Origin of the sequence: Nocardia sp. NPDC049707, from assembly GCF_040674855.1 — a bacterium.
GTDB lineage: Bacteria > Actinomycetota > Actinomycetes > Mycobacteriales > Mycobacteriaceae > Nocardia.
Genome location: NZ_JBFANN010000021.1, coordinates 57,672 through 113,315 on the forward strand (window position 1 = coordinate 57,672; position 55,644 = coordinate 113,315).

The following is a 55,644-nucleotide window of genomic DNA, read 5'->3' on the forward strand; positions in this document are numbered from 1 at the left end:
TGTTCCCCGGTAGCGACTCGGATGTCGTCGGACTCGAGTCGGAATTGCGATGCGAAGATCGGATCGATCCCGGCACGGTAGACGAACTCGAGCGTTTGGGCCACCGAGTCCGAAGGCAAAGTTCATGGGGCGGCGGCGGTAGTGCTCAAGTGATCTCGATGGACAACGATCGCGGCCTGATGATCGGGGCTGCCGACCCTCGCCAGGAAGGGATCGCTCTCAGTGCCTGAGTCGCCGAAATTTCCCACCCCCAAGCCGCAGGGAAGGTACGTGGCAGCAACCGTGCACGAGGGTATTGCCTACAGTGCCGGGATGACTCCGCGTATCGACGGCGAGTTGACCATCACCGGCACCGTCGGGCTGGATGTGACAGTTGAGCAAGCGCAATCCGCTGCCGCGCTTGCGGCTCACAACGCCGTGCTTGCCATCGAGGCCGGCGTAGGGGGTCCAATCATCCGGTGCTTGAAGATGACCGTGTTCGTCGCCAGTACAACCGATTTCACCCAGCATACCGCCGTCGCCGACGGTGCATCGGCAGCTCTGGCCGACCTGTTCGGAGACGAATACCTACCGGCACGTAGCGCTGTCGGTGTGGCATCGCTGCCATCCGGTTCTCCCGTCGAGATCGAGCTGACCGCTGCGGTGTCCAGGCTGTCCTAGCGAGATGGATTTCCTATGGGTCGGCCTGGCGACCGACGAATCTCTCCAAAGAAAGCAGGTCGACATGGTAGGACAGCAGACGCATCAGATGACGCGGTCACTCGGGGCAGCCCGAACCGACTCGGTCGGCCTGTGGTTGATGATGACTCTCACGTTCGTCACGGGTGTCGTCGACGCTGTCGGCTACCTCGGACTCGATCGGGTGTTCACCGGAAACATGACGGGCAACATAGTGATTCTGGGCATGGGTGTCGCCGGGGCCGATGAGTTGCCCGTGCTCGGACCAGGAATTGCACTCGTAGCCTTCGCCGTCGGAGCATTCGCGTCCGGCCTACTACTCCGAACATCGCCACCGGTGTGGCAACTCCGCACTACCGCACTGCTCGGCGGCGGCGGAGTAGTTCTGGCGGTGTTGGTCGCTGTGCTCATTACCGTCGGTGAGCACATATCAGCGAATGTGCAGGCCATCGTCGCGGCGTGCATAGCTGCCGTGATGGGAGAGCAAGCAGCCGTCGCTCGGCGCCTCGCGATCAGGGACATGACGACGGTCGTCGTGACATCCACCCTTACTACGCTGGCAGGTGAATCGTTCGTGCAGGGAGGTAGGCAGGCGGTGTGGAATCGGCGAGCCGGAGCGATAGCACTCATATTCTCTGGTGCAGTAGTCGGTTCGCTCCTGCTGAGACTCCATATCGCGGTGCCCCTGGGGCTAGCGTCCGCACTGACACTTGTCGTTGCCGCAATCGGACACCGACATCTGGTGCGTGGTGCCTGAAGCAGGCGGCTGGTGCTGGGCACGTCGAGGAGGTCGGAGATCGTGATGCCCATGTGCGTCAGTAGGGTTCGTGCCGCGTCGATCGCCGCCGGGTCGATCGGAGCCGGTGAGGGAGTCATTGGCTAGGACTCCGTCAAGTCATGGCCGGCGACTGAATTCAACACCGACTCGCTGGCAGGCAGGCTCGAGATCACGGTGGGCGAGTCCGTGGAGATCCTCGATCAGATGCTGTTCGTCTGAGCATTGCCGGAGACGTCGAGACGGACTTACATCTGCGGCGATGTCTGTTGTCTCCCTGAGTATCTTCGACGATTGCGATGCCCGCCGCCGACCGCCCCGCGCTGGCCGATTGGTCAGCGCGGTATACGGCATTTCAGTGCATTGCCTGATCCGATGGAGCAGTTACTCTGCTCGCCAGGGCAATCCATGAAACGCGAAAACCGCCCTAGCTTGCTCCGCTGCGCTCACGACCGTCTCGGCCGGTGCCGGAGCGAAGATATCCACGACTTCGCACTCCCCACCACGTCGATCATGGTCGAGGACGTATGCCCGTCGGCCGTTCTCGAACTGCCGCAACATTCCCGACGGCCAGACATCCGGCCGGGCACCCAGGCAGCACAACAGCTGCCCCCGCTCTTCCAGATACGCGCGGACCGCCAGCAGTCGGGCCAGATAGTCGTCATCAATCGATCCGAAAACGCCCTGCCCCACCAGCTCCACCCGCGTCACCGACGGCTCGCCCAGACGAAGCACGACTGGCCACAGCCTGCCCACGGAATCCACCGCCGTCAGTTTCACAACTTCCGACATCCCACTCCCATCACCGCCGAGGAATCCTACCGACAACGCACCCTCGAGCGGGCCGCGAAGGCGTTCTGTCAACCGCCGGGATCATGTGGAAAGCGCGAAATTCGGCAGTTGCGGACGTCCTGTGCCGCTCCAGGTTCCGGCCGTCGACGCCTCGCGCTGGCCGGTTCGGTCAGCGCGGTATGCGGCTTTTGAGCGCGAGCGGACATGCCTGGTCAATGCGACACGGGGAGTCGGCCCGGTCGTACGATCCCGTACTTTTGTCCGAACTGTAGGCCTGCGCGGAGGAACTGACACCGCTGCTGTCGTGGGGAAGGTATATGAGGGTCGAGGAGTTCAGCGACGGCACGGTCGACGTCAGCGGTTCTGCGGAAGAGTTCGAAGCTCTGGCCGCCGTGGTGGCCCGGGGCAAGGGCAGGTTCGAGACCGAGGATCTCGCGGCTGTCGAAGTCCGTTCGGATGCTGGTCCTCGGCTGTGCTGCTCGTGCAGATCGTCGAGCAGCGCCAGGTCCTGCTCCTGACGGGAGACCGGGAGAGCCTGGAACTCCTCGCGGAGGACCTCCGCAGCGTGGGGTCCATGGCCGACGGCGGGCATCAGCACATCGAGTACTACAAGGACTTCGGCTACCTGCGGAAGGGTTCGGCGCCTCTGGTACTCAACAGTCCCCACGGGGGCATGCCGTGGCAGTAGAGCTGATTCTCAGGCTCGGTCGAGGTCAGCATCGGTGTCGTCGATCAGGTCAGTGAGTACGGACCGATCGATGCCGAACTGGCGATCGCTGGCGGCGGCAAGACCGGAATGCTGGAAACAAACTACTTCGGCGCTGTGGCGACATTGCAGGGTCTTTGTCCGCTACTGGCGCAGAGTCCTGCGCCTCGTGCAATAGCCGTCTCGTCGACACGCCAGGTCGGTGGGAAATGCTGGGTTCCGACGTCAGTTCCTGCCGGTACCAACCGTTTTGGGACCCGCACTGTGAGAGCGGTGGGCGACGAGACCGGACGCGGCGCGGGAACATCCGATATTGCCGCCTATCGCGCGGTTGGCCAGGATTCAATGCTTCGTGCCCGGGGTGTGGGACCACCCGTGGATGGCGGGTCCGCAGTCACGAACGAAGATGTGCCAGCAGTTCGTCCGCGGCTGGGTACGGGCGCTCATCGGGCAGTAGTCGGGCAGCAGAGTCGAGGTCACCATCTCTGACCAGCGCATGAATCTCGCGGGCCAGCGGAGTCATGTCGCTGATAGAGGCTGTCCACTCGTCCGCGTAACGTCGTACGGCTTCACCACAGAGCCCGAGTTGCAGCGAGCGGTACGCAAGGGGCTGCAGGTACAGATCCCGCTCGGGATCCCACTGGACGCGGGCGGGCGAGCGCTTCAGCTGACGTTGCCAGGCGCTGCGGTCGGGATGCAGCCCGGGCTCGTAGCTCGACAGGCACGCATGCCGCAATGCCCATTCGAGGCCGTTGCGTGAGATCTCTACGGCGAGGATGGTCTCTTGATCCGGCTTCGTACCCCAGCCGCAGCGGTACATCATCCACAGGAACGACGGCTTGATCCACGTCATCCGGTCTCGCTTCCATGTCGCGGGGAAGGCGCCATCGCGGATAGCGGGCCTGCCAATGACCGGGGAGTATGCCTGGTAGACAGTGACGGTGGATGCCGTATGGAGCGCGCGGATCCTGTGTTGTGGTTCTTCCATGTTGTAGAGCGTGACGCCGAACGACTCGGTCGGCGAGCGAATTTCACCCGCTTACTACCTCCGCCCCGCCCCAGCAGGCGGCTGACGCGCCGACAGCAGCCAACGGCCAACCCGGGAGCATCAGGATCACCGGATGCGATGGCATGGAAATGCCGCTTACGTCGCGGTCAGCTGCGCGAGATGAGCTGCGGCACAGGGCATCCGCACATGCCGATTACCGCGCATTCAGAGGTGGTCGATGTCTGGCCCGAGACCCACGCGTCGCGTGAGTGACGTCTTCATCTGTCTGACCTCCAGCGCCCGGGTTAACACCCTTTGGGGGCGATCGTGCAGCCCGGGGGCATCCGGTTCGAGGTCCGTCCGCCCGGCTCGCCGGATCCACCATGCAGGATCGATCGCTGGTATGCCACACACCTTTTCCGGTCGCGGCATTACGTGGATTCGACGTCATCGACTTGGACAGGCTGGGGTTCGGCGACGGTCGGCTCAGCGATCACCGGCCTGTGCGATTGACGTTGGACGTGTCCGGCTTGTAAACGCGGCGAAGGGATTTCGTAGGCCGCCCGGTGTCGGCCGTTGAGCATGGGCCAGTGGTTTCCTCGTCGCTGCAGTGCGGTTCGGGGCCCTTGACGGGTCGGTATATGCTGCATGCTCGCGCCACCGCGGGGCTGGACGTGGATGTTGGTTTGGTGGTGCATGATTCGCTGCGGAGGGCTACGTTCATCTGCGCCGGGTCGCCAGGAGTGTGAGAAGGGGTGAGGGTGGCCAGGGTCAGAGTGCGGGACCGGCTGCGATTCTGGTTCGACCGGACGATGGATCGCGGGACTCCGGCATTGATCGGCTGGCTGGGCCTGGCGTCGGTGGTGCTGATCGCGGTGATCACTGCTCTGGCCGTGCTTCTCGCGCCGGCTGATGTCGCGGGTGTCAAGGGCGGCTGGGTGGGTGTGGCGTGGATGAGTTTGCTGCGCACGCTTGATCCCGGGACGATGGGCGGCGACGACGCGAGCGTGTTCAGCGTGCCGTTTCTGGTGTTGATGCTGGCTGTGACGCTCGGCGGGATCTTCATCGTCAGTTCGTTGATCGGTGTGCTGGTGACCGGTCTGGAACAGCAGATCACGCAGCTGCGCAAGGGCCGGGCCCCACTGATCGAGGCCGGGCATACGGTGGTGCTGGGCTGGTCCGATCAGGTGTTTACCGTAGTGGCCGAGCTGGCCGGCGCGAACCAGAGCACTCGCCGCTCGAGCGTGGTGATCCTGGCCGATCGGGACAAGGTCGATATGGAGGACCAGATCCGTGCCCGGGTCGGCGACACGGGCCGGACGAGGGTGATCTGTCGGTCGGGTAGCCCGCTCAAGCGGATCGATCTGGAGCTGGTCAGCCTGGACACCGCCAAGTCGGTCATTGTGCTGCCGCCGCCGAGCGACGATGCCGACATTGACGTGATCAAAGCCTTGCTGCTGCTGAACAACCGGTCGTGGCCGGCCCGGCGACCGCATGTGGTCGCCGCGGTGCGGCAGTCGGAGAACCTGGCCTCGGCCCGGTTGGCCGCCGACGCGGACACCCTGGTCATCGACGCCGAGGACATCACGGTACGGATCGTGGTGCAGTCGCATCGCCAGTCGGGCCTGTCCACGGTGTGCACGGACCTGCTCGACTTCGCCGGCAACGGGATCTACCTGCAGGCCGAGCCCACCCTGGTCGGCGGGACCTATGGTGACGCGCTGAGCGCCTATGACCGCGGCTGCCCGCTGGGATTGCGCCGCGGCGACGGGACGGTGGCGGTGAACCCGCCGATGGACACCGTGATCGCCGCGGACGACCAGATCGTCCTGATCGCCGAGGACGATCTTCTGGTGGAGTTGGCGACCGAGCCGGTACCAGTGGTCACTGCGGCCCTGGTGGCCGTCCCGGACTACGCACCCGCACCCGCACCCGACCGGACCCTGCTGGTCGGCTGGAACTCGCGCGGCCCCCGGGTTCTTGGCCTGCTCGACGAGTACGTCGCACCCGGGTCGGTGCTCGACATCGCCGCCCCGCATCCCCCGCCCGACGAGGTCACCGGCAGCCCGCGGGCGAACCTGACTGTCGGCTATCGGGCCTGCGAGCCGACCAGTCGGCGCTCGCTGGAAGCGCTGAACCCGGGCAGCTACCAGCACGTCATCGTGCTCGCCGACGACATGCTCGAGGAGGACCACGCCGACGACCGGACCCTGGTGACCCTCTTGCATCTGCGTGACATCGAAGTCCACATCGGCGATCCGTTCTCGATCGTCACCGAGATGAACGACGACGCCAACCGGGAGATCGCGCAGGTCACCAAGGCTGACGACTTCATCGTCAGCAGCAAGCTGATCAGCCTGCTGCTGACCCAGCTCGCCGAGAACCGCCATCTGCAGGCAGTGTTCACCGACCTGTTCGATCCCAGCGGCTCGGAGATCTACCTCAAGCCCGCCCTGGACTACGTCACCACTGACGCGGAGGTCAACTTCGCCACCGTCGTCTATGCCGCGCGGTTGCGCGGTGAAGCGGCGATCGGCTACCGGCTCCATCACCGCACGGACCAGCCACCGGCCTACGGTGTCACCCTCAACCCGCCCAAGGACACCACGATCACCCTGTCCGCGCTGGACAGCGTGATCGTGGTCGCCGAAGACTGACCCCGCCACCGGGTTGCGGGTGCGGCCTAGTCCGGTGTGCCCGTATGGGTGCGCCGCAAGGCCTTCCCGATCTCGTGCGTGCACTAGATGTACTGACCTGAGAGGTTGGGAACGCGGCTGGCTGGTGGGTGTCCGCCGAGTGCGGTGTGGCCGCGGTGGTGATTGTAGGTGTGTAGCCAGTCGGTGAATGCGGTTCGGCGTTCGGCCTCTGACCGGTAGGGGCGGGCGTAGGCCCATTCTTCGAGGAGGGTGCGGTTGAATCGTTCGACCTTGCCGTTGGTTTGGGGCCGGTAGGGGCGGGTCCGCTTGTGCGTGATGCCGGTATCGGCCAGCGTTTGGTGCCAGAGGCGGGACTTGTAGCAGCTGCCGTTGTCGGTCAGGACCTGTTTGACGGTTATTCCGTTGCTGGCGAAGAACTTTCGGGCACGATGCCAGAATTCGACAGCGGTTTCCTTACGCTCGTCGGACAGGATTTCGCTGTAGGCGAGCCGGGAATGATCGTTGACGGCGTTGTGCAGGTAGCTGGAGCCGACATGGCTGTTGCTGTTGCGCCGTCGGGGATGTTGCCCAGTTTCTTGATGTCGACATGCACCAGATCGCCGGGTGCGGGGTACTTAAAGCGGCGAATCACCCGGCCGGTGGCGCAATCGGAGATGAGTTAGCCGGGCGAGCTTGGAGCGTCGCAGGTTCGATGCACGGTGGCGGGATTCAAACCCAGCAGATACGCGATCCGCGCCGGTCCCCACCGGCGCAGCAGACGGACTTTGATGATACGTCGTTCGGTGCGAGTCGGGGTTCGGTTCGGGCTGCGGTGCGGGCGGCTGGACCGATCGGCCATCCCGGCTGGGCCGTGCTCGCGGTAGCGGTCGGCCCAGCGTTTGGCGGTTGTGTGAGCCACCTGGAACCGTTCGGCGGCGCGCCGCAGCGGCCAGCCGTCCTCGACGACACATCGCGCGAGCCGCAACCGGCCCAACTCCGACAACGGGGCATTACGGTGAGACACGAAGACCTCCGGACTGGTGAATGCGTTTGCTTGGCAGCTCGCACTTCACTCGGAGGTCTTCGCCATGTCAGCTCGCCACGCCGTCACCAACGTCCATGGGCATTACACCTAGATCGTGCTGGTCGGGCTTTTCAGCGGCCGGTCGGAATTCAGGGTCGGGTTCGGGGTGATCCCGGATGCACTGCTGCTCGCGCGTGGGCAGAATAGAGCGGAATCTGGTCGAGCGCTGGAAGATTCGGTGTCGCGGCGCGTGTTACGCCTGGACGCTGGGCTGGCCAGTCGTTGTGATCGGTGAGATGCGCTGTCTACCACAGGATCTGGGTTTGAACGATCCAGGGTGGGTCGGTGTTTGCTCGATATGAGGAGGAACGATGACTGCTGCGGGTGGGTACGGACAGAATCCGGAGCGAGCAGTTGGCGTGGCCACGGCGGGGATCGGCGGCCGTGCGGTAGCCCGGTTCATCGACTGGATCATTGCCGGCATCGTCGGCGGAATTGTGTTCTGGGTGCTGGATCGGGTGGCGGATCTGCCGGGCTGGGTGGAGATTCTGCCAGGGGCCGGATTCGGTTTCCTGTATTTCGTGTTCTTCGAGGTGATCTCCGGTGCGACACCGGGCAAGAGGGTCCTGGGTCTGCAAGTCAATGGGGCCGATGGAGCAGAGAAGCCGAGTGTGCAGGAATCGGCGAAACGTAACGCGTACATGCTGTTCAACCTGATTCCGTGGATCGGCGGGGTCCTCTGGTTCTTCTCCGCGATCGCGATCGCTGTCACGGTGAGTGCGAGCTCGACGAAACAGGGCTGGCACGACAACTTCGCGGGCGGCACCCGGGTGGTCAAGGACTGACCATCGGCAATGCATCACCGAACTGGCTCTGATCGCGAAAATCGCGCGCCAGGGGGTCGCTCTCGACAGGGCAGGCAGGGGCAGACTGGCGGTCACCGACGGTGTTGAACAAGCGAAACATGCAGAAAGAAGGGATCATCTGGTTCGCTCCGGTGGCCAGCGCGCTGAGGTGTCGGGCGCTTCGCACGCGCTCACTATCTCTGAGCCCAACGCCGTGGCCAAGGTCAGATGCTGGGATACATGCCAGAGCCGGTCGTCGAACTCGACGCCCTCGGCGCACTGTCGGTCTCCGAGCAGCTCGTCAGCCGCGGCGTCGAGCGTCGGCTCGGCTGCTCACCCCCCCGGACCTTCGTCGAATGGGCAACACGCAACATCTCCGCGTTCAGATGATTGGCCGCTTGTCGGGCCGATTGATGTGTACAAGGTGGCGCTGTGGCATGACAGCAATCACGGATGTGGTTGCGCGGCAATCTATTCGGTCGACCGCGCAGCCGCGAAGAATCTTGTAACCTACGCCGAGCACACCTACTATTCGTGCGGCCCGCCAGCTACGCCCGAGGTGGGCCGTTCACACTGACCGAGGAGTTGAACCGATCGTGAACGAGCACCACCCGTTGATCCGTACCGACATCCCGCATTCGGCGCGGATTTGGAACTTTTGGATGGGTGGCAAGGACAACTACGCGGTGGACCAAGCCGTCGGCGAGGCGAGCCTGAAGATCGACCCGGATATCGCGACCATGGCCGTGCAGTCGCGCCAGTTCCTTATCCGCGCGGTACGTCATCTGGCCGGCGAGGCAGGGATCCGGCAGTTCCTCGACATCGGCACCGGCCTGCCGACCATGCAGAACACTCACGAGGTCGCCCAATCCGTGGCACCGGAGTCGAAGATCGTCTACGTCGATAATGATCCGCTGGTGCTCACCCATGCCCGCGCCCTGCTGACAAATACTACTGACGAGGGTGTTACCACCTACATCGACTCAGACTTCCACGATCCGGAGCAGATCGTCGCCGATGCCCGCAATATCTTGAACTTCAGCGAGCCGGTCGCGGTCATGTTCATGGGTGTGCTGGGCCACGCCCGCACCTATGAGGACATGCTGCGCATCGTGCGTACCGTCACCTCCGCGACACCGTCGGGCAGCTACTTGGTCCTGTGGGACGGCACCAATGACAGTCAGGCGTATGTGGACCTGTGCGCGGAGTACACCAAATCCGGCGGCGTTCCCTACCATCCACGCACCCGCGACGACATCCGTGGCGCCTTCGGTGGGTTCGAATTCGTCGACCCGGGTTACGTGTCGATCACCGAATGGCGCACCAACCCGGCAGAGGTCGGCGCGGCACGCCCCATATCCGCCTATGGGGGCGTCGCGCGCAAACCGTAAGGCGGCGGACTCGTGGGTGCTGGCCGAATCCGTCGAACACCGCAGGGGGGCGAGACCCGGCAATGGGACACCATCACCACCGGCCGCTGCAGACTGCACACCGCAGCCGAGATGCCCTCACACCTTCAGTGGCTATCCCGTGATCACCGATGGGCTGCTCGTTGCGCCGCTGCCTGACAGCATGCAGGACTGGGTGCGTACGGACCCGACCGGACGCGGGTGCGAATATCCGCTATCTGGCCCGTATCCCTGCTGCTGCCCCTACTGGTACCGATCGACGACCTCCAATGCGTATTCGTGGTGGCTGGCGCTTGCAGTGGCGGGTGCGTGGTTTGGCCTTCACCGGTGCGCAGGGGTCGGTCAGGTCGAGGTCTTCGATGTTGATTGCGAGCAGTTCGTCTGTGCGGGCGCGTTTTCGTAGAGCATCCGCCACAGTGTCTTCTCGCGGATATCGATGTCGCGGCGGGCGATGAGCCGGTCAATGGTGGTGCGTGAGCGCATCGGAGTGGTCGAGTCGTGTGGGTTGGGTAGAGCGTTTCACCCTGGCCGGGACTGCCGGGACGGTGTGCCCGTGCTCGGGGCACCAGCCCAGCCAGGACACGACGCCGGCGCGGCGGGCGTTCCAGGTGTTGACCGCGGTTTCGCCCCACAGGGTTTCGAGGGCTTCGCCGATCTCGTCGTCGGCGCCTGCGAGCGGTAGCCGTGAGCTAACATGCCATGCGACTGTTCGTCGCTGCGGACGCGATGATGCTGAAGGTGCGCGAGAACGGGCGGGTAGTCAATTCCACGCCCTGATCGCCACTGATGTCAACGCCGCGAAATCCTCGGGCTGGCAAGTGACTTCCGGTTTCGATCGGCTGTGTCCCCGGTCTCGGGTGAAGAGGGCGGCCCCATAGGTGGCGGGCACGGGCCGGCGGGACGTGATCGAGAAGCTGACCGTCGAGATCGAACGCTGCCTTCGGGATCCGGCATGCGCGGTCTACCGGCGGGCATGGTAGCCCGAAGTTCACCAACTGATGCTATGTGTCTCCCAAGCCTGGGATCGGTCGCCGCGATCTAGGTGTCTACCTCGATGTATGTCGGCATCTGTGTCCTAGAGCGGCGGGTTGCCGGACGGTATAGTCATGAAGCGCTATACCTTGCGCCGACCTGATGCCGTCAACAACGCCGAAGGGACGAGATGCGCATGAGTACACGCAACACGACTAATTTGTTGGCGCAGTTGCGCGCCGTTCTCGGTTTGACCAACACCAAGGTCCAGGTCGCCGACACCCGGGTCGCGCAGGCCCGCACCGAGGCGGTACGCCGTGTGTTGTCCGACAACGCCGACAACGCCCGCGACCGTGCTCATGCCATCGAAGCGGCCATCCGTGAACTGGGTGGTGTCCCGGAGATGGTTGCCCCGTTCGTGGGACGGGGCGCCGCTGCGGTCAGGGCTGTGGTCGAACAGGCCCAACCGTTCGACGAAGCCCTGCTCGGTGACCTCGCCCTCGAACATCAGCTCCTCGACCGCGCCCGCTACATCAAGGCCCTGGCAACCACCGCCGGGCATTCCGATGTCGTGGCGTTGGCGCAGGAGTTGATCACTGCACACACCGCGAACGTGGACTGGTTGACCACCGTCCTGGCCGAGGACGCCCTCGGCGGGCCGGCCGCACTGCGCCACACCCGGCTGCAGGCGGGCACGGGGACCGTGGTGAAGCTGGTCAACCTCCCCCTCACCTGGTCCGCGCGCAGCCTCGATCGGGTGCTCGACACCGTCCGAGCCACCCCGCCCGCGCTCGGCGAGCTGCTCGCCCAAAGCGCACGCGCCGGTGATGTCGCCGTCAAAACCCTCACCGCGTCCCGAGACGCTGCTCTGGCCACCGCCGAGCAGGTCGCCCGCCGCGAGGGCGCCGATGCCGCAGCTGATGCCCTGCGCTCGATCCGCACCGCCTCCGGCGTCCTCGAACTCGACGAACTGCCCATCGCCGACTACGACGACCTCAACGTCGCCCAAACCGTCGCCGCGGTCAAGGAACTCACCGAACCCATCGACATCCGGGCGATCCTCGCTTACGAGGAAGCCAACAAGAACCGCCACGGTGTCGTCTCCGCCGCCCAGACCCGACTCGCGGCGATCGCCCACGACGTCGCCGGCCTCAGCTGAGGTCTGCGCTGCCCACCCTGACGCGTAACTCCTGCTTCGCGTGCGAGCAGGCCGACCTCGACATTCAAGATTCTCGAGCCGGACAGCGACCTGCAGCTCATCGTGGGCGTGTCACCACATGGTTCGGCTGTTGGACTGCGAGCATGAGTGGCCACGTCCTGGGCGAAGAGGAACGAGAGGAAAACGACCCGCTGGCGCGGCCAGCGATCCACCCGCGACGCCCGCCCGAGCACGGCCGCAGGACCGGACGAGTTCAGCACAGCGCTGCAAACCGAGATCTGGCATCGCCGCTACCCACCGGTCAGCGTCGCACAGGCCCTGAACACCGCATGCGGTCACCCGGTCTCCCCAGCGGACATGCGGGTCTTCGCCGGGTTGGACATCCTGCTGCGCGTCCGCGGCTGGAGCTTCATCGGTGAATGCTCCGGCCCGCAACAACTGACCTTCAGCTACCCAGCCTCCGACGCCGGACTCGACTACCTACCGCAAGGTCTGGAACCGGTTACCACGGTGGTGGTCATCGTGGACCGCTCCCAACCAACCGACACCATCACTAACTGCCAGGTCGAAATCCTGCTCGTCGGCGCCGGGCACGCTCACCTCACCAACCTGGCCGGCCTCACCACCCACCTTGCCGTCATCGAACCCCACCGGCCCGCCGACCCGACTCCGCTGCCGTTCCTCCCGATCGGCCGCGCCCACCGAACCATCCGGGTAAGACCGTGAATGGTGCACCGCCGAGCGTCAGCAGACGGCGGTAAAGCCCGCGAAAGTCGATGCCGGAGCGCGCATTCCCTTACCGCCGGTGAGGAATCGGCAGCTACGCCTCTGGGCGGGGCAGCTGACGTTGAACGCCCTCGATGCCGGGGCCGGGATCGAGCAGCTTGCGGCCGTGCGCGAGGCCGTGGCCACCCACACGGCAACAACTTGGCGACCACCACCGTAGAGGACATTTCTCGATTTGGAAGGTATCCGTTTTCGGTGGTGACGGTTCAGAGTCGTTGGTTGTCAACAACTCCGAGGTCGCCGTAGCATCGGTCGGATCGGGTGGCCGCCGCCGGACCTGACGATCGGCGGCTACACCAACAGCCAGTTGTTCGGCGAGACCATTAATCCCTGGGGCACGATCCGCAACCCGAGTGGCACCAGCGGCGGTGACGGCGCCGCGGTCGCCGCCGGGATGGCCGCGATCGGTCTGGGCAACGATTCCGGTGGCTCGGTTCGCGGTCCGGCGCTCAATTGCGGCATCACCGCGCTGAACCCGACCTATGGCCGGTTTCCCGCCCAGCATCGGGTCAATGGACACGAGCCGATGCTGGCTTCGCAACTGTTCCCGAAGGACAGCCCGCTCACCCGGTCCATTCCGGACCTGCGTGCGGTATTCGAGGTGATGGCGGGCACCGATCCGCGGGATCCGCGAGCGGTACCGGCGCCGCTGGACGGCCCGCCGCTGCCCGGCCCGCTGCGGGTGGGTGTGGTGGCCGATCCGGGTGGTCTCGGCGTGCATCCGACCGTCCGCGCCGCGGTCGAGAAAGCGGCCGGCCTGCTCGCCGACGCCGGTTATCTGGTAGAGGAGACCGACGTACCGCGGCTCGCCGACGGCCTCGGCGGGTACGTGAAGATGATCACGAGCGAGTTTTCGCTGAACTGGCCCCAGATCCGCCGCCTGCTGACCGAGGAGAGCGCCCAGCACATGGAGCTGAACATCGCGGGACAGCCGCCACTGGAGCTCGCCGACTACCTGCGGCTGACCGCCGACCGGCATTCCGTGCTCCGCGACTGGCACCAGTTCCTCACCGAGTACCCGCTGGTCCTCGGGGCGGTGGCGACGGAACCTCCCGGCGATCCGGAGACCTTCGAGATCGACGCCGAGCAGAACATGCGCGTGGCGCTAGCCGTGCGGCTGTGCACGGTCACCACGTTCGTCGGGTGCCCTCGGTCGCGGTGCCGACCGGGCTCGTGAACGGAATCCCGATGGGCGTGCAGATCATCGGCCGACCCTTCCGCGAGGACATGTGCCTGTCCGCGGCCGCCGCCATCGAAGCCACCATCGGCACGCTGACCCCGGTGGGATAAAGACGCAGCGCTCCGAGGATCAGCTCGATAGCTCCGCCGAGCATCATCACGACCCCGACCACCCGCGGCCATGTTGTGTACACGCCAGCGACCACGAGTGAACAGTCGCACCGCTCCGGCCCGCTCATGCTGGCTACCTCGGTGAACTCTGACCTCGTCTGGTGGTGGTCGGAACGAGCCGGATGCTGCACCAGCGAAATCTGACGTCACGATCGACGGCGGCCACTGCTGGCTGCTGGCCGACCCATCCCGATTGCCCAACTGATCAACCGAACCATGACCGACCCGTCATACCCGGCCACCGAGACGGCAGCGGCACAGCTTGGCTGAAGCCTGTCAGCGTCGAGTCCACCCACTTCTAGAGTAGGAAGATGTACCCGCTGGAGGCGCGGCGAGAGTTCTCCGCTTACGGCCTGTCACATTGGATTGTGCTGGCCGTATTCGCAGTCGGGGCAGTGCTTGCCGTCCACATCGGACGTACACACCGAAATGCCGGCGCCGCAAGGCGTTTCGGCCAGGCCTTCGGTGCCACGACGCTGGCGCTGTACCTGGCGATCTACCTGTTCATATCGATCCCCCCAACTATCGACCGGTCGGTCCCGTTGCGCCTGACCGACCTCGCGACCCTGGTCGCCGCGTACGCGCTGTGGTCGCACCGGCGCTGGGCGTATGCGCTGACCTACTACTGGTGCCTCACGCTGAGCACGCAAGCGCTCATCTCACCAGCACTGGAGAGCCCGGACTTCCCGCACTACGAGTTTCTGGCCTTCTGGGCGATTCACCTGACCGTGGTCTGGGCGGCGATCTACCTGACCTGGGGCATCGGCATGCACCCGGACTGGCGAAGCTACCGGATCACCGTGGTAGCCACCGCGGTGTGGGCCGGGATCACCTACACCTTCAACTCCCTCGCCCATACCAACTACGGATTCGTCAACGGGAAGCCCTCGACCCCGTCGCTGCTCGATGTGCTCGGACCCTGGCCGTGGTATCTGGCCACCGTGACCGTCCTGCTGATTACGGTGTGGGCCTTGATGACTTGGCCCTGGACTCGTGCCCGCTGAGCGATACATGACGGACCTCGACATTCCGTGCAGACGTTCGAGCAGTTCGCGCCGCGCGGTTTCCATGGCGAAGATCGTGACGGTGGTTCACGGACGGGTCTTTCCGGTTGAGCGGACGGAGGATTGGCGTTTTCCATCCTGCCGCCGAAAGACCCGTCCCCTCAGCTCACCCCACACCCAGCGTCAACAACCTCATGACCCGCAACAGCTAGTGATCGAAGCCGGTTACTAGTGGTTTGTTGTGCCCCTTCCACTCCGGTGCGGCAGGGCCGGCGACGACCTTCCCGTCGGCGGTGCGAACGACACCGCAGAGTCGGTCCTGGACGCAGTGGCGCAGCCTGTCGTTGGTGACGAGTTTCGCGGTCTTCGGGCGCCTGGCGCGCCGCTCGGCATGCCACTGGGCGGTCGATGCCTAGTAGTCCAGCCGATACACGCGTGTGGACGCGTGGCGTCGTAACTCGCGCGAGACCGTCGACGGGTCACGCCCAACTCGGCGCGCGATCTCGCGCACTCCCGCGCCCTGCGCGCGCCGCGATGCGATGTCCCCATGCTCATGACCGCCGTTATGCAGGACTGGCGGTACTGGTGGCGCTGAACACCGCCGGTGTTATAGGACAGCCCTTCGAATTGAACTGGGTTAGGTCACGGCCGATCAGGGAGCTCGCCCCGGGGGCTCGCGACGCCGTGCAGAAAAATCGTCCAGGTCTGGTCCAACACAGCGCTCAGAGAGCCGGAGTCAGGCCGGTACCAGCGAGGGATGCTATTCAGGGCGCCGTAGAGCAGCTTGGTAGCACTGACAATGTCAATGTCGCGGGCTGCACCACGTGTCTGCGCCGCCTGCAGCAGCTGCCGGGCGGGTTCTTCGTGATCTCGCAGGAGTCTTGCTGCTGTCGGGTTGTCGCGCATGGCATCGATGCTTGACACGATGAGCTGGCCCAAGGGCGACCCGATGGCGACCTCCACGTGGGCTTGGGCCCTAGTTTTCAGCAGTTCCAGCGGATCGGCGGTGTCGCCGGCCAAGTCGGCGGCGCGCCGGTCGATGTCGGCTAGAACCGAGGCGAGCACGCTTGCTACCAGGTCATCCTTGCTGGCGACGTAGTAGTACAGGCTTGCCTTGGATAGACCGACCCGTTCGCCGACTTGGTCCAAGGTTGCCGCGGCGATGCCGTGCTCAGCGAACACATGACCGGCGGCCTCGACGATTTGCTCTCGCCGCAGTTCTTGGCGCAGCGTCTTGCGGGCGGCCATGCTCGATTACCTCCGGTCTCGGGCGGATCTCCGCCAGTGGGTGCCGATCCAAGAACGATAGCGATCGTGGCGGACCATGGAACGTGAGATCAGCGCGTGACGCCGAGCTCAACCTCCATCAGCTCGCGCATGCGGAACTTTTGCGCCTTCCCGGTGACGGTCATTGGGAAGGCCTCTACGATGCGGAGCAGTTTCGGCACCTTGAAGTGCGCCATCCGCTCGCGGCAGAAGTCACGCAGTGCGTCTTCGCCGATCTCGCTACCTGGCTCGGTTCGGACCCAGGCGCACACCTGCTCGCCAAAGGTGTCGTCGTGGATGCCGAACACCTGTGCATCCACGACATCTGGGTGCTCTAGCAGGGCGTTCTCGACCTCGCGAGGGTAGATGTTCTCCCCGCCACGGATAATCATGTCCTTGACCCGGCCAATGATCCGACCATAGCCATCTGCGTCGAGCGAAGCGAGGTCGCCGGTGTGCATCCAGCCATCGGCGTCGACAGCCTCACGCGTTCTCTGCTCGTCGTTCCAGTACCCAAGCATGACCGAGTATCCGCGGACGCACAGCTCTCCGCTTTGCCCCAACGAGACGGTTTGCCCATGAGCGTCGATGATCTTGACCTCTACGTGCGGGTGGACCCGGCCAACCGTTTCGTATCGTTTGTCGATTGGGTCGTCAATCGAGGTCTGGAATGAGATGGGGCTGGTCTCGGTCATGCCATAGCAGATGGTGATCTCGGCGAGGTTCAGCTCCGCGGCGCTGCGCCCCAGCAGCTCGGCCGGGCAGGGGGCGCCTGCCATCACGCCGGTCCGCATCCTGGATAAATCTCGCTGCTGCCGTTGCTGACTCGCGAGCATTGCCAAGAACATCGTCGGTACGCCGTACACGGCTGTACAGCACTCTTGCTCCAACGCGGCCACCACTTGGTCGGGATCGAACGCGGCGCCGGGAAAGACGATTTTGGTGCCCACCCCGGCACAGCCAAGCGTCCCTGCCACCATGCCAAAGCAGTGGTAGAGCGGGACCGGGACACACAGCACGTCCTCTGAAGTCAGGCGCTGACCTGAAACGATGAACCTGCTGTTGTTGACGATGTTGCGATGACTGAGAGTAGCCCCCTTCGGAGCTCCCGTTGTACCCGAGGTGAATTGGATGTTGATCGGGTCGTCGGGCTGCAGGCTCGCTTCGATCCGGTCGAGCTCAGCGATGGCCTCAGGACTCAATTCACGCAGCAACGAGTCGAATGTCAGGCAGCCGGGTGTCGGTTGATCGGCCATCTCGATCACGACCCGCAAGTCCGGAAGACGCTCGGCGCTCAGGTCGCCCGGCTCGCACGACGCCAGTTCTGGTGCCAAGGACTGCAGCATCGCGATGTATTCGCTGCTCTTGTGACTGGTGGCCGTGACCAGCGCTGCACACTGGGATGTCCGCAGCGCGTGGGCAGCCTCGTTCTCGCGGTAGGCCGGGTTGATCGTGACGAGCACCAGCCCGATGCGGGCTGAGGCGAACTGGGTCAGCACCCACTCGGGTCGGTTCGGCGACCAGATCCCGATTCGATCACCCAGGCGTAGTCCGAGGTCGACCAATGCGGAGGCCATTTGGTCGACCTGCTCTGCGAATGCTGCCCACGTCCAGCGGACCTGCTGCTCACCGAACACGAACGCTTCCTGGTCGCCCCGGGACTCGACTGTCCGGCGTAGGACACGGTCGACGGTCAGGTCCTCGAGTGGTTGGTCGGTTTCGCCCCGCACCTCGGACAGTCCGGCCGGTGCTCGTGATGACACGGTGGTCTCCTGTCGATTCTCGCCGGTTTACAGCGCGGTCGCGTGGCTGCCGTAACGGCCACGATCGGTCTTGTCATAGAACGACTGCAAGCGCTCGGGCACCTCGTCACGCGAGGCGACGCTATAACCATTGAGCGCCTCAATTCGCAGCTGATCGTCGAGGCCGCGGCCGATCATGTCGAGGATCGTTTCTTTGGCCGAGCGCACCGCCGTCTGGTCGTTCCGCAAAATCTGGCGAGCGATGAGCTCAGCACGCTCCATCAGCTTGTCGTGTGGGACGACCTCGGTGACCAGGTTCCACTGCAGCGCGGTTTCCGCGGTAATCGGCTCGGCAGTCAATAGCATCTGCATAGCCACGCCGACGCCAGCGGAGTTGACCAGGCGGGGGATGCCTCCATCACCGTGGTGAAATCCGCGACGGCCTTCGAAGGACCCAAAACGGGCGTTCTCTGAGGCGATACGGATGTCGCAGGCCAGAGCGGTCTCGAAGCCGCCGGCCAGGGCCCAGCCATTGACCGCGGCGATGATCGGCTTGCTGGTGCGGTGCAGACCGCGCGTCAGGCCGCCGAGGCCATCCTTGACCACGGATCGCACCTGTTGGGGGGTGGCACCCGGCCACCGGGTCATGTAGTGCTTCAGATCGGCTCCGGCGCAGAACGCGTCGCCAGTTCCGGTGAGAATCGCCACGTCGACGCTGTCGTCGGCATCAAAGTCCTGCCAGATCTGCCACAGGCGCGCATGCAGTTCGGGGTTGATTGCGTTCTTCGCCTCGGGCCGGTTAAGGCGGACGAACGCAATGCGATCGCGGGTGGAGTACTCGGCTACGGCCATGATGAAATCCTTTCGACTGATAGTCGAAAATTATACCTCTGGTCGAAATCCGTCAAGGGTCGATGCTGTACGCCCAGGGTTTGCGGGACGCTGCCGCGGAGGCGGGGGTGTCCTCACCGGTCGGATTTCGGTGGTTCCGGCATGCTGTCGGCCTGAATCCCCGTTTGTCTCAATCGGCTTCGGGCCGATACCTGTCTTCGAGCGAGCGTGAGGACATCGCATTGCGGAGCGCGCAGGGGTGAGCGGGGCCGTATCCCAGATTGAGCGAAGGGCCTCGACCGATATCTGCAGAGCTGGAAAGGCTTCGGTGGTATGACGGTCCATGATTCGCCGGGCCGATGTGCCGGTTTCTTAGGATTCTCTCAGTTGAATCCGAATTGAACCCCCACAGGGCTCCCACCTGCGGTTCTGCACTGACCCGGTTCGATGCCGTCACCCCCCTCCTGCATAACCGCAGGTAGAACGGGTGATGTGACGTACTGTCTGTGTCCGGAGGGGGAGCTGACCCATATCCCCAACCTGGTGTATGCCGCTGACCTGCAACTTCCTTGTCGCTGATAGTGCTGTTGGCGTGCGAAGCCGGATTGACCGCGGGTCAACCACCGCAACGGCTACCGCCACCGCGACTTCGACACCCGCGTCGGCGCCATCGATGTCGCGATCGGCGAAACTGCGGTCCCGCAGCTACTTTCCCGATTGGCTGCTCGAACGCCGCAAACGCGCCGAACGTGCCCTCACCTCGGTGGTAGCCACCTGCTATCTACTCGGCGTTTCCACACGCCGGATGGAGAAACTCGTCGAATCCCTCGGCATCACAACGCTTTCCAAGTCCCAGGTGTCGATGATGGCTTGCGACCTCGAAGCCCAGGTCGAGGCGTTCCGCGCCCGTCCACTTGACCAGGGGCCCTACCGTTCGTCGCCGCCGACGCCCTGGTGCTGAAGGTCCGCGAGAACGGGCGTGTCGGTCCCATCGTCGACGACGACCTGCGGTTCGAGCCGGGTGGATGCCGCCTCGCGCAGCCATGAGACACATGCGCCCACTTCAAAGCGGGCGTTGGGCCTGTCGAGAGGTTTGCCCTGTTCCCGCGACAGCAGGCGGGCCAGCGCTTCGGCATTCGCTTCGACGGCCTCGGCGGCAGCGCCCAGCAGTGCGGCGCGGGCGTCGGGGAAGGCATCGCTGGACATGGGCAGACCGCTTCGGATTCGGCCTGGCTCGCTTCGTCTTGGATGGTGTCCCAGTGTTCGGCGAGCCGGCCGTCTTCGACCCGAACGACGTTCGCGACGATCCAGTTCGGGCGGTCGCCCAGCCCGGAGAATCGACCGTACAGCATCACGTAATCACCATCGGCCACAGCGAATTGGTTCTCGTAGCGAAACTCGGCTGGCCGGGACGCGATGGCCTCGAACAGTCCGTCGCGACCCGGTCCCATTTCTGAGCTGTGCTGGACGTAGCCGGTCGCCCAATAGCGCTCCGCACCGGCGAAGTCGCGCTTGTTGATCAGGGTGTCGAACGCCTCCAGTACAAGCTTCTTGTTGCGTTCCTGGATGTCGCCCACGGCCTGCGCCTCTCGTCGAATTGCGTCTCGATCCATCAACGGCTGCGCATCCGCCTGTGGTGCCAGTGTGTCGTTCCTGTGTTGAGGGGGCATTCACCTGTTCGGGTGAGCCAGGCGATTTCGCCGACTACCTCGGCCGCCCGCCTGGGCCTCGGGAATTCTCACTCACGCGTAATCGGCCACGGGCAACGAGCCGATCGAGTCCGCCGGTGTTCGCGTCGCGCCCACCGGCGGACTCGGTCGGCGTCCAGCGGTGCACCATGCCCGACGTATAGCGTGGTCGCGCCCTGTTCGAGCATGGAATCGATGCTCGCCAAGTTCTGGAGACGATCCTCGTGGAACGGAGGGTTGGCCGGCGCCTCGAAGAGGCCGAGGAAGCGTCCGGCGATGAGATCTGCGGCGATCAGATCACCGTCGTCGGTGAGCACTGACACGGAACCCGGGGTGTGTCCGGGGCTCGGCAGGATGCGGGCGGCGACACCGTAGTCGTGCAGTGCTGTGGGACCGTCGATGATCACCTGGGGCTCGAACGGCTCGGTGTGCGCGTGCGGCACCGGGGTCTTGCCGAACAGCCAGCCGAGGGGGCCGGTCGGCGGCAACGGTCCCCCGTTGCGACCCAGCCGGTAGGAGGCGAGATCGGCGGAGTGGGCGATGATTGGGGCGCCAGTCGCCTGACGCAGGAACACGGCCGAACCGAAGTGGTCGATATGGCCGTGGGTGATGACGATTGCCGCGAGGTCGGTCGGCGAAACACCGAGTGCCACAACCTGTTCGAGGATCCGGGGGCCACTACCGGGCACACCGGCGTCGACCAGGACGGGGCGATCGCCGCGCAGGAGGAAGGTGTTGACGGTTCGCTTGCCGAGGGCCGGAAGCGCAGTCACGGTGACTTTCTGCATCTCTTCACGCTAGGCCTGGCTGCCTGAGACGAACATGCCTATATGTTCGATTCCCACTGTCCAATCGTCTCACTCCGGCGTAGTGTGGGCGTATGGATGTGCTCGCTGATGTCCTGTCGGCGACCAAAATGGGCGGTACCGTCGCAGCGGTCGTACGCGCGACCGGGCCGTGGGGGATCAGCTTTCCGGAGCTGCCCATCGCGGCCTTCCACTACGTCGCGGCCGGCGAGTGCTGGCTGCGACGGCCAGGTCATGACCCGTTGCTGCTCAGCGCGGAGGATCTCGTGCTGTTGCGTGCGGGCGCCGGTCACGTCATGGCCAGCGACTCTGTCGGTTCTACAACCGAATTCAGAGAACTCGCAGAGCAATTCGGTGGAGCGGCCGTCGTCGTGGATCTGCCCGGCTCCGGACCGCCGGCGCGGATCCTGTGCGGCGGCTTTCGGTTCGATTCGCATTCGACCCACCCGATGCTGCGGCTACCACCCCTGCTGTGGCTGAAAGACGTTGCGGCACAGGGCCGCGACGTCGCGGACGTACTCGACATGCTCGCCGCGGAACTCTGTGACCAACGGCCAGGGACGCTGACCATCGTCGATCGTCTGGTCGACGTGTTGTTCGTTCACATTCTCCGGCACTGGTCCGCGGGGCGCGGTGTGCCGGTCGGTGGCGAGACCTGGTTGAACGCCCTGAACGACGAGCCCGTCGCGGCAGCTGTCGGCTTGATGCACCGATATCCCGAACGGCCCTGGACGGTACCGCTATTGGCGAAGGAGGTGGGGGTATCGCGCGCCACGCTGTACCGGCGTTTCACGGGCCTGGTCGGCGAGCCTCCGCTGACCTACCTGACTCGCTGGCGAATGGAGATCGCGGCGCGCAAGCTCCGGGAATCCGACGACTCCCTGGTGGCGATCACCGAAATGGTCGGCTACACATCCGAGTTCGCGCTCGCCAAGGCATTCCGCCGCCATCACGGCATGCCTCCCGGCCGCTATCGGGCCGGTCACCTCCAGCTCCCGGCCTCTGCCGGCGTCGGGACGGACGGGTGAGCGGCACGGAAATTCGCCCGGTAGCTCACCGGCGACACGCCGGCCTGGCGCACGAAGTGCGGGCGCATGGCTGCGGCATTGGCGAATCCCGCATGGCGAGCAACGGTCTCGACCGCACTGTCCGTGGTTTCGAGTAGCTCGCGGGCGTAGCGAACGCGGGCGGCGAGCAGCCATTGCAGTGGTGTCGTCCCGAACTGGGATCGGAAGTGCCGGTTGAGGCTTCGCACGCTGAGTGCGGCGTGATCGGCGATGTCGGCGAGAGTCAGGGGGCGGTGCAGGTTGGCGTTCATCCATTGCATCGTGTCGCCCAGCAGGATGTCGGTGCCCGCCGGGGCGGGATGGCTGATGAACTGCGCCTGCCCGCCCTGACGCTGGGGCGGCATGACCGTGTGGCGGGCGGTGTCCGCGGCTACCGTCGCGCCGAGGTCGTTGCGCACCAACTGCAGGCACAGGTCGAGCCCGGCCGCCACACCTGCGGACGTGCACACCGTGCCGTCCTCGATGTAGAGCACTGTGGGATCGACGTCGATCGCTGGATACCGTTGCGCCAGCATCTCGGCGTGCTCCCAGTGTGTGGCTGCTCGGCGGCCGTCGAGCAACCCGGCGGCCGCCAGGATGAACGCGCCAGTGCATACCGATGCGATACGTGCGCCGCGCGCGTGTGCGGCACGCAGTGCGTCAAGGACTATCCGCGGTGGATCGGGGTGGGTGGGCGCGCGACCGGGGACCACGATCGTGTGTGCGTCGGTGAGCGCCGCCAGATCCCAGTCGGTGCGCAACTCGACTGCGCCGAATAGTGAATCGGTGCGTGCCCGGCGTCCCGGAGCGACGATGCGGACGTCGTATTCAGGCGTTGCTGCGATGAGATTGGCGGCGCCGAACACCTGGCCGGGAATGGTGAGCTCGAATCCCACCATCTCGTCGAGCGCCAGAACTGCCACGATCTTCATGGCCAGATTGTAGCGGTAGTAGGCATTCTAGCCACTGTCGGGCGGTCGCCGTTCTCCGCAGAATGAGAGCTGTCGAACCGGAATGGAGCATTCAGATGACACCCCGGACTGCGAACAAGACGGCCCCCGCCAAGGTCGCCGAAACACCGGAACAGCTGGCGGAGCTCTTCGTCGAACGCCTGGCCGCGGGCGACCTCGACGGCCTCGTCGAGCTGTACGAACCGGCGGCAGTGTTCGCGCCGAACCCGGCTCTGGAAGTCGGCGGCAGCGCCACGATCCGCGAGCGGCTGGCGGGGTACGTCGAGGCCGGCGCTCGGATCACCCTCGACGCGCGCCGGATCGTGATGGCAGAAGACATCGCACTGATCTCGACCCACGCCCGGGTAGTCGGGTTCGGCGCCGAGCCGCTGGTCACCACAACCACGGAGGTCGCACGCCGGCAGGCCGACGGCCGCTGGCTCTACGCCATCGACCACCCGTTTTTCGGACACTGATCCGCGCGCAATTCGGCCCGCGTGACTCCGAGCATGCGGTGCTTGGACGACCACAGAAAGGAAATCATGACCACCGACGTCAACACGCGATCACAGTTCGATCTGCCGACAACGGAATTGGCTGTCGCCGCCGACGAACTGGCCCGATCGGTATCACCGGAGTTCATCTACAACCACGTCATCCGGGGCTACCTGTTCGGACGCGAGATCGCGGCGAGTATGGGCATGCGGGCCGGTGTCGACTATGACGACGAACTCGTCTTCGTCGCGTCCGTCCTGCACGATCTGGGCGCGACCGACCACGCCAACGGCAACCAGCGATTCGAGGTGGACGGTGCCGACGCCGCCGCGGAGTTCCTGAAAAGCCGAGGCGTGGAACCGGATCGAGTGCAACCGGTGTGGAACGCGATCGCATTGCATACCAGCGACGGTCTGTGCCACCGCTTCGGTCCGACGGAAGCCGTGACGCAGATGGGGATCGGAGCTGACATTGTGGGCCGGTTCCGCGACGAGCTCGCGCCGGAATTCGCCGATCGGGTGCACGCTGCGTATCCCCGGCATGACCTGGGATACGCCCTGTCCGGCGCCATCGCGGACCAGATCCACGCGAACCCCGCGAAGATGGTGTCGCCGATGAGCTTCCCCGCGCACGTGTATCAACTCCAATACCCGGATCACGCCACCAAGGTCACCTGGCACGACATCGTCGACGGGAACGGATGGGGCGACAAGCGGATCCCGCGCTGAGGCCGGATGGCGGTTCCGCGACGATCTCGCGGCACCGCCGTACCGACTCGGACACCAGAAGACGGAGACTCGTGTCGAGGGCTGGCCCGTCGAGCCGGCGGTGCGGAATTCCGTTGGGTCGGCCGGGAAGTGGCAGACGGCTCGTTACTCGATGTCAGCGGGAAGGTCGTGCTGGAGCCCGCCGGGTCCGTGCTGGGCGGTGAAGTGAGCGTCGATCGTCTCGGCGATATCGGTGAGCGCATCGAGTTGGGCGGGGACAGGACAGCGGCGAAACAGTGGCGGATGCCCATGATGTAGGACGGCCAAGCGGTATCGAACGCGGCCCGGCCCGCATCGGTCAGGACGAGGTCGTAACCGCGGGCGTCACCCTCGCTGGGCGCGCGCCGAACTGTTCCGCGTGTCTCCATCCGGGAGATCTGGCGGGACAGTCTGCTGTGCGCTCGCATTGCAACACGGTGGCCATAACTGCGCCGTGCTGTGGGCTGGTCGGTGACACAACGCAGCGCAAGGTTGCTATCTCAGGTCAGATTCAAAGCGTCCAGGAATTCCGTTGCTACGCGCTGATCACCGCCGATGGTAGCCGCGTCGCGCCACGGGATTCGTGTCGTGCTCCAGGCCGCGAAGGCGTTGGTGTCGGATGTGACGATTGCGTCGGCGTCCGTTGTCCCGTCGCCGGGTTCGACCGTGATCATGTCGTTGACGCGTTGCAAGCGCCAAACGCCACCTCCCGGGCCTGAGAGGTTCAGATCGATGGTGCCGGTCAGCGCGGTTGGGAGGTTCGGCTGCATCTGCGGTATTCCGGCGAGGAGCCAACTCATCGAGGGGTCGAGGCGCAGGTCGTCAGCGGGCGCGATCGTGCAGGTGAGAGGTCCGCGCGGCGTCAGGATGTCCCAGCGCAAATGGGTGTAGAAGTCGAAGCAGCACAGGTCGGCCATGGTGTGCAGGGGATACCGTCCCAGGTCGAGGAAGGGAACCACGACCGATGCGGTCGGCTCGTCCTGCAGTGTTGTGAAGACACCGAGTGCGTTCGCGACCGAATCGTCGAATGCTTCGGTTACCTTGGCCGGCGACCAGCTGCGTTTGTCGGCGACATCGACCTCGTTGAGGGCCTCGGATGCCCAGATCAGTCTGCAGCACGCCCTGCACGGCCGAGGTCAGGGTTTCCAGCAGGTCACCGACGTGGATGGCTACGTCTTTGACAGTCCATCCTGCGGCGGCGCTCGGTGCGGACCATTCCTGCTCGTCGAGGGTTTCCAATACTCCATGAATATCGGCGGCCGTTGCTCGAAAGCCTTCGAGGCCTGCCCTGCTCATGCTTGATCACCCATGGCGGCATCTTTGCTCAGCAGAGAGTGCGGGCACAATCACCCATCTAGGTGAACCGACTCCCGCGCGGAGTCGTTGTGTGAAACTACGCCGCGTCGAACCCAACACCAAACTCCCGAACTACCGGGCGATCTCAAACCCCAGTCCACGCTAACGAATGGGCGAGTCTAGCTCTGAACGATGTGGGACAGCGAAGCTTTCGTCTGGCGAGTCGCTTCGTCTGCTAGAACTTCGGACTCGTTCCGGAGCAACGCCGCCACGATAAGCTCAACCACGTCGCCTTGAGCAATCTTCGGTACATCGAAATTCGCAACGAGATCTGTGTCCACGAAGCTGGCGTGCACCCCGACCACGAGCGTCCCTTGCTCTCGCAGGCCCTCCCGAAGTGAGTTGGTCAGCGACCACTCGGCAGCCTTTGAAGCCGCATACCCTGGGAAGAGCGGCCAACCTCCCCAGGCCACAACCGAAACCATGTTGACCATTGCGCCACCGCCGTTGCGGGCCAGAATCGGCGCGAAAGCGCGCGATACAGACCATGTACCGAAGAAATTGACATCTAGTGCCTTCTGAACGAGACGGAGGTCTCCGTCCAACAGCGTGACGTTGTCACCAGTAATGCCCGCGTTATTGACAACGATATTCACATCCCCGGCCTGGGCCGCTGCCTTGGCGACCTGGTCCGGGTCGGTTACATCGAGGCGAACCGGCGTCAAATCACGGTCGGTAACACTCGCCGGGTCCCGTGCGCCGGCGTACACCTTTGCTGCCCCGTGATTCACCAACGCGCGAGCCAGCTCCCGGCCAATGCCTCTGTTCGCGCCGGTCACCAAGGCGATCGATCCACGGATTTCCATGGTTCCTCCTGCCTAGTAAGTTCCACTAACCTCGCTCTGCACATAGCTGCCCAAGCTTGCTTGTCGACGCCGAGTGGAAACGACGACGCTGAGTTTCGTTGATCGTGCGATCGGCGTGTGGGACGGCTACGGGAGTAAAACTCGAATCATTATGAGGCACGACGACTTGCAGGACCTGTGCTGCTCCGTCGCGCGCACCTGGTCGGTGATCGGCGAGCGGTGGGCCATGATGATTCTGCGCGAGTGCTTCTGCGGCGAGCGCCGCTACGACCACTTCCGATCGAAACTCGGGCTCGGCAGCAACGTGCTCAACGACCGACTCCGGGTCCTGCACCGGGGGCACTTACTAGCGGTACCGCAAGTGCAGATCGGTGTAGTCGAGTACGAACGAGGTGGGTCCGTTGATCCACGGACCATCCGGTGTGCGGCGTACGACTCGGCGGAAGAATGGGAACGCGAACCCGTCGACGATCTTCACGTCGTAGGTGTAGTGCGCGGCGACGCCGCCGAGGACGTCGGTCGTGTAGTCCACACGCCTGAGCATGAAGTCATCACCGAAGTAGAACGTCTGCACCGGCGTGTGCGTCGGGATTCGCTTCGGGAAGGTGACCTCGAGGCGCCGCCAGGTTTCACCGCTCTCCTCGTGCGGCTCGAGCTCGCGCGTGGAGAACCCCGGTTCGGTGAAGAGGAACGGGGCCGTCAGATAGTTCCACATGGCGTACCCGAAGAAATACGTCAGGTGCAGTTGGTCCCATGGCGTCTCGCGGACGTGGCCGACGAATGCGGAGCGGGGATCGGTCCGGTCGGCGACGATTGAGCCGTCCGGGCGTTCGATCCACACCCGATCGGGGGTGAAGATCCACCGGTTCTCGGAGTTCCTGTCCAGGTGCTGGATGGTGGTCCGTGGGGAATGCGTGTCGATCGATACCGTCGGCTGGAAGTGGCCGGGGAAACCCTTCAGATCCAGAAGGGCTCCCCAGAAGTTCAGCGTGACGTCGATCGCCTCGGCTTCACGCCATTTCTCCACCCCGCCATGCGCTTCGACAGCGGCTTGCAGCAGGTCGGTCATTTCTTGCCTTTCGAGTTCAGTTACCGAGGTCACCGACTGCGGTTCGCAGTCGTGACGATGTGGTCCGGCCTCGGGGTTCTCATGCGAAAGCGGTAGGCGAATCGAGGAAACGGCTCGCGTGCGCGACGAACAGTTCGGGGTACTGGAACAACGAACCGTGGCCCGAGTCGGGGTAGACGACGAGTTGGGCATTGGGGATGTGCTGGGCGAGAAGGTAGGAGTTGACCGTCGGCACCATCACGTCGTGGCTGCCATTGACCACCAAGGTCGGCTGGGTGATCCGCTCGAGTTCCACGTACGGCTCGCCATGCGGGTGCCGCCAATCAGCGATCGCCTCGACCTGGGCTCGCATGGTCTGCTGCGAGGTCGGCTGGTCGATATCGTCCGTTCGCTGGTGACGGCGCCGCCAGAACCGCTCACCGGCAGCCTGACTGGTCGCCGAAGGGGCGAAAAACAGGAACTGGAAGTCTTCGAACGTGACGACCTGATGCCGAGTGCCCACTGTATCCACGTCCGGGTGCCGGTCGGTGTCATCGCCAGCGCGAGGCTTGGTGCCGACCAGCACTAGCCTGCGGACCAGCTCCGGGTGGCGAAGGGTCAGGGCCTGGGCGACATAGCCGCCCAGGGAGAAGCCCAGCAGATCGATCGGTGCGGGCAGTGCGCGGATGAATTCGGCTGCGTCGTCGGCTTGGGCCTCGACGGTGTTCGGGGTCTGGCCGCTCGAGCTTGCGACTCCCGTGTTGTTGAACAGGATGACCTTGCGATGGGCAGCCAGGCCATCCGTTACTGCAGGGTCCCAGTGATCCATTCCGCCACGGAAGTGTTGTAGGAGGACAAGCGGCGTCCCGGTGTTAGCGCCGAATCGCCGATAAGCGAATTGGATTCCGTTCGTCGTGACGTATTGCGTTGGAGCAGTGACATGTGAAAGGCCGGTTCGTCCAGCTGTCTCGATCATCGTCGCTTCCTGGTCTGCTGGTCCGCTGCCGAAATCCATGAACGGGTTCATGTCCAGCTGGCGTCGGCAGCGGAGCTGATTTCTATTGCTCTTCGCCAGCCGACGGCCTCCGGCGCGTAGCGTTCGCCGCCAGGAACCGGCTGATTTCCGCGGCGATGGTCGACGCCTGCTCGAGGTGCGGCCAGTGACCAGACTTCTCGATCCTGGTCACCGTTGTGTTGGCCTTGTCGAATCGGTTGAGGACTTTGGCGTCGAGGACCTCAGCGGTGACCAGTGAGTCCTCCGCTCCGGGAAGAACCAGCACCGGGCCGGAGAAGTCACTGCGTTGCCTACCGGTCGGATGGCCGTTGTTCCACATGTCCGCCAGCTCCCGCACCACCTCGGGCTTGGTCTTCACTCCGGCCGCCGCAACTCGTTCCAGCTCAGTCGCTGGTGCTGTGGGCGCGGTCTGCTGACGAACGGCCAGCAGCTCTGCCACCCCCAACGACCCCAGCGACCGGAACGTCTCGATCGCCTCGTCCGGCAGCTGGGTTCCGTCCATCGGTATCGGCGACACGAGCACGAGCCCGCGCGCCTGGTCCGGGCGTGCCGCCGCGACGAGTTCGACCGCAGGTGCGGCCATGCTGTGGCCCACGATGACAAACGGTTTGCCCACCGCGTCGACGACAGCGGACACGTCCGCCGCGAGGCGGTCGTAGGTAAACGGCCCGTCGGCGTCGGTACGGCATCCGGAACCTGCGAGGTCGAGTCGCACGGTCTCGACGTCAGACGCGTCGAGACCGGCGACGACCTGGTTCCAGATGTGCTGGTCGTCGAGAAATCCGTGCACGAACACGACGGCAACGCTGCCGTCGCCCTCTCGACTGAACGTGATCTCGCTGTTGGGTACTGATTCCGAGATCTCCATGATTACTCCCTGCCTGTCGCTGTAAGTCGATACGAAGGTCCGCGGCATGGCCCGCATGGACGGGCTGCGATGCCCGTCGAGGCCGCTATTCATGTGACATAACGGGCAACCGCGTGATCGCGGCGCCCCGGAGCGCGCCGGGATTGATCCGGTCGGGGTGCTGGGCCAGCATCCGTGCGTAGATCTGCTCGGCGCTGCTCGTGGATTCCAGGTGGTGACGAGCGTCGGTCAGATACTGCCGGGTGGCCTCGATCGCAACTGGGGTGTTGGCGGCGCGCGGATCCTTGTGGCCCGCGACAATGGGATCGGCATTCAGACCGTGGACGGTGTCGAGGGCGGTGAGCCAGGAGTCGATCGGGGTCATGACAGCAGCGCGACCGCGGAATACCAGACCGGCCCGGCATTCAGACGATCCGGGTAGAGCTCGACCATGGCATCGAAATACTCACGGGGACTGGACTTCTCTGCGAGCAGGCGTTGTGCGTCCAGCAGGTATCGACGTGTCTGGTCGATGCTCGCGGGGTCGTCGGGCAGGTCTTTGTTCTTGTGCCCGGCGACGACTGCTCGAGGCTCGAGTGCGGCGACCGTATCCAGCGCGGTCAGCCACGCTTCGATGCCCCCCTCCTCGCTCTCCAGCAAGTACTGGTGCACGCCGTTGTAGACGACGTCACCGGCGACAATCAGGCCCGTCGAAGGCACGTGCAGCACGGTGGTGCAATCGGTGTCGGTGTGTCCCACGTCGACCGGATGCAATGTGCGGCTTTCCAATTCGAAGCCCTCGGCGGGAACAGGTTGATAGACAACGGGACTGGGCGGGATCTGGCCGGGGAAGTCGAGATCCCATGTTTCGGCCCGGCCGGTGGTGGCCTGCTGGTGCATCAGGGCGATAGTTCCCTCGGTGGCGTAAGCGATGACACCCGGGAAACGTTGCAGCAGTGCATCTGTCCCGAACCAATGGTCGCCATGACCGTGTGTCGAGTACACGTGTGTCAGTGTCCGGCCGGACTTTTCGATCCAGTCACCGGTGCGCCGCACCTGATCGCGAGTAAACGGTGGATCCACCAGGACCGCCGACGCATCGCCGTAAATGAGCGTGGATGTTACTGGCGAGGAGACGATCGGACTGCCGTCGGGGAGCCGCTCGCCGCGCGCGCGGGGTAGGCCGTCATGAACCAGGACGTCGTAGTGCAGTTCGCTCATGGTCACTTCCCCGGGGATACGCGCTGATGGGGCACTTCACAAGCATCGTGCCGCGTTCGTCGCACGGGCGCACTCACCCGATCAGGTGAGGGAGCCGCAGCCCGTCTACGTGCAATCCTGGGAGCTCCGTCTCGGGAAAGGGGAACGCTGTGCAGGTCGCGATACTCGATGACTTCCAGAATGTCGCATTGACGTCGGCGGATTGGTCCGGTGTGCGGAGCAGGGCCGCGGTCACCGTGTTCAACGACCATCTCGATGATGCGGATGAAGTCGTGGCGCGCCTGGAGCCCTTCGAAGTCTTGTGTGTGATGCGGGAACGCACTCCGCTACCGCGATCGATCATCGAGCGACTGCCGCGCCTGCGGATGATCGCCTCGACCGGGCCGGTCAACGCATCGATCGACGTGACGGCCGCAGGTGAGCGCGGTGTTCACATCGCCCATACCGGTTACCGGTCGACGCCCGCGATCGAGCTGACCTGGGCGCTGATTCTGGCCGCGGCCCGCGACGTCGTCGGGCAAGCCGCCTCGGTTCGCGCGGGCGGCTGGCAGACGTCGGTCGGGCGGGAACTCTCGGGTCGGGTGCTCGGGCTGCTGGGTCTGGGCCGGATCGGTGGCGAAGTGGCGAGTATCGGCAAGGCTTTCGGAATGGATGTCATCGCGTGGAGCGAGAATCTGACCCCCGAGCGTGCCCGCGCGGTCGGCGCCGAGTGGGTATCGAAGGAGCAGTTGTTCCGACGCGCGGACTTCCTGACCATCCATCTCGTGCTCAGCGACCGCAGCCGCGATCTGGTGCGAGCCTCGGACCTGATGGAGATGAAACCGACTTCCTGGCTGATCAACACCGCACGGGGCCCGATAGTCGAGGAGGCGGCCCTCGTCGAGGCGCTGACGTCGAAATCCATTGCAGGAGCGGCCTTGGACGTCTTCGATTCCGAGCCGCTGCCGCAAGACCACCCCTTCCGCACTCTGCCGAACGTGATCGCAACCCCGCACATCGGCTATGTCGTCGAAGACCTGTACCGAACCTTCTACGAGGACTCGGCGGCAAACATCGAAGCATGGCTGAAGTCCGCCCATGACTGACCGGAATCGAAAGGGCCCAGCCATGCCCACACTGCATGTCCTCGTTCTGCCCGGAGGCGGATACGCCCAATACACTGAGCGCGAGGGGGAGCCCGTAGCCCGATGACTACGCCAGCATGGCGTGAACCGGCATAGCGTCGATCCCTTCGCGCGGTGTGGGATGGGTCTTCGCCGCCTGATGGCGCTACTGGGCGGTCTGACCGGAGCTGATAACAGTGTCGGGCATAGCCCTCGCTTAATCACTCACCTGAACAGGTGAGCCCGCACGATTCCACGAAGTTGGTGATGATGCGAGCGAGCGCCGCGGGTTGCTCCTCGGCGGGCCAGTGACCGCAATCGGAAATGACAACCGTGCGGATATCGGCGACGCCGACTTCGCGCAGCCCCTCTGCGACAGTCTCGACGAGAGTCGCGTGGGAGAACTCGCTGAAGGCCAGGAGCACCGGTACATCTAGCTCTTCGATGGCGCTTTCATTGTCGACGGTGTCGATCGGGAGGGCACTGAACATCTTGAATCCAGCGACGAGTTGGTCCGCCTCGCTGTATCCAGACACGTAGACGGCGATGTCGGCATCGGTGATGGCGGCGGGATGTGCGGCGAAACGGTCGATGAAGCTGCGGAAGTACGCTTGCTGATGGCCTTGTACGAGAGTGTCTGCGGTGAATTGGCCACGATCGGAGTCGCTGTGGAATCCGAGATGCCAATAGGCCGTCGACCGCGCCATATCGTCCCAGCCGGCAATGCCTGGCAGCGGAGTGTCGATGATGACCAAACCCCGAAGGCTCGCGGGGTACCGTCGTGCATACGCATAGGCGACAAGCGCTCCCATGTCGTGGCCGACCAGGAAGACTCGACCCAGGTCCAGATCTTCCAGTACGGCACGCACATTTGCCGCCATGGTGGCTTTGTCGAACGCGTCCGACTGCGGTGTGCACCTGCCGATGCCGGGCAGATCCACAGCGACCGAGGAACAGGTCTGCTCCAGCAGCGGAAGTACCCGGCGCCAAGCGTAGGACGTCTGTGGCCACCCATGCAGCAGGACGGCCGTAAACGGTCCGTGACCGCCGTCCCGATAGCCCGGAACAGCGCTCGATCGGGTGACGCTCGCGGCATTCCCGTGCTCGGACGGCACTGCGGATGTGCACTGCATGTGTAACCCCTACTCGTCAGAGCGCTCTCGGCGCATGAGCACCCGCCGTCCGTACGGAAAATGCTGCCCTAATGGTCAGCTCAAGAGGTCGCTCAATCTCTACCGCAAACAGGTGAGATAGGTCGGGGTGAGGCACGACCCACAACGGGGCTGCTACTTCGTGGGCTCGTCAGGTTGCCAGATCGTCGTGCAGGCTGTTGGCCAGCTGTACGCGTGACTGTATGCCGAGTTTGGCGAAGACGGAGCGCAGGTGGGTGCCGACGGTGTTGACCGAGATGCCGAGCTCAGCGGCTGCGGATTTGTTGGTGTGGCCGGCGCCGATGAGGGCCGCGATGCGGCGTTCGGCGGAGGTCAAGGCGGCCCAGCCGGTCGGAGATTGTGGTGTGGCCGAGGGCCACTTGGCGCGGTGGGTACCGGCTTCGCGCATGACCCTTTGTATTTCGCTGCGGTTGGCCCAGGCTCCCATGCGGTGGTACTCGTCCCAGGCGCGATCGAGCTGGACGAGACCGGCGGTGCGGTCACCAGCGGCGAGCAGGGCCCGCCCATAGGATTCGGCTCCTCCGGCGCGCAGCAGTGGGCGCGGGCTGCGGGCGAGGACCTGCGAAGACCGGGCGATCAGGTCGAGATCGTCTTTGATGCGTCCACGCAGGTTCAGCGCCATGCCCTCGAAACTGGCTACGCCGGGATTGCGGGCAGCAGCCAATTCCGCGATATCTGTTGCCGTAATAGCGAATTCGACGTCCGAAAACGCGTTGCCGACCTTGAAGAACAGGCCGGTCCAGCACGGCCATAGGGGCCAGTAGCTGAAAGACTCACCGGCGCCGTCCAGCACTGGACGCCAAGTGTCGAGGGCCTCCGAAAAATCACCGTGGCCCGCGGTGAGCCAGCCGCGCATGACGGCGACGACGGACCTTCGAGTGGTGTCTTCAACTTTGATGAGGCCGTCGGCGAGCCGCATGTGGCGGGAGGCGATCTCGACGTCGCCGTGCAGCAGCGCCACCGCGACACGGACCATGAGGGCGTCCAGTGTGTGTGCCGTGTTGCCGAGCTGGCGGCCCAGTTCGGACAACGCACGCGCCGCAGCGTCGGCTTCGTCGAGGCGACCGAGGTGGAAGTAGAGCCACATCTCGGCACAGCTGAGAGAGGGCCGAACCGATTCCGTGGCGGTGCGGCGGTCGTTGCGCCCCTGATCGAGGAGCGCTTGCGCGTGGTCGTATCGGTCGAGGAACTGCAGTTCGATGATCTCCTCCGCCAGGCAGGAGTCCCCACCGAGCGCACGAAGCTCGCGGAAGTGCCCGAGGGCGCTGAGATGGCGGGCATCGTTCTTCGCCGCCTCGCCGGCCGCCTGCAGGGCCAAACTTATCGCGTCACGGTCATCAACCGTGCGGGCCTGCGCGAGCACTGTCTCACTGACGCGGATGGCGTCGCAGCCGCTCGACAAGCGTGTTTGTGCCAATGCCGCAGCAGCCCTCAAGCGGGCTGTGACTACCGGCAGCAGTGCCCGGTTGCGAAGCACGCGCTCGGTGCGGGCGACCAGATCAGTGATGCGCCCGCCGAGCCAGAGTGACTGGGCTGCTTGGGTTTCGACTTCTCCGATGACGTTGTCATCCTCCAAGCGTGCCAGGATGAGGTCCGCGACGGCTATCGCCTCCGCGGAGTGCTGGGTGCGGGACAGCACCGAAAGACACCGCCTACCCAGGCCCAGCCATTCGGGTTGGTCGGGTCGCACAGTTCGGAAGGCCAGGGCCGCCAATTCACCTGCGCCGTCGGCGTTCGCCACCACCAGGGATTCGGCCGCGGAAATCATGGTCACCGCGCTGGCGAGATCACCCGGTCGGGCCGCCTCCCGCGCATGGAATGCGGCGATCAGAGGCTCAGCAGCTTCCGTGAGATAATAGTTGGCACAGATCTGATGCAGACTGCGGGCGTACGCCTTCGGGATGCACGCATAAATTGCGTCGCGCACCAGATCGTGACGACACATGAGTGTGTCTGCCTCGGCGCAGACCAGTCCCGACTCGAGGGCCTCGGCGAGCGGCTGAGCTAAACCTTCCCCGGGTAAAGACGTGCTGAGCGCGACGAGATCGCGCACCGGTACCGGCCGAACGGCGACGGCGACAATCTGTACGAGTTCTCGTGCCCGCTCGGTGAGCCGCGCCAGACCGGCGGCGATGGCTGCGGTGAATTCCACTGGCACAGTGTCGGATTCGCCGCGTGCGGCGGCGCGTGCGACGTTGTCGATGATCTGCACGGCTAGCAGAGGGTTACCGCCGATGGCGTCGAGGTAACCGCGCAACCGCTGGTCGGGGATGCGTCCCAGGCGATCCTGCGCGATCGTGGTGAGGTCCGACAGCGTCAGCGGGGCCAATCTGAGCTCCTGAACACCGGTCGCATCGTCGTGTCCGAGGAACTCGGTGTCGAGGCCGTCTTCGCGAGTCGAAAGCACCCACACGACAGGCAGCCCGATCATGCGGGCGATTACACCCCGCAGCACAAACCGGCTGACCCGGTCGACCCAATGAACATCGTCGACGGCAATAAGCAGCGGCCCGTCGGCTGCGAGGCTTTCCAGTTCATCGGCGACGGCCTCCACAAGGAGCAACGGTTCGCCGGCCAGCCGGACGATCCGCTTGTAGCTCTCGCCGGTCAGCAGGGGGTCGCGCCCGGAACGCAGCAACGCGATGACTGGTGCGCCGAGCTGGACCTGTCCAATCCGGTCGCACTTGCCCGCAGCGACTCGCAGGCCCGTGCGCTCCGCCTGGCGGCAAATCTCCGACAACACCGCGGTCTTGCCCACGCCGGGGGGACCGCACACAGAGATGATGCCGCCGACCCCGTATCGGCTGGCGCCGCGTACCACTGCCAAAGCCCGTCCAATCGGCTCGCTTCGGCCTCGCAGTGGTCCAGAATGCAACGACTACACCCTTTCGCTCCGACCACCAGAATTGTTCATCCTGGTTGACCGCTGCCGATCGCGCATTGCCGAATCACGCGATACCTATTCGACCGTATCGAGGTCGTGCGCGTTCGTTCGACGCACTACCCGTCACCCCCTTGTCGACGATGTACCGAAAACGAGGGTCGCAGTGCAAATAACGCGAAAAAACTTTATCTTATGCCCTGTCCACAGCTACCGTGCTAGAGCTTAGTGGGCGGACCCGACCATCACCGCAGCCTCTCCAGGTTCACTATTGTGCGCCGGACGACAACGTCCTGGCCAGGCTCGCTACGGCAGCGGCAACCAGCACCGTCCGATTGGTTGGATCATGTCGAGGTGTGGCAGGTCGGTTCTCCGCGGGTTGTGGTCTGCTTAAAATCACGGTCCGAGTGGGTATTATCGATCCTCGTCATTTGCGCTTAAACCCCGCCGTCGGCAGTCTGTAGTGGATTGTGTGGCATTCATGGCCCGAAGAGGTCGTTGGGAATTTGCGTGCGCACATGGTCACAGTTCGCTCGATGTGCCGACGCCCATTGGCGAAGGGAGCTGACCGATCATCATGACCGCGAAATCGACCGTGCACAGCGTGACCTACGACTTGTTGAGGTCGTTGGGTCTGACGACCGTCTTCGGTAATCCGGGATCTACCGAGGAGACCTTCCTCAAGAACTTCCCGGACGACTTCACCTATGTGCTGGGTCTGCAAGAAGCATCCGTCATCGCCATGGCGGATGCCTTCGCCCAGACCACCCGGCGTCCGGCACTGGTGAACCTGCACTCGTCAGCGGGGCTCGGCAACAGCATCGGCAACCTGGTCGCTGCCTATCACGGGCACACGCCACTTATCGTCACGGCCGGTCAGCAACACCGTGAGCTGTTGATCGGCGAGCCGTACCTGAGCAACCGCGACGCGGTGAATATGCCCAGGCCGTGGGTGAAATGGTCCTACGAGCCCGCGCGCGCGGAGGCCGTGCCCGAAGCGTTGATGCGTGCCTACGCGATGGCCGTGCAGCCGCCTGCGGGACCGGTGTTTCTGTCCATTCCGCTCGACGACTGGAACCATCCACTGCAGGGGCCCGCTGTTGTGCGTGATGTCAGCCGGGCCTACGCGCCCGATCCCGAGCGCCTGCGGCGCTTCGCCGCGCGCATCACCATGAGTCAGCGCCCGGCTCTGATCCTCGGGCCCGACGTCGACCGCGCCCGAGGATGGCAAGCCGGCATCGCGCTGGCCGAGAAACTGCAGGCCGCGGTCTACAGCCCGCCACTTCCGGACCGCGCTTCGTTCCCCGAGGACCACCCGTTGTACCAGGGTTCGGTCGGCATGTCGGTCAAGGCCGTCGGCGAGCGGCTCGCCGGACACGATCTGGTGGTGGTCACCGGGGCCGAGGTCTTCCGCTACTACCCCTACGTGCCCGGCGACATCCTCCCCGCTGGGACGGAACTGCTGCAGATCACCGACGACCCGGCGATCGCCGCAGCTGCCCGCGTCGGTGACAGCCTCCTGGGCGATGCCCGGCTGTCGATCGAGCTGCTCACCGAGTTGGTGGGCGACGGCAGTGGCCGCGCGCAGCCGACGCCCATGCCGCGTCCCAGGAAGCTGCCGGAAAATCCGAGCAGTCCGCTGACGCCGGCCGAGGTCTATGCGGCTCTGAGTGTGGTCCGGCCAGAACACGCCGTCTTCGTCAACGAGTCCACCTCGACCATGGCCCAACATGCCGAGTGGCTGCCAACCGTCGAGCCAGACTCATTCTTCGCCACGGCCAGTGGCGGTATCGGCTGGGCCGTGCCGGCAGCCGTCGGCGTCGCGCTCGGCGACCGGGACCGTGGCGTCCGGCGTCCGGTGATCGGTCTGATCGGGGATGGGTCGTTCCATTACTCAGTCCAGGGTCTGTGGACCGCGGTCCAGCAGAACTTGCCGATCGTGTACGTCGTCATGCGTAATCACGAGTACTCGATCCTCAAATCCTTCGCCGACCTGGAAGAGACGCCGGGTGTGCCCGGGCTCGACCTGCCCGGCCTGGACATCGCCTCCGTGTCACGGGGACTGGGCTGCCACGCCGTCGACGTCGCATCTACCGACCACCTCGAAAAGGAGTTCAAGATCGCCCTCGAATCCGGCACCACCACGGTGATCGTGGTGACCACCCGACCGGAGAAGACCACGCTCTGAGCTATGCGGAATTCTGATTCCGCACGCCAGCAGCATTGTCATCGTCGGCCGCGTGCTCGTTCCCTAGTTCGATGATCGAGCTGGCCACCTCAGTTCCACGCCCCAGAGCTGACACCTGGCCACCCGCGCCTGGGCAGTCTCGCGGGCCGGTCAAGTGAGCGCGTCGAAGCGTCGGCAGTCGGTGATGGCATAGCCGACTGCCGACTTGTCGGCAGTTACGGCCTGCCGCAGGCGGTCGATGACCGCCGGAAGGCTTCCGCCGGGCAGCGCGCAGGTCATCTCCTCCGGCGGCAGGCCCGTGCGGACCCGGCTGACCGCGCATCCCGCGCTGACCGCTATCTGCCCCTGGTAGGCCGGCGGAATGATCTGGCATTGCGGCCTGGTGGCGAGCCTCATGTCCGGACATGCCCCCTGGAGCGTCATGAGTGAGGACGGCGAGAGCCGGACGAGCACGACATCCGGGCTGGTCGCGGCGGTGAGCGGTTCGTAGCGGATCGTCGTTGGCCGGATCGGCAGGCACGCGATAGAGGCGAAGTCCGCGGGGGCGATCCAACCACTGCTGACCAGGGCAGCGGTGTCGGGCCCGGACGCCCGGTGTCCAGGTCGATCAGGCCGTGAGTGTGGCTTCCAACGCTGCAGTTGGCGTGGTCCGCGGCGTACGTGTCGAAGGGTTGCCGCTGAGCGGGCTCCCAGAAGCAACAGCCCGCGGGCTGGGCCGGGAGCTGCTCGCGGCCGGAGGTTGCCGGTTCTGTGCTGAAAGTGACCGCGACCGGTGGGTGTGCCAGGCCGAGGAGTTCGATGAGTGAGGCGGCAAGAGCGGACGCAGACGTCATAGCGCACCTTTCGTTTGCGGTGAGCCGACCTGAAATGTGTTACGGCTGGGAGCCGCCGTTGGGGGAGGCGACGCGAATCTGGTGGTCGCCGATGTCCAGGTTGAGCTCGATGGAATTGTCACCAATGACGTGCCATCCGGCCGTGTCCTGACCGTCGACGGTGATCGACGCCTCGGCAGGGCTGGGGAGTTGGTCGATCGTGAAGCTGGTGGGTTTTCCTCGCCGCGATGGTGTGGCGGCCGTGGTCTCGATGGTCAGGACATGGCGGGTCATGTCGTTCTGGGCGCGCCGGATGCCGATGTTGGGGTAGTCGACGCCGCGAAGCTCCGGTCCTGACGTCAGTGCGAGCCGCGGCTGACCCGCCACCAGGCTCCCGGGCTGCCGCTCTCGGCCAGCATCAGGGTCGCGTTGACTTGTCCGCGGGGCCAAGTGGAGTCGTAACCGAACCAGAATCCGAAACGGTCGTTCTCCTCGGTGCGGACGCGGCAAACGCCATCGCCTGCTCCTCGCAAATCCGCAACAGGTGCGACTGCGCCCCATCGACGACCCACCAGGTGCGTCCCCGATGGGGCGAAGGCGTTGATCCGAGTTCACGTCTTGCGCGCTCTTGTCATCTGTCATGGCGTTCGGTCCCCTCCTGCTCCGCGGCGGTGGATGCTTCCGCGAAGTTGCGCAGGGCTGCGACCAATTGCGTCTTCGAGGTGGTCAGCCCTGAGTTGCTCGTGGATCCAGGTGGCGGCGAGCATGGTCCATTTGGAGGTGTCGCCGGCTCCGTGTGCCAGGCCGAGGCTGTGTGGTCCGTGAGCGAAGACGTGTGTCGTGTGCGGTATCTGGTTGGCCGCGAGGGCCGCGGCCAGCCGGTAGGTGTGTTCGGGCGGCACGTAGGGGTCCTCGGCGGTGTGCCAGAGGAAGAATGGCGGTGCCTGGGGTGTGACGAGGGCGTCCAGTGAGGTCGACCGGCGCAGTTGGGGACTGGCGTCCTCACCGAGCAGGATCAGCCGCGCTGGTCGGTAGGTTTCGGTCTCCATCGAGGTGATGGCATAACCGAGTACGGCGAATTGCACGGTTTCCTCGGGCGCAGCACCCGGCGCGAGTGCGGCCAGCCCCGCCAGATGACCGCCTGCCGAGAACCCGGTCAGACCGATCCGTTGCGCGCCGGCCGCGCGGCATCGGCGGATCTCCTCGCGCAGCGCCTGCAGTGGTGCGGGATGCCGGACGTGGAGGGGGTAACGGAACACGGTGGCGGGCGCGCCGATGTCGGTAAGCCACCGGGCGACCGGTTCACCTTCGTGGGATGCGTGTTCGGCATAGCCGCCACCGGGCAGCACGATCATGTGTGTTTGATCCATGGGGCCTCACTCTCTTGCCGGGCGGTGGTCACATTGCGGTGCTGCCGATGAATTGGTGAACCGAGCGGATGCAACTGGCCCCGTCGCCGACGGCGGCGGCCACGCGCTTCATCGAGCCTGCCCGCACGTCGCCGATCGCGAAGATGCCTGGTTCGCTGGTCTCGAACGGCAGGGGTCCACGGCCGAGCCTGTTCCAGGTGTCGCCGGAGGGGCCGGGAACGAGGGCGGAGTCGGTCAGGACGAATCCGTTGTCGTCGAGTTGGACGCCGGACAACCAGGATGTTTGCGGGTCGGCGCCGATGAAGCAGAACAATCCGGCGCAGCGGATTTCATAGCTGTCGCCGGCGGTGTGGTCGGTGATGGTGACGTGCTCGAGGCGCTCGTCGCCGCTGAGGTCGGTGACTTCGGTGCGCAGCCACACGGTGATCGCCGGGGTGGCGGTGATTCGGCGTGCGAGGTAGGCCGACATGTCGGAATAGAGGTCGGGCGAGCGCACGACCAGGGTTACCGGGCATCCGCTGTCGGCGAGGAACAAGGCGGCCTGCCCTGCGGAGTTCGCGCCGCCGACGACTACTACCGGTGCCTCGGAGCAGGTCCGGGCCTCGATTCCGGTGGCGGCGTAGTAGATTCCGCGGCCCTCGAATTCCGGCCAGCGGGGTAGGTCCAGCGATCGGTACCGCGCGCCGGTGGCGACGACGATGGCGCGGGATGCGGCGACAACGCCGTCGGAGAGGACGGTTTCGAAGTGCCCGCCGATGCGGCGGACGGAGCGCACGCTGCATGGACTATTCACGCGTGCACCGAATTTCAACGCTTGCACGGCGGCACGGCCGGTGAGTTCCGCGCCGCTGATGCCGCGTTCGAATCCGGGGTAGTTTTCGATTCGTGAACTCGCGCTGGCTTGCCCGCCGATGGCGACGGCGTCGAACACCAGCGTGTCGAGTCCTTCCGACGAGCCGTAGACCGCGGCGGCAAGTCCGGCCGGTCCGGCGCCGACGATGACCAGGTCCGCCTCATCGGTGTCCTGGTCGGAGGCCGGTGTGTAGGTCAGGCCGAATGCGTGCGCGATCAGGGCTGGGGTGGCCCGTGACGTCACGCCGGAGGCGGTCACGACGGCGGGTAACTGATCCGCGGCGATGTCGATGGCGGCGGCGAGCTTTCCGCCCTCGTCGCTGTCGATGTCGATCCAGGTGTAGGCGAGTCGGGCGCGTGCGGCCCAGGTGCGCAGTGCGAGCGACTCGCGCGAGAACGCGCTGCCGAGCATTCGGACGCTGCGGGCTCCTTCTCCGGTTTGCAGTTCGGTGCGGCGCGAGAGGAAAGCGGTGAGGATGAGGGCCGACAACTGCGTGTCCTGGTCCATCAGTCGGCGGAAGCTGCGCGGCGTTATCCGGATGATCTTGCCGTCTTCGGTTACCCGAGTCATCAGGTAGACGGCTTGTCCGGTCAGCAGATTCAGCTCACCAAGAAACTGTCCGGGGGTGCAGGTGGCGATGCACGCTTCCGGCTGTTCACCGGTGGCTTCCCGCACGATGTCCGCGGAGGCCGTGCGTAGCACGATGAAATCGTAGCTCGCTTGCCCAGCTCGGTAGAGCACGTCTCCGGCCCGCACGGTCTCAGCGGTTCCGTAGGCACCCAGCCGGTCGAGTTGCTCGCCGGACAGGATCGGGAATCGTTCCCGCTCCGGATCGGTGGCGGTTCCGGTTCCGTTAGTTGTCATGCGGCTGCCGGATCGCCGTGGAGCGTCGCACGCGGGAGCGCGCCGGTGTGCGTGCCGCGAACCGGTACACCTGTCGGCCCTTTGACCATCGCCCACTCCGATCTGGTTTCGCCTACTGCCAGGGACCGATTCTTCGGTAACCCGTCCGGGCCACGCCATCACCTGAACAGGTGAGCTTTCGGCGGGCGGCCGTTCGTCGGCCGCGCCGGAAGAACTCACCTGTTCGGGTGAATGAACCTAGCGGCGGACTCGGAGACACTGACATCGATGTGTTCGAAGGACCGTGCACGGTGTCGTTGTTCGAGTAACTCATGGAGGCGCACATGCAGTCCGTAACCGTCGATCATCCGTCCCGACGTCTGCTGATTGCGCTGCCGCAGCCCTATGAGGAGGCCCGCGCGGCCTACGAGACTCTTGTTCCGGAGGTCGACCCGTCCAGGTTCGCTGCGGCCCGGTCCTGGCCGGAGGTCGTCGATCTCGCCAGGCTCATGGCTCCGCACGGGTTCCTGCGCTACTACCGTGCGGACCTCGCTCCCACCATGGCAGGCTCCGACTCGACCTGGCAGGCCACTCAATACCTGATGGGCAACCACACCATCGCTGAGCGAATGTTTCGCCACGACCCGGCCGTCATGCTCCACGCGCCGCTGCGCACCCTGCTGTACATCGACCCGGCCGGCGACACCAGACTCGCCGTCGACCAGCCCAGCCTGCTGTTCGACAGCTACGACAACCCGGACATCGCTGCGGTGGGCCGGGAACTGGATGCGCTGTTGTCGACGCTGGTCACTCTGCTTGGCGGCACGATGCCAGGGACATTCTCACAACGACCGGGTACGGCCGAACTGCCGGAGGGGAGTCGATGACCGGACCGGCCCTATCTGGTCACCGGTGCGGGTGGGAGAACCGGTGGCGTCAGCCGCATGGTTGTCGATCGGCTGCTGGCCTGCGGCGTGGCGGTGCGCGCCGTGGTGCACCGACGACGCCAGGCGGACGCGCTGCGCGCACTCAGCGCACAGGTGGCAGTCGGCGACCTGAATCGCAGCATTCGAGGTCGAAGGAGCACTGATGACAACCCCGCTCTGGCTGGGGGACATCGAGGTCGGCAATACCTACCGCAGCGATTCCTACACTGTGACCGCCGAGGAGATCATCGACTTCGCGCGCCGCTACGACCCGCAACCGTTCCACCTCGGCGAGGCGACCGCGGCCGGGACCGTCTTCGACGGGCTGGCGTCCAGCGGCTGGCATACCGCCGCGATCACCATGCGGCTGCTCGTCACCGGCGGTCTGCCTATTGCACACGGGATCATCGGTTTGGGGATCGAGCTGGCCTGGCCGACGCCGACTCGCCCCGGCGACATCTTGCATGTCGAGCTGGTCATCACCGACATCCGGATTTCCCGGTCCATTCCGGACCGGGGCATCGTCACCGCCGAGTACGACACCCGCAACGAGCACGGCGAGATCAGGCAGCACACGACCGCCAAGATCATGGTGTTCGCACGGCCGCACCTCTAATCGGCGCTCGCCGTTTCCGTGACCGTGTCTGCCTGAGGCTCACTCTGCGGGGTGAACGGCGGATAGTCGGTGTAGCCGTGGGCGTCCGGCGTGTAGTGCAGGGCGCGTTCGGATTTCGTCAGTGGTGCGCCCAGGGCGAATCGGGCGGGCAGGTCCGGGTTGGCGATGTACGGCTCACCGAAGGCGACCAGATCGGCCAGGCGCTGCGATATCAGGGCGTTGCCGCGGTCGCGGGTCATGCCGACATTGGCGATCAACGTCCCCCGGTAGAGGGGGCGGAAGTGGTGAAACATCCCGTCGTGCTGTAGCTGCGCGAGCGGAAGCCCGGTGAGATCGGCCATGGCTCCCATCAACAGCCAATGGGCCAAGGGATAGTCGTTGAGCCGCTCGGTCACGTATTCGCTGGTGGCCAGGGTATCGGCAGTGGATACGAACTCGCCGCGTTCGGCCCACGCCGGTCCGGTCTTGACGCCGACCCGGCCGATGTCGACGTGCTCGGCGACAGCGTCGAGCACGTCGAACAGAAACCGCGTGCGGTTCTGGATGGACCCGCCGTAGGCATCGGTGCGCCGGTTGGTGCGGGGATTGAGGAACTGGCCGATCAGATACGAGAACCCGGCTTGCAGCTGGACGCCGTCGAACCCTGCCCGGTGGGCATTGGCCGCCGCGGCGGCGTAGTCCCCGATCGTGGTCCGAATGTCGGTGCGGGTCATCGCACGCGGTGTCACAGTCGGTTTGCTACCCGCTGCGGTCGGGGAACTCAATCCCGGATTGACCGCCGAGGGGGCCGGCGGCGGAGTGCCGTCGAAGAAGTCGGGGTGCGAGGTCGAGCCGGTGTGCCACAGTTGCGCGAAGATCACGCCGCCCGCGTCGTGCACTGCGTCGGTGACCTCCGCCCACGCCTGCACCTGGGTGTCGGTGAACAGGCCGGGAACATCGTGCCAGCCTACGGCGTCGCGGCTGATCCAGGTGCCCTCGCTGATGATCAGTCCCGCCGCGGCGCGCTGCGCGTAGTAGCGGGCGTGCAACGAGGTCGGCGCAAGGTCGGGGTTGGTGGCCCGGCTGCGGGTCAGTGGCGCCATGACGATCCGATTGGCCAGCTGCACATCGCCCATGCGGTAGGGCTGCAGCAGCGGTTGTTGGGCGTCCAGTGTCCCGTGGAGCCGGCTCACGCGAGGAATTCCGTGACGTCGGCGGCGAATTCGTCGGCGTGCTGGAACAGGAATCCGTGCGCGGCGTCGGGATAGATCTTGATGCTCGCCTGGGGGATGAGGCCGGCGAGCAGGTGGGAGAAGTGAGGCCGGATCATCGGGTCGCTGTCGCCGTTGGCGATGAATACGGGGTGGGTGATCGCGGCGACGCGCTGCAGCGCGGCGTGGTTCGGGATGCCCCAGTCGCACACCGCGTCGTACTGCGCCTGCCGGGTTGCCCATGTGGTGGGTTGGTCTGCATCGACGGTGCGCGCGTAGACGCGGCCCAGAGCTTCGTGCCCGGCCGCCCGGCTGGCGGGGGAGGAGGTGAAGAAGACATCGAGATACCCGTTGGGGTCGGGCTGCGGCTTGCCGACCGCTCCGATCACCTCGGGCGCCCATCCGTGCATGCCCGCCGCGCCGCGCGGCGCTGAGGATGCGAGCACCACGCGGCGTAGTAGATCCGGGCGGATCAGGGCGATCTCCTGGGCGACGAAACTGCCGATCGAGAACCCGAGGAGATCGACTTGCGCGATATCCAGCGCGGCGATGAAAGCGATGGCGTCGCGTGCCATTTGCTCGATGGTGTCGGGGGTGGTCCCGGTGGTGGCCGCGACTCCCACGTTGTCGAACGCGATGACGCGCTGGCGCGCAGCCAGAGTGTCGACCAGCTGCGGATCCCAGTTCTCCAAATTGCCGCGGAAGTGCTGCAACAACACCAGGGGCACGGAGCCTGCTCCGACCTCACGGAAGGCATAGTCGATGCCGTTTCCGGCGCGCACTACCCGGTTGGGAGCCGTGGCGTAGTCCGCAGGATTGCTCATGTGGTGGACTTCCTTTCGATGATTCCGGTCGAATACCAACGGTGGTCAGGCCGGATATTGCGAGTAGGCGGCCACGAAGAGGGTGACGGCAATCTGTGCCGGTTGCCGGGGCCGCCGCGGCCGTCCGGTCGGTCGACGAAGCGACATCGGGGTGTCACCGTCGAGTATTTCCCCAGGCATCGGCCCGTTCCATCACCCGAATGCGTGATACCGGCTCTGCCGATCGGGTCGCCGGCACGTTGTGCAGGGTGTTGGCCAGCTGTACGCGTGACCGGATGCCGAGTTTCGTGAAGCCCGAGCATTGCAAACGCGGCCACACTCGAATTTGCCACTCGCTAAACGGAATTCGCGGGGCTGGCTGCCAAGCTGTGGGCTGCGGGCACCGCTCCTGCCCTTGACCGGTACGCCGATCATTCCGGATGTCGATGCTGGTGGAGACCCCGACGATGCGGTCACGGTGGCGTGTGCGGCGCGGCTGCTAGAACTCGAGCTGGTCCTCACCGCCGACGAAGTCGGTGGTGAGCGTGCATGTTTCGTGCGGTGGTTGCTGGATCTGCTGGGCCGCACGGAGGTCCCCGTCGTCGCGGGTTCCGGCCTCGGCAACACCCGGTACCGGGTCGTCGACTTCGTGACTCCCGCCACCATCGCATCCCAGCCCGACGACGTGCTGGGCGCGGCTCGGGCGGTATGCGCGACGACCTACGGTCCGGTTCGGTGGAGGAGACCGCCGAAACCCTCGCCGGTCATCCGCACGTCCGGTTCGTCGCCGCGACGACGGGTCCGGCCAACCTTCTGGTCGCTCTAGCCGCCACCGACCTGCCCGGTATCTACGCCTTCCTCATCACGACGATCGGGGCACTGAGTGGGCCGGAGCCGATCACCTGTTTGGGTGAGTGATTACGGTGTGCGCATCGTTCACGCTTGGGAGATGACAAGCCGAACAGACCCGGCCCGATTGGGATTCAGTGTGTTCACCGCGCCCGAGAAGGCGTTGGTCGGTGAGCGCCCGAAGCCCTTCGGTCCACCCTTGGGTTTCGATGCGGCGACCTCGACGCTGATCTACGGCGCGTACGACGCGGTGCTCGTCGATGCTCTCCACACGGTGGCCGAGGCGACCGCATTGGCCGACTGGGTCGGCCTTCATCACCGCAACCTGACCACCATCTACATCACCCACGGTCACCTCGATCACTTCTACGGGCTGAGCGTCCTGCTGGATCGCTTCCCGAATGCCAAAGCTATCGCCACCCCGAAGACCGTCGAACTCATCGAGCAGACCGATCCCGAGCTGTCCCGGTTCTTCGAGAGTTTGCTGCCTGGTCAGTCCGCGCCGAAAATCACCGCGCCGGAACCCATCTCCGGCGACACCTTCACCCTCGAGCGGCATGAGCTCCGGATCATCGAGCAGGGGCAGACCGATACCCTGCACAGCACATCGCTGCATATTCCGTCGATCGATCTGGTCGTCGCCGGGGACGTGCTCTACAACAAGTGCCACATGTACGTCGGCGAGACGACACCGGAAAGCCGCGACAACTGGATCGCAGCCTTGGACCGGCTGACTGCGTTGCACCCGAAACATGCGGTTGCCGGCCACAAGAAGACCGGCGCACCGGACACCCCGGAAACCATCGAGGAGTCCCAGCAGTACCTGCGAGACTTCGGACGGCTCAAAGAAAGCACCCTGTCCGACGAGGAACTGTTCAACGAGATGGGCAAGCTGTACCCGGACTGGGCGAGCCACCAATCCTGGTTGATGTTCGGGTTCTCGTAACCTGGCCGCTGGCGCGGACCCGACCAGCCCACCAAGCGGTACCGGCGTGCGCCGATGCGGTCGGCCGACAACCCTGACATGGATTTGAGCAGGACATTTCGCGCCGTCGTAGATCGCCGACAACACACCCAACGCGAGCAGGGCGGCAGACTGTTTCTCATGCCGTTCCACCGCCTGCCGGGACCGTCCGGCCGGGTCGAGAACGGTTTCTCTCGGCGTTGGCCAGCTCGGAGGTGCATCGCTATTCCGGCCAGGCGTTGTTCTGGATGATCTCGACGAAGTCCTTGCGTTCGAAGGAGGGATCGAAATGTGCCAGAACGTCATCGTTCATGGTGCCGAAGGTGGTGTCGGGGCGCTCGGCCATGCCGTCGTAGAAGGCCCGCAGAATCCGGTTCTTGAAGTCCGGCCGCGGGTGCGCCGCCACGACTTGGGCGCGGTGCTCGTCGGTTATCTCGTTCAGATCCATGCCCAGGACATCGGTTTCCACGCCCAGGGTCACCACTGCGACTTCGGGTCCGAGCTGGAGCGGTATCTCCGGGGTCGTGTGCAGGGCGATCGCGAGCCAGACGTCGCGGGCTTCGGATTCCGAGCGGCCGTGCTCGAGCAGAAAGGTGCGGGCGGCCTCGGCGCCGTCGAGTTCGAAACGCCGCTGCTTGGTGGCGTAGTCCGGGGTCAGACCGAGATCGTGGAAAAGCCCTCCCACGTAGGCAAGTTCGAGATCCACCTCCAGTCCGCGTGCGGCCGCTTTCAACGCTCCCCACAGAAACACTCGCCGCGAGTGGTGGAACAGGGTCTCGTCGGCCGCCTTCAGTACGAGCGAGGTGGCTTCCCGCGCGAGCTCGGTGTCGGGAATGGCGATACCTGCGATGATTTCGGGCATCCGAACCTCCAGTGGTGTGCATTGCTTGACTGCTTCCACTCTTGCCGACCATCGGGGACGGTCCCACTGCGTAAACCGACGACTATCCCACAGATCCGGACACCTGGAACCCGATGCCGTTCGGACCTTTCGTTGCGCGACGAGGGCAGGCCGCGGCTGGGCGAGTTTCGGTTACGGGAACTGCTCACCGAGCCCGGAAGCGATTGCGGGCGTGGTGTTTCCATGTTCGCGAGCGGTGGTTCCGAATCGATCTCGGTAGTGGCTCGGTGAGATGCCCAGGCGGGCAACAAAAGTGCGGCGCATGGTCTCCGAGCTTCCGAACCCGGCCGCTCGTGCGGTCGCCGCGACCCCATGGCCGGTGTCCAGCAGGGTCTTGGCGTGATCGAGCCGGACCTGTTCCACGTATTTCGCCGGCGTGGTGTTCAACTCGTCGGCGAACAACCGCGCCAGATGCCGTGCGCTGACCCCGACCCGGGCAGCCAGGCTGTGCACGCTGTGATCCAGGGCGGGCTCCGCCGAGACCAGATCGGCCACGGCCCGCACGGTCGGCGTGCGAGCGGGCCGGATCCGCAGGGGTGCGGAGAACTGCGACTGCCCGCCGGGCCGCTGCATGAACATCACGAGATTGCGGGCCACCTCGCGGGCCAGGTCGGCGCCGTGGTCCTGCTCGACCAATGCCAGTGCGAGGTCCATGCCGGCCGAGACGCCCGCGGAGGTGAACACGCCGTGGTCCTCGACGAACAGCGCGTCGGGCAGCACCTGAATGTCCGGGTACCTGCGGCTCAGCAGCGGCGCGTGACGCCAATGCGTCGTGGCTCGCCGCCCCGACAGCATCCCCGCCGCAGCCAGAGTGAACGAGCCCGTGCAGATCGACACCAGCCGACGTGCACGGGGTCCGAGCCCACGGACCGTGTCGATCAGATCGGCCGGAACAGGCTCGCTGACAAGAATGTCACCACCGGAAACCACGACTGTGTCCGCATCTCGAACCTGCGTGCGTGTGCCGTCGACGGGAAACCGGACTCCTGTCGAGGTCGCCACCGGCTTCCCCGACGGTGACACATAGCCGATCGCATAGTCGGCGCCGACCACGTTCGCCTCGGCGAACACCTCGGCCGGGCCGGCCACGTCGAGCATTTTCATGCCGTCGAACACGACGAATACCACCGGCCGACGCTTCGCCACAGTCCGCTCCTCTCGTGGAGATCGCCGAGCCGAGTATGTCAGAAATCGTGACATACCCCCAGAACCAGACGACCCGATAGGGACTGCGACCACGGCCACCGCGTCGAACAGCGCGGTTCTACCGACGCCCAATCCGCCCCCCGAGCACGAACACCGTGTCAGTGTCGGTCATGCACTCGGTTCGTGCACCCACCTGAACGCGTGAGCCCGGATTTCCATGCCTCGCCGCCCAACGCCGCGGTGACCCAGTACGACATGGCGATACCGCGGCTCTTGGTGATGGTCACGGCCGGGCTATCCACTCCCGCAATCGATCCGCGCAGTCGGCGCCTCACCAGTTCGTGGGCAGGTGTCGAACTCGCCATCGCCGGAACCGGGGCGTTGTGGCCAGATCGAACAGTGTCGAGAGCGGCTCGACTGTGTCGAGATGTCTCGGGTCCTGCCCCGGATCATGCGTTGGCGCGAACATGAGTTCGCTTGCCCAGTGCAGCCGTATCGTGCTGTCGGGCCGGAGCTTGAAAACGGTCAGCAGTGGTGCAGGCTGGCCGTCAGCACCGTCGCCGCCGTAGTCACGGCGAAAATTGCAGTTCGCCGCCGACAGCATCCGGGTGTTTCGCCACCGGATGCTCATCGGGTATCTCCTTCCTGAATCGGACACGCAGCGGGTGGTGGCAAGAGCTTGCGCAATTCGAGGAGATCGAGGCCGAGGATTTCGATCTCGGCCAGGACACCGTGTAGGGCGGCGCGGTCGATGAGCCGGCAGCACCGGGATCCGGTGCACGCGGGCGGGTCAGGGGCGGCCGGCAGAGAGCAGGCGCAGTTCGCGGCCGCGCCGTACCGCCGTGGAGCGGTCGGTGACGCCGAGTTTGGCGTAGATATTGCGGATATGCGTGTTCACGGTGTTCACCGAGACCGAAAGCGCTCTGGCGATCTCGGGGCGGGTGAGATTGGTGGGGAGGTAGCGCAGCAGGCGCAACTCGCTCGGACTGAGCTCTTCCGCCGGATGCGGCGCGGCGCGGTCCGGACGGGCCGGTGCGGTGCCCGCGACGGCATCGAGAACATCGGAGACCAATGCGGCGTGCGAAGTATCTTGGGGCGGAAGCATTTTCAGCAGCCCGGCGCCAGCGGTGAGCGCGAATGGCAGGATCAGGCGTTCGGGCTCGGCGAGTTCGAGGGCTCGCTCCAGTGCCGCCCGGGTGGCCTCGGGCTCGTCGAGGGCCTTTCCGGCCTGCGCGTCCAGGAGATGAGCCTCCACCAGAGTGAAGGTGTGGCTGACCGGCGCATCGTCGTTCAGGACCGCTTGCAGTTCACGGCGCGCGGCGGCGGGGTTGTTCTCGGCCAGGCGGATGGCCGCCGCGGCAGTGCGGATCTCACCCTTCCCTGCCTGCCGATCACCTAGCACGCTCAGCAGCTCGCGGGCTTCGAGGAGCATGCCGAGGCGCGCCTGCGTGGCCAGCGTGCAACTCGCCACCCGAGCGGACAGCGCATGCTCACCCGCCATGTCGGCCTGCACCTGTCCGGCCGCGGTGAATTCCTGCAATGCCTGCGCATGCCAGCCACGCGCGGCCCACAGCATGCCGGCCACCAGATGCAGCAGCAGTCGCAATCCGGGCTCACATCCCGCGCGGGTGATTCGGAGGGCGCGATTCAGCCATTGCTCACCTGCGTCGAATTCACCTGTCCAGGCCAGGGTTCCGGCGAGCGTCACCAGGGCAGGCGCGATGACCGGCTGCTCGTCCCAGCCGTGCCGGGCGGCCAGTTCGATGGCCTCGGTGCTGCGTCGCCGGGCGGTGTCGAGAGACGGGATAGTCGAGGCGAAGGCGAGCTGGGCGCGGCAGGCCACCTCGAGATAGGGGCGATCGATCTCGTGCGCGAGTGTCGCGCCCTCCGACAGATGACGTGCGCTGTCGGCCATGCGCAGCGACCACGCCTCGGTGACACCGAGATTCAGCAGTGCCACCGCGCGCAGATCGCTGCCGAGCGCGATATCCGCGGTCGAGCGGCCAGTGAACGGGGGCGGCAGCGACTCAACCTGGTCGATCACGCCGTCGAAGTTGCCGCGGAGCCGGTCGAGCAGCAACTGGAGCGTGGCGAGCGCCAGATCCAGGCGATGTCGACGGTCGGCCGGCGTTGTCGCGGCGTAGGACTCGGCGATCGCCAGGTGCGCGGCCGCCTCCTTCAACCGCATCTGATCCAGATCACGGATGGCGTACACCAGCGCGAGGTCAGGCGAATCCCGTTCCGGCCGTGTGGAAAACGCGCGCAGCAGCACCTGCACGGTGCCCGATTGACCGTCGAGAGTGAGGCTCACCGCGTGGTCGGTGAGCAGCTGGGCAGCTTCCGACCAGTCGCCGGCCGCCTGCAGATGCCGGATGGCGTCCACGGTGTGGCCGTGGTCGGTGCACCAGCTCGCTGCGAGCCGGTGCAGGTCCGGGATCTCGGCGGCCAGGGTCCGGCGCAGTTCCAGCCGCAACAGCCCGCTGAACAGGTGGTGATAACGGAACCAGGTGCGGTCGGCGTCCAGCGAGACGACGAAGGCGTTCGCGTCCTCGAGTTCGAGCAGAATCCGTTCCGAGCCGGTGCCGCAGGTGAGCAGATCGGCCAGTTCACCGTTGACGCGATCCAGCAAGGAGGTGCGCAGCAGCAGCCGCTGTACCTCCGCCGGCTGGCGCTCCAGCATCTCGGCGATCAGATACTCGGCGACCGTCCGCTCGCTGCCCGAGAAGTGGGCCACGAAGCGTTCCGGGGCGGGATGTCCGACCAGCGAGAGCGCGGCCAGCCGCAAGCCGGCCGCCCAGCCCTCCGTGCGCTCGTGGAGCGTCGCGATCGCATTGTCGGGCAGGGTAATTCCGGACGCAGTGAGCAGCTCGTGCGCTTCGGTGGCGGTGAAACGCAGTTGCGCGGCGCGGATTTCGGCGAGTTCGCCTGCCAGCCGCAGCCGGTGTAGGCGCAGCGGCGGATCGCGTCGCGTGGCGATGATGGCGTGCGCGTGCGGCGGAAGATTCGTCAACAGCGCCGTGAGGTGGTCGAAGGCGTCCGGTGCGTCGAGCTCGTGCAGGTCGTCGATGACGATCGTGATGGGCTCGGCAACGGCCGTGAGTTCGGACAGGACGCGGTCCACGGCGGTGGCCTGATCGAAATCCGGTGCGGCGGAAGGCGGGGCGGCGGCACTGTCCTTCGCCCGCAGCACCGCGCCGAGCAATGCGAGCCAGAACAGCTGGGCATCGTGCTGGCCGGGACGGACGACCATAAACGCGATCCGGCGCATGCGGCCGGGTCCCTCAGTCCAGGCATGCAGTAGCGACGTCTTACCGCTGCCTGCGGGCGCGGATACGATCGTCACCCGCGCGGAGGTGGCGAGGTCCAGCGCCGCGACCAGTTCGCGGCGGTCGATCAACCCCGTCATGGCGCGCTTTCCTCTTCAGGCCGACGCTCCTGTTATACCGCGACCGCAACCAGGCACGCAGTAGAACTCCCAGTGCCCGTGAGTTGTTCGGCGGGTGGCGATTTCACCGGAATCCGGTGAGGACCGTTCACCCGGTGCGTTGCGACGCTGATCAGGGTGCGATCGGGAGAAACGTCGTGAAGCTGACCGTGAACGGTGTCGAGGTCGAGGTCGACGACCGGCATACGAAATCACCGCTGTTATGGGTACTGCACGGGCACCCGAAATCCCGTCCACGGTAACCGATCTCACCGTGACCATGCGCGCCGGACACATCTGTCGGCGGGTCTATGCGAAGCATTAGGAGCGGCGGAAAATGGACAACGAACAGATCATTCGGAACGCCTACCGGATCGCCGAGGTGAATGACCTCGACGGCTGGCTGGCGGCCTTCACCGAAGACGGGACGTTCACCGATGAATCCATCGGCGTGACCTACCTCGGGAAGGACCGGGCCTGGCCGGTCGAGAACTACGGTCGCGCATTCCCGGACATGCACCGCGAGCTGTACCGGGTCTACGTCAGCGGGGACGTGGTGGTCGTGCAGCTGGCGTTGCAAGGCAGCCATCACGGGCCGCTGAGCCTGCCGACCGGCGTTCTCGAACCGACCGGCAAACGGATGGACGCGCCGTGCTGCGACGTCTTCCAGCTGGAAAACGGAAGGATCAAACGGTTCGACTGCTATCCGTCGGGGACCGTGATCCTCACCCAGCTCGGTGTGTTCGGCGGTGTCGATGCCGCGACGGGACGGTGAGGCATGGACATCTTGCTCACCGGCGCAATCGGATACGTCGGACCCCCTGTGCCGGCCGCGCTGAGCGGAGCCGGGCATACCGCCGTGACGGCAATCGTGCGCAGCGAGTCGTCGGCGGCGAAGGTCAAGTCCGACACAGTGATCGCACTGCCCGCCTGCGCGCCGCCGACCTGACGGAAACCGAACTGGCACAACTGCATTCACCTACCGGTCGGGACCTCGGCGGCCGTACTCCGGAGGAGACAACCCTCGTCGCGGCCGAGGTCATCGCGATACACCGCGGCGGCTCGGGCCTCGGGCTCAGCGGTGGCTCCGGCCCGATCCATTCCTCGACAGCGCAGACCCCCGCGCACGACACCCTGGAGGTTGACCATGAAACAGATCCTCGGCTACATCGACCGGAAACAAACGGACTACGAAAACCACGCATTCTTCACCGACCTCCTCGACAATGCCGCACTCTCCGGCAATGAGCGGCTGGCCTGGGCCCCGAGCGTCGTGCCGTTCATCATGGGCTACTCCGACCTCAACAAGTACGTCTTCCGCGACGAAACCTCGGATCGGCGTGGCGATCCGCTGCAGAAGATGCTGAACACGCACACCTACGAAGAGGACTTCCATTGGCAGTGGATGCTCGACGACCTGAGCCGGCTGGGTGCGGATACGGAACTGTCGCTCTCCGATAGCGCTCGGGTTCTCTGGAGTCCGGACATGAGCGTGTCCCGGCGGCTGTGCTTGAAACTCGCGGCGCTCACCGCCACACTGCCGGTCTCCGGCATCTACGCGATGGTCGAGGCGATCGAGGCGGTCTCGGTGACCATCTTCAAGCACTGCCAGGGAATCACCCTGGAAGACGGCCAGGAATGCGAATTCTTCGGCACCAAACACTATCTCGCCGAAGCCGGCCACCTCATGAAGACCGACGACGACAGCAAACGCAACCTGCCGGTGCTCGACGATTCCGAACGCGCCGCCGCCCGAGCCGCGGTCGACGACGTGTTCTCCCTCTTCGACGAGTGGTCCGAATCCCTCATGGACTACGCCCGTCGTTACTCGACCGACGCGGCGAAAGCCTGGGCACAGATAATCGCCGCCAGTCAGGCGCTCCCGCACGAAGTGGAGGATGTCGTGATACCGCGGTTCTAGCGAAGTCACACAGTCAGTTGTGCTCATCTACCAGCGCCATGCGGCGCAGCACCCGATCCGGCTGTTCCTCGACGCCGTGCTCGCCGTCGAGGAACAGCTCGACGTGCTGCTGTCCGCCGAACATGCCGCGAAGATCGCCGGGCCGGACGGCATCCGGCTGGATGCCTGGCCGGGCTGGACTGGGTCGGCTTCCCGTGGTCCGGGAGCCCCGCCTGGTACGACGAGCTGACGGCGATCCTGCGCAGTCACGGGCTCGACCTCGGTCCGGCCGCGCCGGACGGGCAGGAACTGATCGCCGAGGTGAAGCTCGCTGCGGTGACCGCGGGCGGAGCGTTCGCGCTCGGACTGGTCGCAGCCGATCCCCGACTCCGTGGTCTGGTCACCACTCGCCGGGCACCCGCTGGTGCGGCGGCCCTGGGCCGTGTGGCCGGCCGGCTCGCACCGGCGGGACCTCGCGCAGCTCGTCGCCGCGCTCGACCAAGGCTGAACACAATCGCTCGTTGCGGCCAAGAAACGCGCTCGCTGCGGAAAACTTCGCCCTCCTGCGATCAACAACCTAGGCGATCAACCCGTTCGAAATTCGATCATGTCAGGACCACACTTGAATCCGGCACCGGAGAATCCGCAGGCAAGGATGACCCGTGGTGTAGATGCAGATCTTGATCGTGGCGCCGTCGAGCGTGGGCCGGGCAGAA

At 65.3% G+C, this 55,644-nt stretch carries 53 protein-coding genes and 8 pseudogenes (1 of these 61 cut by a window edge); 29 read left to right on the top strand and 32 right to left on the bottom strand.

Annotated features, from left to right (window positions below; genetic code table 11):
- The 3 genes from AB0J29_RS20020 to AB0J29_RS20030 form a co-directional block, all read left to right on the top strand.
- Positions 1-230, top strand: partial view of a gamma-glutamyltransferase gene (locus AB0J29_RS20020; RefSeq protein ID WP_364787968.1) — the 3' portion only. Its footprint begins 1,363 nt before the window's first position; only the last 230 of its 1,593 coding nucleotides appear in the window; the start codon falls outside the window, past its left edge; it ends in the stop codon at positions 228-230.
- Entirely contained in the window at positions 223-660 is a 438-nt protein-coding gene (locus AB0J29_RS20025) for a RidA family protein (RefSeq protein ID WP_364787972.1), read from the top strand. Before AB0J29_RS20020 ends, AB0J29_RS20025 begins: the two co-directional genes overlap by 8 nt.
- A 64-nt stretch (positions 661-724) precedes the next feature.
- On the top strand, positions 725-1,435 hold the full coding sequence (locus AB0J29_RS20030; protein WP_364787975.1) for a YoaK family protein: 711 nt from the start codon (positions 725-727) through the stop codon (positions 1,433-1,435).
- A gap of 402 nt (positions 1,436-1,837) precedes the next feature.
- Here the strand turns inward: AB0J29_RS20030 and AB0J29_RS20035 are convergent, their stop codons facing one another.
- A complete protein-coding gene (locus AB0J29_RS20035) occupies positions 1,838-2,245 on the bottom strand; it encodes a hypothetical protein (RefSeq protein ID WP_364787978.1) in 408 nt (135 codons plus the stop codon).
- A gap of 472 nt (positions 2,246-2,717) precedes the next feature.
- On the opposite strand from AB0J29_RS20035, the gene AB0J29_RS20040 reads away from it, so the two are divergent.
- Positions 2,718-2,933, top strand: coding sequence for a hypothetical protein (locus AB0J29_RS20040; RefSeq protein WP_364787981.1), 216 nt, complete (start codon positions 2,718-2,720; stop codon positions 2,931-2,933).
- A gap of 412 nt (positions 2,934-3,345) precedes the next feature.
- Here AB0J29_RS20040 and AB0J29_RS20045 read toward each other — a convergent pair whose 3' ends face one another.
- Positions 3,346-3,939, bottom strand: a complete 594-nt coding sequence (locus tag AB0J29_RS20045) for a DUF4291 domain-containing protein (protein ID WP_364787984.1) — start codon at positions 3,937-3,939, stop codon at positions 3,346-3,348.
- A 761-nt stretch (positions 3,940-4,700) separates the two neighbouring features.
- On the opposite strand from AB0J29_RS20045, the gene AB0J29_RS20050 reads away from it, so the two are divergent.
- Complete coding sequence (locus tag AB0J29_RS20050) at positions 4,701-6,596, top strand: hypothetical protein (protein WP_364787987.1); 1,896 nt, start codon at positions 4,701-4,703, stop codon at positions 6,594-6,596.
- An 83-nt stretch (positions 6,597-6,679) separates the two neighbouring features.
- On the opposite strand, the pseudogene AB0J29_RS20055 reads toward AB0J29_RS20050, so the two are convergent.
- Positions 6,680-7,599, bottom strand: a pseudogene (locus tag AB0J29_RS20055) (IS481 family transposase).
- 371 nt (positions 7,600-7,970) lie between these two features.
- Here AB0J29_RS20055 and AB0J29_RS20060 point away from each other — a divergent pair.
- The 3 genes from AB0J29_RS20060 to AB0J29_RS20070 all read left to right on the top strand — a co-directional run bounded on the left by AB0J29_RS20060 (position 7,971) and on the right by AB0J29_RS20070 (position 9,835).
- Positions 7,971-8,444 carry an RDD family protein gene (locus AB0J29_RS20060; protein ID WP_364787990.1) on the top strand — a complete coding sequence of 158 codons (474 nt, stop codon included), beginning with the start codon at positions 7,971-7,973 and terminating at the stop codon, positions 8,442-8,444.
- A 240-nt stretch (positions 8,445-8,684) separates the two neighbouring features.
- On the top strand, positions 8,685-8,834 hold the full coding sequence (locus AB0J29_RS20065; protein ID WP_364787993.1) for a hypothetical protein: 150 nt from the start codon (positions 8,685-8,687) through the stop codon (positions 8,832-8,834).
- A gap of 206 nt (positions 8,835-9,040) precedes the next feature.
- The gene (locus AB0J29_RS20070) at positions 9,041-9,835 is read left to right on the top strand and encodes an SAM-dependent methyltransferase (protein WP_364787996.1); all 795 of its coding nucleotides are present in this window, start codon (positions 9,041-9,043) and stop codon (positions 9,833-9,835) included.
- Between the two features lie 360 nt (positions 9,836-10,195).
- Here AB0J29_RS20070 and AB0J29_RS20075 read toward each other — a convergent pair whose 3' ends face one another.
- Positions 10,196-10,336: a hypothetical protein gene (locus AB0J29_RS20075; RefSeq protein WP_364787999.1), complete on the bottom strand. Its 141-nt coding sequence runs from the start codon at positions 10,334-10,336 to the stop codon at positions 10,196-10,198.
- Positions 10,337-11,021: 685 nt separating this feature from the next.
- Between AB0J29_RS20075 and AB0J29_RS20080 the strand changes: the two genes are divergently transcribed.
- From AB0J29_RS20080 to AB0J29_RS20095, 4 genes are all read left to right on the top strand, one after another.
- Positions 11,022-11,984, top strand: coding sequence for a ferritin-like domain-containing protein (locus tag AB0J29_RS20080; protein WP_364788002.1), 963 nt, complete (start codon positions 11,022-11,024; stop codon positions 11,982-11,984).
- A gap of 147 nt (positions 11,985-12,131) precedes the next feature.
- Positions 12,132-12,710, top strand: coding sequence for a hypothetical protein (locus tag AB0J29_RS20085; RefSeq protein ID WP_364788005.1), 579 nt, complete (start codon positions 12,132-12,134; stop codon positions 12,708-12,710).
- A 343-nt stretch (positions 12,711-13,053) separates the two neighbouring features.
- Positions 13,054-13,947: an amidase family protein gene (locus tag AB0J29_RS20090; protein WP_364788129.1), complete on the top strand. Its 894-nt coding sequence runs from the start codon at positions 13,054-13,056 to the stop codon at positions 13,945-13,947.
- A gap of 484 nt (positions 13,948-14,431) precedes the next feature.
- Positions 14,432-15,124, top strand: coding sequence for a TIGR02206 family membrane protein (locus AB0J29_RS20095; RefSeq protein ID WP_364788008.1), 693 nt, complete (start codon positions 14,432-14,434; stop codon positions 15,122-15,124).
- A 232-nt stretch (positions 15,125-15,356) separates the two neighbouring features.
- On the opposite strand, the pseudogene AB0J29_RS20100 reads toward AB0J29_RS20095, so the two are convergent.
- The 4 genes and pseudogenes from AB0J29_RS20100 to AB0J29_RS20115 all read right to left on the bottom strand — a co-directional run.
- Positions 15,357-15,695: pseudogene (locus AB0J29_RS20100) on the bottom strand (helix-turn-helix domain-containing protein); the annotation flags it as partial.
- 71 nt (positions 15,696-15,766) lie between these two features.
- Positions 15,767-16,372 carry a TetR/AcrR family transcriptional regulator gene (locus tag AB0J29_RS20105; RefSeq protein WP_364788011.1) on the bottom strand — a complete coding sequence of 202 codons (606 nt, stop codon included), beginning with the start codon at positions 16,370-16,372 and terminating at the stop codon, positions 15,767-15,769.
- 89 nt (positions 16,373-16,461) lie between these two features.
- Positions 16,462-18,153, bottom strand: a complete 1,692-nt coding sequence (locus AB0J29_RS20110) for an AMP-binding protein (protein WP_364788014.1) — start codon at positions 18,151-18,153, stop codon at positions 16,462-16,464.
- Between the two features lie 27 nt (positions 18,154-18,180).
- Positions 18,181-18,984 carry an enoyl-CoA hydratase/isomerase family protein gene (locus AB0J29_RS20115; protein ID WP_364788017.1) on the bottom strand — a complete coding sequence of 268 codons (804 nt, stop codon included), beginning with the start codon at positions 18,982-18,984 and terminating at the stop codon, positions 18,181-18,183.
- An 86-nt stretch (positions 18,985-19,070) separates the two neighbouring features.
- Here AB0J29_RS20115 and AB0J29_RS20120 point away from each other — a divergent pair.
- Both AB0J29_RS20120 and AB0J29_RS20125 read left to right on the top strand, forming a co-directional pair.
- Positions 19,071-19,223, top strand: a pseudogene (locus AB0J29_RS20120) (IS30 family transposase); the annotation flags it as partial.
- Between the two features lie 364 nt (positions 19,224-19,587).
- Positions 19,588-19,947: pseudogene (locus AB0J29_RS20125) on the top strand (transposase); the annotation flags it as partial.
- A 3-nt stretch (positions 19,948-19,950) separates the two neighbouring features.
- Here the strand turns inward: AB0J29_RS20125 and AB0J29_RS20130 are convergent.
- From AB0J29_RS20130 to AB0J29_RS20140, 3 genes and pseudogenes are all read right to left on the bottom strand, one after another.
- Positions 19,951-20,142, bottom strand: a pseudogene (locus AB0J29_RS20130) (aldehyde dehydrogenase family protein); the annotation flags it as partial.
- A 122-nt stretch (positions 20,143-20,264) separates the two neighbouring features.
- Positions 20,265-20,633: pseudogene (locus AB0J29_RS20135) on the bottom strand (nuclear transport factor 2 family protein); the annotation flags it as partial.
- Between the two features lie 68 nt (positions 20,634-20,701).
- Positions 20,702-21,439, bottom strand: coding sequence for an MBL fold metallo-hydrolase (locus tag AB0J29_RS20140; RefSeq protein WP_364788020.1), 738 nt, complete (start codon positions 21,437-21,439; stop codon positions 20,702-20,704).
- 92 nt (positions 21,440-21,531) lie between these two features.
- Between AB0J29_RS20140 and AB0J29_RS20145 the strand changes: the two genes are divergently transcribed.
- Positions 21,532-22,485, top strand: coding sequence for an AraC family transcriptional regulator (locus AB0J29_RS20145; RefSeq protein ID WP_364788023.1), 954 nt, complete (start codon positions 21,532-21,534; stop codon positions 22,483-22,485).
- Here the strand turns inward: AB0J29_RS20145 and AB0J29_RS20150 are convergent.
- The gene (locus tag AB0J29_RS20150) at positions 22,440-23,435 is read right to left on the bottom strand and encodes a helix-turn-helix domain-containing protein (RefSeq protein WP_364788026.1); all 996 of its coding nucleotides are present in this window, start codon (positions 23,433-23,435) and stop codon (positions 22,440-22,442) included. The two genes, AB0J29_RS20145 and AB0J29_RS20150, sit on opposite strands and share 46 nt — an antisense overlap.
- Positions 23,436-23,530: 95 nt before the next feature.
- Here AB0J29_RS20150 and AB0J29_RS20155 point away from each other — a divergent pair, with 95 nt between their 5' ends.
- From AB0J29_RS20155 to AB0J29_RS20165, 3 genes are all read left to right on the top strand, one after another.
- Positions 23,531-23,929, top strand: a complete 399-nt coding sequence (locus tag AB0J29_RS20155; RefSeq protein WP_364788029.1) for a nuclear transport factor 2 family protein — start codon at positions 23,531-23,533, stop codon at positions 23,927-23,929.
- A gap of 66 nt (positions 23,930-23,995) precedes the next feature.
- Positions 23,996-24,676, top strand: a complete 681-nt coding sequence (locus tag AB0J29_RS20160; RefSeq protein ID WP_364788032.1) for an HD domain-containing protein — start codon at positions 23,996-23,998, stop codon at positions 24,674-24,676.
- Positions 24,677-24,805: 129 nt separating this feature from the next.
- Positions 24,806-24,973 carry a hypothetical protein gene (locus tag AB0J29_RS20165; protein WP_364788035.1) on the top strand — a complete coding sequence of 56 codons (168 nt, stop codon included), beginning with the start codon at positions 24,806-24,808 and terminating at the stop codon, positions 24,971-24,973.
- A gap of 221 nt (positions 24,974-25,194) precedes the next feature.
- Here the strand turns inward: AB0J29_RS20165 and AB0J29_RS20170 are convergent, their stop codons facing one another.
- The 3 genes and pseudogenes from AB0J29_RS20170 to AB0J29_RS20180 form a co-directional block, all read right to left on the bottom strand.
- Positions 25,195-25,653 (bottom strand): hypothetical protein, encoded by a 459-nt coding sequence (locus AB0J29_RS20170; RefSeq protein ID WP_364788132.1) that lies wholly within the window; start codon positions 25,651-25,653, stop codon positions 25,195-25,197.
- 172 nt (positions 25,654-25,825) lie between these two features.
- Positions 25,826-25,990 (bottom strand): annotated as a pseudogene (locus AB0J29_RS20175) (maleylpyruvate isomerase N-terminal domain-containing protein); the annotation flags it as partial.
- A 179-nt stretch (positions 25,991-26,169) separates the two neighbouring features.
- Positions 26,170-26,856, bottom strand: coding sequence for an SDR family oxidoreductase (locus AB0J29_RS20180; protein WP_364788038.1), 687 nt, complete (start codon positions 26,854-26,856; stop codon positions 26,170-26,172).
- Between the two features lie 229 nt (positions 26,857-27,085).
- Here AB0J29_RS20180 and AB0J29_RS20185 point away from each other — a divergent pair.
- Positions 27,086-27,148 (top strand): annotated as a pseudogene (locus AB0J29_RS20185) (hypothetical protein); the annotation flags it as partial.
- 54 nt (positions 27,149-27,202) lie between these two features.
- Here AB0J29_RS20185 and AB0J29_RS20190 read toward each other — a convergent pair.
- The 5 genes from AB0J29_RS20190 to AB0J29_RS20210 form a co-directional block, all read right to left on the bottom strand.
- A complete protein-coding gene (locus AB0J29_RS20190) occupies positions 27,203-27,925 on the bottom strand; it encodes a hypothetical protein (protein WP_364788135.1) in 723 nt (240 codons plus the stop codon).
- 79 nt (positions 27,926-28,004) lie between these two features.
- Positions 28,005-28,931: an alpha/beta hydrolase gene (locus tag AB0J29_RS20195; RefSeq protein ID WP_364788041.1), complete on the bottom strand. Its 927-nt coding sequence runs from the start codon at positions 28,929-28,931 to the stop codon at positions 28,005-28,007.
- A 31-nt stretch (positions 28,932-28,962) separates the two neighbouring features.
- On the bottom strand, positions 28,963-29,787 hold the full coding sequence (locus AB0J29_RS20200; protein ID WP_364788043.1) for an alpha/beta hydrolase: 825 nt from the start codon (positions 29,785-29,787) through the stop codon (positions 28,963-28,965).
- An 85-nt stretch (positions 29,788-29,872) separates the two neighbouring features.
- Positions 29,873-30,151: a hypothetical protein gene (locus tag AB0J29_RS20205; protein WP_364788046.1), complete on the bottom strand. Its 279-nt coding sequence runs from the start codon at positions 30,149-30,151 to the stop codon at positions 29,873-29,875.
- Complete coding sequence (locus AB0J29_RS20210; protein ID WP_364788049.1) at positions 30,148-30,987, bottom strand: MBL fold metallo-hydrolase; 840 nt, start codon at positions 30,985-30,987, stop codon at positions 30,148-30,150. The genes AB0J29_RS20205 and AB0J29_RS20210 overlap by 4 nt, the downstream gene beginning before the upstream one ends.
- Before the next feature lie 149 nt (positions 30,988-31,136).
- Here AB0J29_RS20210 and AB0J29_RS20215 point away from each other — a divergent pair, with 149 nt between their 5' ends.
- Positions 31,137-32,072, top strand: a complete 936-nt coding sequence (locus tag AB0J29_RS20215; RefSeq protein ID WP_364788052.1) for a D-2-hydroxyacid dehydrogenase family protein — start codon at positions 31,137-31,139, stop codon at positions 32,070-32,072.
- Between the two features lie 239 nt (positions 32,073-32,311).
- Here the strand turns inward: AB0J29_RS20215 and AB0J29_RS20220 are convergent, their stop codons facing one another.
- Together AB0J29_RS20220 and AB0J29_RS20225 are read right to left on the bottom strand one after the other, a co-directional pair.
- On the bottom strand, positions 32,312-33,223 hold the full coding sequence (locus tag AB0J29_RS20220) for an alpha/beta hydrolase (RefSeq protein ID WP_364788055.1): 912 nt from the start codon (positions 33,221-33,223) through the stop codon (positions 32,312-32,314).
- A 169-nt stretch (positions 33,224-33,392) separates the two neighbouring features.
- Positions 33,393-36,137, bottom strand: a complete 2,745-nt coding sequence (locus AB0J29_RS20225) for an AAA family ATPase (protein WP_364788058.1) — start codon at positions 36,135-36,137, stop codon at positions 33,393-33,395.
- 583 nt (positions 36,138-36,720) lie between these two features.
- Here AB0J29_RS20225 and mdlC point away from each other — a divergent pair.
- Positions 36,721-38,331, top strand: coding sequence for a benzoylformate decarboxylase (gene mdlC / locus AB0J29_RS20230; RefSeq protein ID WP_364788061.1), 1,611 nt, complete (start codon positions 36,721-36,723; stop codon positions 38,329-38,331).
- Between the two features lie 150 nt (positions 38,332-38,481).
- Here mdlC and AB0J29_RS20235 read toward each other — a convergent pair whose 3' ends face one another.
- From AB0J29_RS20235 to AB0J29_RS20250, 4 genes are all read right to left on the bottom strand, one after another.
- Complete coding sequence (locus AB0J29_RS20235; protein WP_364788064.1) at positions 38,482-38,727, bottom strand: hypothetical protein; 246 nt, start codon at positions 38,725-38,727, stop codon at positions 38,482-38,484.
- A 476-nt stretch (positions 38,728-39,203) separates the two neighbouring features.
- Positions 39,204-39,530, bottom strand: a complete 327-nt coding sequence (locus tag AB0J29_RS20240) for a hypothetical protein (protein WP_364788067.1) — start codon at positions 39,528-39,530, stop codon at positions 39,204-39,206.
- A 251-nt stretch (positions 39,531-39,781) separates the two neighbouring features.
- Positions 39,782-40,513: a prolyl oligopeptidase family serine peptidase gene (locus AB0J29_RS20245; RefSeq protein WP_364788070.1), complete on the bottom strand. Its 732-nt coding sequence runs from the start codon at positions 40,511-40,513 to the stop codon at positions 39,782-39,784.
- 28 nt (positions 40,514-40,541) lie between these two features.
- A complete protein-coding gene (locus AB0J29_RS20250) occupies positions 40,542-42,230 on the bottom strand; it encodes an FAD-dependent oxidoreductase (RefSeq protein ID WP_364788073.1) in 1,689 nt (562 codons plus the stop codon).
- Between the two features lie 323 nt (positions 42,231-42,553).
- On the opposite strand from AB0J29_RS20250, the gene AB0J29_RS20255 reads away from it, so the two are divergent.
- A complete protein-coding gene (locus tag AB0J29_RS20255; RefSeq protein WP_364788076.1) occupies positions 42,554-43,096 on the top strand; it encodes a DUF302 domain-containing protein in 543 nt (180 codons plus the stop codon).
- A 202-nt stretch (positions 43,097-43,298) separates the two neighbouring features.
- Positions 43,299-43,751: a MaoC family dehydratase gene (locus AB0J29_RS20260; RefSeq protein WP_364788079.1), complete on the top strand. Its 453-nt coding sequence runs from the start codon at positions 43,299-43,301 to the stop codon at positions 43,749-43,751.
- On the opposite strand, the gene AB0J29_RS20265 is transcribed toward AB0J29_RS20260, so the two are convergent.
- A complete protein-coding gene (locus AB0J29_RS20265; RefSeq protein WP_364788082.1) occupies positions 43,748-44,923 on the bottom strand; it encodes an alkene reductase in 1,176 nt (391 codons plus the stop codon). The two genes, AB0J29_RS20260 and AB0J29_RS20265, sit on opposite strands and share 4 nt — an antisense overlap.
- On the bottom strand, positions 44,920-45,765 hold the full coding sequence (locus AB0J29_RS20270) for an alpha/beta hydrolase (protein ID WP_364788085.1): 846 nt from the start codon (positions 45,763-45,765) through the stop codon (positions 44,920-44,922). The genes AB0J29_RS20265 and AB0J29_RS20270 overlap by 4 nt, the downstream gene beginning before the upstream one ends.
- Before the next feature lie 714 nt (positions 45,766-46,479).
- On the opposite strand from AB0J29_RS20270, the gene AB0J29_RS20275 reads away from it, so the two are divergent.
- Positions 46,480-46,662, top strand: coding sequence for an Lrp/AsnC ligand binding domain-containing protein (locus AB0J29_RS20275; protein ID WP_364788088.1), 183 nt, complete (start codon positions 46,480-46,482; stop codon positions 46,660-46,662).
- Positions 46,663-46,693: 31 nt separating this feature from the next.
- Complete coding sequence (locus tag AB0J29_RS20280) at positions 46,694-47,539, top strand: MBL fold metallo-hydrolase (RefSeq protein WP_364788091.1); 846 nt, start codon at positions 46,694-46,696, stop codon at positions 47,537-47,539.
- A 241-nt stretch (positions 47,540-47,780) separates the two neighbouring features.
- Here the strand turns inward: AB0J29_RS20280 and AB0J29_RS20285 are convergent, their stop codons facing one another.
- The 3 genes from AB0J29_RS20285 to AB0J29_RS20295 form a co-directional block, all read right to left on the bottom strand.
- Positions 47,781-48,419, bottom strand: a complete 639-nt coding sequence (locus tag AB0J29_RS20285) for an HD domain-containing protein (RefSeq protein WP_364788094.1) — start codon at positions 48,417-48,419, stop codon at positions 47,781-47,783.
- A 171-nt stretch (positions 48,420-48,590) separates the two neighbouring features.
- Positions 48,591-49,604: a GlxA family transcriptional regulator gene (locus AB0J29_RS20290; protein ID WP_364788097.1), complete on the bottom strand. Its 1,014-nt coding sequence runs from the start codon at positions 49,602-49,604 to the stop codon at positions 48,591-48,593.
- A 790-nt stretch (positions 49,605-50,394) separates the two neighbouring features.
- Complete coding sequence (locus AB0J29_RS20295) at positions 50,395-53,010, bottom strand: LuxR C-terminal-related transcriptional regulator (protein ID WP_364788100.1); 2,616 nt, start codon at positions 53,008-53,010, stop codon at positions 50,395-50,397.
- A gap of 355 nt (positions 53,011-53,365) precedes the next feature.
- On the opposite strand from AB0J29_RS20295, the gene AB0J29_RS20300 reads away from it, so the two are divergent.
- Entirely contained in the window at positions 53,366-53,803 is a 438-nt protein-coding gene (locus AB0J29_RS20300; RefSeq protein ID WP_364788103.1) for a nuclear transport factor 2 family protein, read from the top strand.
- A 3-nt stretch (positions 53,804-53,806) separates the two neighbouring features.
- Positions 53,807-53,977, top strand: coding sequence for a hypothetical protein (locus AB0J29_RS20305; protein ID WP_364788106.1), 171 nt, complete (start codon positions 53,807-53,809; stop codon positions 53,975-53,977).
- Positions 53,978-54,003: 26 nt separating this feature from the next.
- Here the strand turns inward: AB0J29_RS20305 and AB0J29_RS20310 are convergent, their stop codons facing one another.
- Positions 54,004-54,177 carry a hypothetical protein gene (locus AB0J29_RS20310; RefSeq protein ID WP_364788109.1) on the bottom strand — a complete coding sequence of 58 codons (174 nt, stop codon included), beginning with the start codon at positions 54,175-54,177 and terminating at the stop codon, positions 54,004-54,006.
- On the opposite strand from AB0J29_RS20310, the gene AB0J29_RS20315 reads away from it, so the two are divergent.
- Both AB0J29_RS20315 and AB0J29_RS20320 read left to right on the top strand, forming a co-directional pair.
- A complete protein-coding gene (locus tag AB0J29_RS20315) occupies positions 54,176-54,949 on the top strand; it encodes a hypothetical protein (RefSeq protein WP_364788112.1) in 774 nt (257 codons plus the stop codon). The genes AB0J29_RS20310 and AB0J29_RS20315 overlap by 2 nt on opposite strands.
- A gap of 19 nt (positions 54,950-54,968) precedes the next feature.
- On the top strand, positions 54,969-55,178 hold the full coding sequence (locus AB0J29_RS20320; RefSeq protein WP_364788115.1) for a hypothetical protein: 210 nt from the start codon (positions 54,969-54,971) through the stop codon (positions 55,176-55,178).
- Positions 55,179-55,644: the final 466 nt, after the last annotated feature.

Excerpts from the sequence above, each read along its gene's own strand:
- AB0J29_RS20030 (WP_364787975.1), top strand. The coding sequence starts at position 725 with ATGGTAGGACAGCAGACGCATCAGATGACGCGGTCACTCGGGGCAGCC.
- AB0J29_RS20035 (WP_364787978.1), bottom strand. The coding sequence starts at position 2,245 with ATGTCGGAAGTTGTGAAACTGACGGCGGTGGATTCCGTGGGCAGGCTG.
- AB0J29_RS20045 (WP_364787984.1), bottom strand. The coding sequence starts at position 3,939 with ATGGAAGAACCACAACACAGGATCCGCGCGCTCCATACGGCATCCACC.
- AB0J29_RS20060 (WP_364787990.1), top strand. The coding sequence starts at position 7,971 with ATGACTGCTGCGGGTGGGTACGGACAGAATCCGGAGCGAGCAGTTGGC.
- AB0J29_RS20065 (WP_364787993.1), top strand. The coding sequence starts at position 8,685 with ATGCCAGAGCCGGTCGTCGAACTCGACGCCCTCGGCGCACTGTCGGTC.
- AB0J29_RS20075 (WP_364787999.1), bottom strand. The coding sequence starts at position 10,336 with ATGCGCTCACGCACCACCATTGACCGGCTCATCGCCCGCCGCGACATC.
- AB0J29_RS20080 (WP_364788002.1), top strand. The coding sequence starts at position 11,022 with ATGAGTACACGCAACACGACTAATTTGTTGGCGCAGTTGCGCGCCGTT.
- AB0J29_RS20095 (WP_364788008.1), top strand. The coding sequence starts at position 14,432 with ATGTACCCGCTGGAGGCGCGGCGAGAGTTCTCCGCTTACGGCCTGTCA.
- AB0J29_RS20105 (WP_364788011.1), bottom strand. The coding sequence starts at position 16,372 with ATGGCCGCCCGCAAGACGCTGCGCCAAGAACTGCGGCGAGAGCAAATC.
- AB0J29_RS20115 (WP_364788017.1), bottom strand. The coding sequence starts at position 18,984 with ATGGCCGTAGCCGAGTACTCCACCCGCGATCGCATTGCGTTCGTCCGC.
- AB0J29_RS20140 (WP_364788020.1), bottom strand. The coding sequence starts at position 21,439 with ATGCAGAAAGTCACCGTGACTGCGCTTCCGGCCCTCGGCAAGCGAACC.
- AB0J29_RS20145 (WP_364788023.1), top strand. The coding sequence starts at position 21,532 with ATGGATGTGCTCGCTGATGTCCTGTCGGCGACCAAAATGGGCGGTACC.
- AB0J29_RS20150 (WP_364788026.1), bottom strand. The coding sequence starts at position 23,435 with ATGAAGATCGTGGCAGTTCTGGCGCTCGACGAGATGGTGGGATTCGAG.
- AB0J29_RS20155 (WP_364788029.1), top strand. The coding sequence starts at position 23,531 with ATGACACCCCGGACTGCGAACAAGACGGCCCCCGCCAAGGTCGCCGAA.
- AB0J29_RS20160 (WP_364788032.1), top strand. The coding sequence starts at position 23,996 with ATGACCACCGACGTCAACACGCGATCACAGTTCGATCTGCCGACAACG.
- AB0J29_RS20180 (WP_364788038.1), bottom strand. The coding sequence starts at position 26,856 with ATGGAAATCCGTGGATCGATCGCCTTGGTGACCGGCGCGAACAGAGGC.
- AB0J29_RS20190 (WP_364788135.1), bottom strand. The coding sequence starts at position 27,925 with ATGACCGACCTGCTGCAAGCCGCTGTCGAAGCGCATGGCGGGGTGGAG.
- AB0J29_RS20195 (WP_364788041.1), bottom strand. The coding sequence starts at position 28,931 with ATGAACCCGTTCATGGATTTCGGCAGCGGACCAGCAGACCAGGAAGCG.
- AB0J29_RS20200 (WP_364788043.1), bottom strand. The coding sequence starts at position 29,787 with ATGGAGATCTCGGAATCAGTACCCAACAGCGAGATCACGTTCAGTCGA.
- AB0J29_RS20205 (WP_364788046.1), bottom strand. The coding sequence starts at position 30,151 with ATGACCCCGATCGACTCCTGGCTCACCGCCCTCGACACCGTCCACGGT.
- AB0J29_RS20210 (WP_364788049.1), bottom strand. The coding sequence starts at position 30,987 with ATGAGCGAACTGCACTACGACGTCCTGGTTCATGACGGCCTACCCCGC.
- AB0J29_RS20220 (WP_364788055.1), bottom strand. The coding sequence starts at position 33,223 with ATGCAGTGCACATCCGCAGTGCCGTCCGAGCACGGGAATGCCGCGAGC.
- mdlC (WP_364788061.1), top strand. The coding sequence starts at position 36,721 with ATGACCGCGAAATCGACCGTGCACAGCGTGACCTACGACTTGTTGAGG.
- AB0J29_RS20235 (WP_364788064.1), bottom strand. The coding sequence starts at position 38,727 with ATGAGGCTCGCCACCAGGCCGCAATGCCAGATCATTCCGCCGGCCTAC.
- AB0J29_RS20245 (WP_364788070.1), bottom strand. The coding sequence starts at position 40,513 with ATGGATCAAACACACATGATCGTGCTGCCCGGTGGCGGCTATGCCGAA.
- AB0J29_RS20250 (WP_364788073.1), bottom strand. The coding sequence starts at position 42,230 with ATGACAACTAACGGAACCGGAACCGCCACCGATCCGGAGCGGGAACGA.
- AB0J29_RS20255 (WP_364788076.1), top strand. The coding sequence starts at position 42,554 with ATGCAGTCCGTAACCGTCGATCATCCGTCCCGACGTCTGCTGATTGCG.
- AB0J29_RS20260 (WP_364788079.1), top strand. The coding sequence starts at position 43,299 with ATGACAACCCCGCTCTGGCTGGGGGACATCGAGGTCGGCAATACCTAC.
- AB0J29_RS20270 (WP_364788085.1), bottom strand. The coding sequence starts at position 45,765 with ATGAGCAATCCTGCGGACTACGCCACGGCTCCCAACCGGGTAGTGCGC.
- AB0J29_RS20280 (WP_364788091.1), top strand. The coding sequence starts at position 46,694 with ATGACAAGCCGAACAGACCCGGCCCGATTGGGATTCAGTGTGTTCACC.
- AB0J29_RS20285 (WP_364788094.1), bottom strand. The coding sequence starts at position 48,419 with ATGCCCGAAATCATCGCAGGTATCGCCATTCCCGACACCGAGCTCGCG.
- AB0J29_RS20295 (WP_364788100.1), bottom strand. The coding sequence starts at position 53,010 with ATGACGGGGTTGATCGACCGCCGCGAACTGGTCGCGGCGCTGGACCTC.
- AB0J29_RS20300 (WP_364788103.1), top strand. The coding sequence starts at position 53,366 with ATGGACAACGAACAGATCATTCGGAACGCCTACCGGATCGCCGAGGTG.
- AB0J29_RS20305 (WP_364788106.1), top strand. The coding sequence starts at position 53,807 with ATGGACATCTTGCTCACCGGCGCAATCGGATACGTCGGACCCCCTGTG.
- AB0J29_RS20315 (WP_364788112.1), top strand. The coding sequence starts at position 54,176 with ATGAAACAGATCCTCGGCTACATCGACCGGAAACAAACGGACTACGAA.
- AB0J29_RS20310 (WP_364788109.1), bottom strand. The coding sequence starts at position 54,177 with ATGGTCAACCTCCAGGGTGTCGTGCGCGGGGGTCTGCGCTGTCGAGGA.